Origin of the sequence: Streptomyces sp. Ag109_O5-1, from assembly GCF_003814875.1 — a bacterium.
GTDB classification, from domain to species: domain Bacteria; phylum Actinomycetota; class Actinomycetes; order Streptomycetales; family Streptomycetaceae; genus Streptomyces; species Streptomyces sasae.
Genome location: NZ_RKQF01000001.1, coordinates 2,738,345 through 2,795,301 on the forward strand (window position 1 = coordinate 2,738,345; position 56,957 = coordinate 2,795,301).

Annotated in this window: 51 protein-coding genes (2 of these 51 running past the window's edge); 27 read left to right on the forward strand and 24 right to left on the reverse strand. The window is 70.6% G+C overall.

Annotated elements, in window-relative coordinates; genetic code table 11:
* On the reverse strand, positions 1-31 hold the 5' end (the start) of the coding sequence (locus EDD90_RS12245) for a LamG-like jellyroll fold domain-containing protein (protein ID WP_123973037.1). The gene continues 8,231 nt to the left of window position 1, outside the view; 31 of the gene's 8,262 nt are visible here — the first part of the coding sequence; it begins with the start codon at positions 29-31; its stop codon lies beyond the left edge, outside the window.
* 217 nt (positions 32-248) lie between these two features.
* On the opposite strand from EDD90_RS12245, the gene EDD90_RS12250 reads away from it, so the two are divergent.
* Positions 249-1,568, forward strand: coding sequence for an acyltransferase (locus EDD90_RS12250; protein WP_123973038.1), 1,320 nt, complete (start codon positions 249-251; stop codon positions 1,566-1,568).
* Between the two features lie 210 nt (positions 1,569-1,778).
* On the forward strand, positions 1,779-2,750 hold the full coding sequence (locus tag EDD90_RS12255) for an ADP-ribosylglycohydrolase family protein (protein WP_123981184.1): 972 nt from the start codon (positions 1,779-1,781) through the stop codon (positions 2,748-2,750).
* Between the two features lie 17 nt (positions 2,751-2,767).
* Here EDD90_RS12255 and EDD90_RS12260 read toward each other — a convergent pair whose 3' ends face one another.
* Positions 2,768-3,148: a helix-turn-helix transcriptional regulator gene (locus EDD90_RS12260; RefSeq protein ID WP_398924387.1), complete on the reverse strand. Its 381-nt coding sequence runs from the start codon at positions 3,146-3,148 to the stop codon at positions 2,768-2,770.
* A gap of 56 nt (positions 3,149-3,204) precedes the next feature.
* Here EDD90_RS12260 and EDD90_RS12265 point away from each other — a divergent pair, with 56 nt between their 5' ends.
* Entirely contained in the window at positions 3,205-4,182 is a 978-nt protein-coding gene (locus tag EDD90_RS12265; protein ID WP_123973039.1) for a zinc-binding dehydrogenase, read from the forward strand.
* Between the two features lie 224 nt (positions 4,183-4,406).
* Here the strand turns inward: EDD90_RS12265 and maeA are convergent, their stop codons facing one another.
* Positions 4,407-5,609 carry an oxaloacetate-decarboxylating malate dehydrogenase gene (gene maeA / locus EDD90_RS12270; protein WP_123973040.1) on the reverse strand — a complete coding sequence of 401 codons (1,203 nt, stop codon included), beginning with the start codon at positions 5,607-5,609 and terminating at the stop codon, positions 4,407-4,409.
* A gap of 317 nt (positions 5,610-5,926) precedes the next feature.
* On the reverse strand, positions 5,927-6,511 hold the full coding sequence (locus tag EDD90_RS12275) for a TetR/AcrR family transcriptional regulator (protein WP_260327826.1): 585 nt from the start codon (positions 6,509-6,511) through the stop codon (positions 5,927-5,929).
* Between the two features lie 161 nt (positions 6,512-6,672).
* Here EDD90_RS12275 and EDD90_RS12280 point away from each other — a divergent pair, with 161 nt between their 5' ends.
* Positions 6,673-7,632, forward strand: a complete 960-nt coding sequence (locus tag EDD90_RS12280) for an SDR family NAD(P)-dependent oxidoreductase (protein ID WP_185149054.1) — start codon at positions 6,673-6,675, stop codon at positions 7,630-7,632.
* A 226-nt stretch (positions 7,633-7,858) separates the two neighbouring features.
* On the opposite strand, the gene EDD90_RS12290 is transcribed toward EDD90_RS12280, so the two are convergent.
* Positions 7,859-8,869 carry a LacI family DNA-binding transcriptional regulator gene (locus tag EDD90_RS12290; RefSeq protein ID WP_311737207.1) on the reverse strand — a complete coding sequence of 337 codons (1,011 nt, stop codon included), beginning with the start codon at positions 8,867-8,869 and terminating at the stop codon, positions 7,859-7,861.
* A 201-nt stretch (positions 8,870-9,070) separates the two neighbouring features.
* Here EDD90_RS12290 and EDD90_RS12295 point away from each other — a divergent pair, with 201 nt between their 5' ends.
* The 3 genes from EDD90_RS12295 (at position 9,071) to EDD90_RS12305 (ending at position 11,969) form a co-directional block, all read left to right on the forward strand.
* On the forward strand, positions 9,071-9,865 hold the full coding sequence (locus tag EDD90_RS12295; RefSeq protein ID WP_123973041.1) for an ATP-binding cassette domain-containing protein: 795 nt from the start codon (positions 9,071-9,073) through the stop codon (positions 9,863-9,865).
* The gene (locus tag EDD90_RS12300) at positions 9,862-10,896 is read left to right on the forward strand and encodes an ABC transporter permease (protein ID WP_123973042.1); all 1,035 of its coding nucleotides are present in this window, start codon (positions 9,862-9,864) and stop codon (positions 10,894-10,896) included. The genes EDD90_RS12295 and EDD90_RS12300 overlap by 4 nt, the downstream gene beginning before the upstream one ends.
* Before the next feature lie 71 nt (positions 10,897-10,967).
* On the forward strand, positions 10,968-11,969 hold the full coding sequence (locus EDD90_RS12305) for an ABC transporter substrate-binding protein (protein ID WP_123973043.1): 1,002 nt from the start codon (positions 10,968-10,970) through the stop codon (positions 11,967-11,969).
* A gap of 82 nt (positions 11,970-12,051) precedes the next feature.
* Here the strand turns inward: EDD90_RS12305 and EDD90_RS12310 are convergent, their stop codons facing one another.
* The 5 genes from EDD90_RS12310 to EDD90_RS12330 form a co-directional block, all read right to left on the reverse strand.
* Entirely contained in the window at positions 12,052-13,557 is a 1,506-nt protein-coding gene (locus tag EDD90_RS12310; RefSeq protein ID WP_123973044.1) for a cellulose-binding domain-containing protein, read from the reverse strand.
* Positions 13,558-13,863: 306 nt separating this feature from the next.
* Complete coding sequence (locus tag EDD90_RS12315; RefSeq protein ID WP_123973045.1) at positions 13,864-15,207, reverse strand: radical SAM protein; 1,344 nt, start codon at positions 15,205-15,207, stop codon at positions 13,864-13,866.
* A 58-nt stretch (positions 15,208-15,265) separates the two neighbouring features.
* Complete coding sequence (locus tag EDD90_RS12320) at positions 15,266-15,940, reverse strand: pyridoxamine 5'-phosphate oxidase family protein (RefSeq protein ID WP_123973046.1); 675 nt, start codon at positions 15,938-15,940, stop codon at positions 15,266-15,268.
* 100 nt (positions 15,941-16,040) lie between these two features.
* Entirely contained in the window at positions 16,041-17,105 is a 1,065-nt protein-coding gene (locus EDD90_RS12325) for a LacI family DNA-binding transcriptional regulator (RefSeq protein ID WP_185149597.1), read from the reverse strand.
* A gap of 52 nt (positions 17,106-17,157) precedes the next feature.
* On the reverse strand, positions 17,158-18,165 hold the full coding sequence (locus EDD90_RS12330) for a hydroxyacid dehydrogenase (RefSeq protein ID WP_123973048.1): 1,008 nt from the start codon (positions 18,163-18,165) through the stop codon (positions 17,158-17,160).
* Positions 18,166-18,316: 151 nt separating this feature from the next.
* Between EDD90_RS12330 and EDD90_RS12335 the strand changes: the two genes are divergently transcribed.
* The 5 genes from EDD90_RS12335 to EDD90_RS12355 all read left to right on the forward strand — a co-directional run bounded on the left by EDD90_RS12335 (position 18,317) and on the right by EDD90_RS12355 (position 23,707).
* Positions 18,317-19,570, forward strand: coding sequence for an FAD-binding protein (locus EDD90_RS12335; RefSeq protein ID WP_123973049.1), 1,254 nt, complete (start codon positions 18,317-18,319; stop codon positions 19,568-19,570).
* A 93-nt stretch (positions 19,571-19,663) separates the two neighbouring features.
* The gene (locus EDD90_RS12340) at positions 19,664-20,899 is read left to right on the forward strand and encodes an ROK family transcriptional regulator (protein ID WP_123973050.1); all 1,236 of its coding nucleotides are present in this window, start codon (positions 19,664-19,666) and stop codon (positions 20,897-20,899) included.
* Between the two features lie 182 nt (positions 20,900-21,081).
* Positions 21,082-22,095, forward strand: a complete 1,014-nt coding sequence (locus EDD90_RS12345; protein ID WP_123973051.1) for an ATP-binding cassette domain-containing protein — start codon at positions 21,082-21,084, stop codon at positions 22,093-22,095.
* A 2-nt stretch (positions 22,096-22,097) separates the two neighbouring features.
* Positions 22,098-22,901 (forward strand): ABC-2 family transporter protein, encoded by an 804-nt coding sequence (locus EDD90_RS12350; protein WP_123973052.1) that lies wholly within the window; start codon positions 22,098-22,100, stop codon positions 22,899-22,901.
* 5 nt (positions 22,902-22,906) lie between these two features.
* On the forward strand, positions 22,907-23,707 hold the full coding sequence (locus EDD90_RS12355; protein ID WP_123973053.1) for an ABC transporter permease: 801 nt from the start codon (positions 22,907-22,909) through the stop codon (positions 23,705-23,707).
* A gap of 13 nt (positions 23,708-23,720) precedes the next feature.
* On the opposite strand, the gene EDD90_RS12360 is transcribed toward EDD90_RS12355, so the two are convergent.
* On the reverse strand, positions 23,721-24,980 hold the full coding sequence (locus EDD90_RS12360) for an MFS transporter (RefSeq protein ID WP_260327828.1): 1,260 nt from the start codon (positions 24,978-24,980) through the stop codon (positions 23,721-23,723).
* Positions 24,981-25,168: 188 nt separating this feature from the next.
* Between EDD90_RS12360 and EDD90_RS12365 the strand changes: the two genes are divergently transcribed.
* Genes EDD90_RS12365 through EDD90_RS12375 form a run of 3 tightly spaced genes read left to right on the forward strand, consistent with a single transcriptional unit; the run spans position 25,169 to position 27,870 of the window.
* Complete coding sequence (locus EDD90_RS12365) at positions 25,169-25,759, forward strand: TetR/AcrR family transcriptional regulator (protein WP_123973055.1); 591 nt, start codon at positions 25,169-25,171, stop codon at positions 25,757-25,759.
* On the forward strand, positions 25,752-26,432 hold the full coding sequence (locus EDD90_RS12370) for an alpha/beta fold hydrolase (RefSeq protein WP_123973056.1): 681 nt from the start codon (positions 25,752-25,754) through the stop codon (positions 26,430-26,432). Before EDD90_RS12365 ends, EDD90_RS12370 begins: the two co-directional genes overlap by 8 nt.
* Before the next feature lie 52 nt (positions 26,433-26,484).
* A complete protein-coding gene (locus EDD90_RS12375) occupies positions 26,485-27,870 on the forward strand; it encodes a hypothetical protein (RefSeq protein WP_123973057.1) in 1,386 nt (461 codons plus the stop codon).
* Positions 27,871-28,018: 148 nt separating this feature from the next.
* Here EDD90_RS12375 and EDD90_RS12380 read toward each other — a convergent pair whose 3' ends face one another.
* A complete protein-coding gene (locus EDD90_RS12380; RefSeq protein WP_123973058.1) occupies positions 28,019-29,716 on the reverse strand; it encodes a DUF2264 domain-containing protein in 1,698 nt (565 codons plus the stop codon).
* 75 nt (positions 29,717-29,791) lie between these two features.
* Positions 29,792-30,859, reverse strand: a complete 1,068-nt coding sequence (locus tag EDD90_RS12385) for a rhamnogalacturonan acetylesterase (protein ID WP_123973059.1) — start codon at positions 30,857-30,859, stop codon at positions 29,792-29,794.
* A 199-nt stretch (positions 30,860-31,058) separates the two neighbouring features.
* Between EDD90_RS12385 and EDD90_RS12390 the strand changes: the two genes are divergently transcribed.
* Both EDD90_RS12390 and EDD90_RS12395 read left to right on the forward strand, forming a co-directional pair.
* Positions 31,059-32,738, forward strand: a complete 1,680-nt coding sequence (locus EDD90_RS12390; RefSeq protein WP_123973060.1) for a rhamnogalacturonan lyase B N-terminal domain-containing protein — start codon at positions 31,059-31,061, stop codon at positions 32,736-32,738.
* A gap of 40 nt (positions 32,739-32,778) precedes the next feature.
* On the forward strand, positions 32,779-33,852 hold the full coding sequence (locus tag EDD90_RS12395) for a pectinesterase family protein (RefSeq protein WP_123973061.1): 1,074 nt from the start codon (positions 32,779-32,781) through the stop codon (positions 33,850-33,852).
* A 7-nt stretch (positions 33,853-33,859) separates the two neighbouring features.
* Here the strand turns inward: EDD90_RS12395 and EDD90_RS12400 are convergent, their stop codons facing one another.
* Positions 33,860-35,269, reverse strand: a complete 1,410-nt coding sequence (locus tag EDD90_RS12400; protein WP_123973062.1) for an RICIN domain-containing protein — start codon at positions 35,267-35,269, stop codon at positions 33,860-33,862.
* Positions 35,270-35,439: 170 nt separating this feature from the next.
* Between EDD90_RS12400 and EDD90_RS12405 the strand changes: the two genes are divergently transcribed.
* On the forward strand, positions 35,440-35,649 hold the full coding sequence (locus EDD90_RS12405) for a putative quinol monooxygenase (protein WP_123973063.1): 210 nt from the start codon (positions 35,440-35,442) through the stop codon (positions 35,647-35,649).
* A 22-nt stretch (positions 35,650-35,671) separates the two neighbouring features.
* Here the strand turns inward: EDD90_RS12405 and EDD90_RS12410 are convergent, their stop codons facing one another.
* Positions 35,672-36,133 (reverse strand): nuclear transport factor 2 family protein, encoded by a 462-nt coding sequence (locus tag EDD90_RS12410; RefSeq protein WP_123973064.1) that lies wholly within the window; start codon positions 36,131-36,133, stop codon positions 35,672-35,674.
* Between the two features lie 114 nt (positions 36,134-36,247).
* On the opposite strand from EDD90_RS12410, the gene EDD90_RS12415 reads away from it, so the two are divergent.
* The gene (locus EDD90_RS12415; protein ID WP_123973065.1) at positions 36,248-36,859 is read left to right on the forward strand and encodes a TetR/AcrR family transcriptional regulator; all 612 of its coding nucleotides are present in this window, start codon (positions 36,248-36,250) and stop codon (positions 36,857-36,859) included.
* 218 nt (positions 36,860-37,077) lie between these two features.
* On the opposite strand, the gene EDD90_RS12420 is transcribed toward EDD90_RS12415, so the two are convergent.
* Positions 37,078-38,445 (reverse strand): amino acid permease, encoded by a 1,368-nt coding sequence (locus EDD90_RS12420; RefSeq protein WP_123973066.1) that lies wholly within the window; start codon positions 38,443-38,445, stop codon positions 37,078-37,080.
* Positions 38,446-38,610: 165 nt separating this feature from the next.
* Between EDD90_RS12420 and mmuM the strand changes: the two genes are divergently transcribed.
* Complete coding sequence (gene mmuM / locus EDD90_RS12425) at positions 38,611-39,528, forward strand: homocysteine S-methyltransferase (RefSeq protein WP_123973067.1); 918 nt, start codon at positions 38,611-38,613, stop codon at positions 39,526-39,528.
* Positions 39,529-39,681: 153 nt separating this feature from the next.
* Positions 39,682-40,740: a LacI family DNA-binding transcriptional regulator gene (locus EDD90_RS12430; protein WP_123973068.1), complete on the forward strand. Its 1,059-nt coding sequence runs from the start codon at positions 39,682-39,684 to the stop codon at positions 40,738-40,740.
* On the opposite strand, the gene EDD90_RS12435 is transcribed toward EDD90_RS12430, so the two are convergent.
* From EDD90_RS12435 to EDD90_RS12450, 4 genes are all read right to left on the reverse strand, one after another.
* Positions 40,714-42,270 (reverse strand): carboxylesterase/lipase family protein, encoded by a 1,557-nt coding sequence (locus EDD90_RS12435; protein WP_185149056.1) that lies wholly within the window; start codon positions 42,268-42,270, stop codon positions 40,714-40,716. The genes EDD90_RS12430 and EDD90_RS12435 overlap by 27 nt on opposite strands.
* A 119-nt stretch (positions 42,271-42,389) precedes the next feature.
* Positions 42,390-43,628 (reverse strand): alginate lyase family protein, encoded by a 1,239-nt coding sequence (locus EDD90_RS12440; protein ID WP_123973069.1) that lies wholly within the window; start codon positions 43,626-43,628, stop codon positions 42,390-42,392.
* Positions 43,629-43,657: 29 nt separating this feature from the next.
* Entirely contained in the window at positions 43,658-46,780 is a 3,123-nt protein-coding gene (locus tag EDD90_RS12445) for an alginate lyase family protein (protein WP_123973070.1), read from the reverse strand.
* Positions 46,777-48,303, reverse strand: a complete 1,527-nt coding sequence (locus tag EDD90_RS12450; RefSeq protein ID WP_123973071.1) for a glycosyl hydrolase family 28 protein — start codon at positions 48,301-48,303, stop codon at positions 46,777-46,779. The genes EDD90_RS12445 and EDD90_RS12450 overlap by 4 nt, the downstream gene beginning before the upstream one ends.
* A gap of 421 nt (positions 48,304-48,724) precedes the next feature.
* On the opposite strand from EDD90_RS12450, the gene EDD90_RS12455 reads away from it, so the two are divergent.
* Genes EDD90_RS12455 through EDD90_RS12470 form a run of 4 tightly spaced genes read left to right on the forward strand, consistent with a single transcriptional unit; the run spans position 48,725 to position 53,447 of the window.
* Positions 48,725-50,053, forward strand: a complete 1,329-nt coding sequence (locus EDD90_RS12455) for an ABC transporter substrate-binding protein (protein WP_123973072.1) — start codon at positions 48,725-48,727, stop codon at positions 50,051-50,053.
* 9 nt (positions 50,054-50,062) lie between these two features.
* A complete protein-coding gene (locus EDD90_RS12460) occupies positions 50,063-50,947 on the forward strand; it encodes a carbohydrate ABC transporter permease (RefSeq protein WP_123973073.1) in 885 nt (294 codons plus the stop codon).
* Positions 50,947-51,852, forward strand: coding sequence for a carbohydrate ABC transporter permease (locus EDD90_RS12465; RefSeq protein WP_123973074.1), 906 nt, complete (start codon positions 50,947-50,949; stop codon positions 51,850-51,852). The genes EDD90_RS12460 and EDD90_RS12465 overlap by 1 nt, the downstream gene beginning before the upstream one ends.
* Complete coding sequence (locus tag EDD90_RS12470; protein ID WP_123973075.1) at positions 51,849-53,447, forward strand: family 43 glycosylhydrolase; 1,599 nt, start codon at positions 51,849-51,851, stop codon at positions 53,445-53,447. The genes EDD90_RS12465 and EDD90_RS12470 overlap by 4 nt, the downstream gene beginning before the upstream one ends.
* Here the strand turns inward: EDD90_RS12470 and EDD90_RS12475 are convergent, their stop codons facing one another.
* Both EDD90_RS12475 and EDD90_RS56340 read right to left on the reverse strand, forming a co-directional pair.
* Positions 53,448-54,752: an IS256 family transposase gene (locus EDD90_RS12475; RefSeq protein WP_260327723.1), complete on the reverse strand. Its 1,305-nt coding sequence runs from the start codon at positions 54,750-54,752 to the stop codon at positions 53,448-53,450.
* 43 nt (positions 54,753-54,795) lie between these two features.
* Complete coding sequence (locus EDD90_RS56340; RefSeq protein ID WP_123973076.1) at positions 54,796-55,029, reverse strand: hypothetical protein; 234 nt, start codon at positions 55,027-55,029, stop codon at positions 54,796-54,798.
* 130 nt (positions 55,030-55,159) lie between these two features.
* Here EDD90_RS56340 and EDD90_RS12485 point away from each other — a divergent pair, with 130 nt between their 5' ends.
* Entirely contained in the window at positions 55,160-56,224 is a 1,065-nt protein-coding gene (locus tag EDD90_RS12485) for a LacI family DNA-binding transcriptional regulator (RefSeq protein WP_123973077.1), read from the forward strand.
* Between the two features lie 30 nt (positions 56,225-56,254).
* Positions 56,255-56,458: a hypothetical protein gene (locus tag EDD90_RS12490; RefSeq protein WP_123973078.1), complete on the forward strand. Its 204-nt coding sequence runs from the start codon at positions 56,255-56,257 to the stop codon at positions 56,456-56,458.
* Positions 56,459-56,535: 77 nt separating this feature from the next.
* On the opposite strand, the gene EDD90_RS12495 is transcribed toward EDD90_RS12490, so the two are convergent.
* Together EDD90_RS12495 and EDD90_RS12500 are read right to left on the reverse strand one after the other, a co-directional pair.
* Positions 56,536-56,781, reverse strand: coding sequence for a hypothetical protein (locus tag EDD90_RS12495; protein WP_185149057.1), 246 nt, complete (start codon positions 56,779-56,781; stop codon positions 56,536-56,538).
* On the reverse strand, positions 56,778-56,957 hold the final stretch of the coding sequence (locus EDD90_RS12500; protein WP_123973079.1) for an oxaloacetate decarboxylase. 693 nt of this gene lie beyond the right edge of the window; 180 of the gene's 873 nt are visible here — the last part of the coding sequence; its start codon lies beyond the right edge, outside the window — the gene reads right to left on this strand; its stop codon occupies positions 56,778-56,780. Before EDD90_RS12500 ends, EDD90_RS12495 begins: the two co-directional genes overlap by 4 nt.

Consider the following 56,957-nt stretch of genomic DNA (forward strand, 5'->3'; position numbering starts at 1 on the left):
CGACCAGCGGACCGGCCTGGCCCAGGGTCACGTTGCTGTACGTCGCCGCGCTGAGGAGCTCATCGCCCTACTTGCAGCCGCATTCGTCCGATTCACTACCCTACGTGCCTCAATCACGACATTTGCTCCCGCCGAAGGCGATCCGAAGCGCTCGGCATTGCTGCGGGCGGTGTCGTACCGGGCACGGAATGATTGCGGCATGGGCGTCCCGGCACGACGGCGCCGGAGCTGCGGCAGCATGACGGTCCATGAGCAGAGACCGCTATGTCGACTTCCTGCGCGCGTGGGCGATCGTGCTGGTGGTCCTCGGCCACTGGCTGATCACGGCCCTGGTCCGGGAGCCCGGTGGGCAGATCACCGCCCCGGAGTTGCTGGCGGTCGTTCCCTGGACCCAGTGGCTGACCCTCGCGTTCCAGATCATGCCGCTGTTCTTCCTGGCCGGCGGCCATGCCGCGGGCGGTTCCTGGTCGCGGGCCCGGGCGGCCGGGGGTAAGGCCGCCGGGTGGCTGGGCCGACGGGCGCTGCGGCTGCTCCTTCCGGTGGGCGCCTACAGCGGTCTGGTGCTGCTCGCCGTCGGTGTCTGTTCGGCGGCCGGCGTGGATGCGGACACGCTCGCACTGGTGGGCTGGGCGATGGCGATGCAGTTCTGGTTCCTTCCGGTGTATCTGCTGCTCAGCGCCCTGACACCACTGCTGTATGCGGCGCACCGGCGCTGGGGGCTCCTCGTCCCGTCGGCGGCTGGGGCGGTCGCCCTGGCGGTCGACGTGCTCGTGGTGACGGCGCACGTGCCGTATGCCGGGCTGCTCAACTACGTACTCGTGTGGGGTGTCGCCTATCAGCTGGGATTCTGCTGGCGGGACGGGCTGCTGACCGGGCGTCGGCTCGTGCCGTTCGCGATGGCGGCGGGCGGCGGGGTGGCCTTTGCCGCGCTCGTGGCCCTCGGGCCGTTCCCGGTCAGCCTGATCCTGGTGACGGGGCAGACCACGAGCAACACCAATCCGCCGTCGGCTGCGATGCTGGCGTGGGTGGTGGCCCAGGTCGGGCTGTGTCTCCTCGCCGCGCCGCCGGTACGACGGCTGCTGGACCGCGAGCCGGTGTGGCGCGTGGTTCGCCCCGTGGGCGCGGCCAGCATGACGCTGTATCTGTGGCACATGCTGCCGGTGCTGGCCGTCGCCGCCGCGTTCTACCTGACCGGTCTCGCGCCCGAGCCGGGTCTCGGGTCCGCCGCGTGGTGGGGGCTGCGCGTGCCGTGGCTGCTGATCCTCGGCGTCGTCCTGGCCGGCGTCGTGTCCGCGCTCGGGCCGCTGGAGCGCGGCCTGGTCGTGCTGCACGAACGGACCAGTCCGGACGCCGGCCTGCGCCGGGCCTGGCCGCTGTGGCTCGGCCTGGCCATGAGCGTCGCCGCTCTGGCCCGCTTGGCCGTGCAGGGCTTCGCGCCCGACGGCCGGTTCCCCGTACTGCCGGCCGTGGGCCTGGCGTCGGGCACGGCGTTGGTGATGCTCACCCGGTGGACGGCGGCACCCCGGCTCGACCGGCCCTCGGGGGCTCGGGCTCCGGGCCGCGTGTGAAAGCGGCAACCGGGGCGAACCTCACGACCGCCTGCCCGTCGGGTTGATCGCGGATCGGCGGTGTCATCCGCGTGCCACCGCAGTCACCTCCGTAGGACGAGACGTGTTCGCCGCCGATGAATCGGAGAGCCGGAGAGCCGGAGACGGATTGCGGCTGCGCGAACGCCGGCACGGCGCGAATAGCCTGCGCAGATGAAGCAGATGAAGCGGATGGAGCGGATTCAGCGGGTCGCCGGCGCAGTGGTCGGCTCAGCGGTGGGTGACGCCCTGGGCGCACCCTTCGAGTTCGGCCCGCCGGGAGCGTTCTCCGCCCGGTTCCCCGAGCCCGGTGCCGGTGACGAGATGAGCGGAGGCGGCGGCTGGGACCCGGGCGAGGCCACCGACGACACGCAGATGGCCGTCCTGGTCGCCGAGTCCCTGCTGGAGCGGGGCGGACTGGATCTGCCGGACATCTTCGCCCGCTTCCAGCGGTGGGCGGCGGCGGACCCGAAGGACATCGGCCTGCAGACCGAGGACGTCCTGACCAACGGCATGCCCTGGGACCTCGCCGCCGCGATCCACTTCCAGGTCAACCGGCGAGCCGCCGGAAACGGCTCCTTGATGCGGGCATCGACCTCCGCGGTCCACTTCGCTCGCACCGGCCGGGAAGCCACCATGGACGCGGCCCGTCGCATCGCCGCCCTCACCCACGGCGACCGCGCGGCCTGGGAAGGCACCGCGATCTTCCACGAACTCGTCCGCGTCACACTGGAGGACACCGACCCCCTCGCCGTGCTCCCGGACGTCCTGGGTCTTGTCCATCCCGACCACCGCGGGCGCTACGCCACGGTCCTGGCGCCCGGCTGGCACCCCGATCAGGCGACCGAGTTCAACGGTGCCGTCTGGCCCTGCCTGGGCTCTGCCGTCTGGGCCCTGCGCACCACCAGCGGCTTCGAGGAGGCGATACGCGCGGCGATCGACCTCGGCGGTGACACGGACACCGTCGCCGCGGTGACCGGCGGCCTCGCGGGGGCGTACTACGGGCTCGATGCGATTCCCGCCCGCTGGACCCGGCCGCTCCATGTCCCCCTCCCGGGATTCGGCGGACGGGTGCTGCACGTGGCGGACCTGCTCCGCCTCGCGCACCGCCTCGGAGCGGGGCCGGCCGTCGTACCGTCAAGTCCGTGCGCCGGTACGCCCTGACCAGCAGCCGTCCGCTGTCACTCGGTGTCGTCGGTGCGGAGGGTCAGGTCGAGAAGGCCGGGGAAGCGGGCGTCGAACTCCTCCCTGCGCAGCCGGTTGAGCCGTTTCGGGCCCTGGTCGCGCTGTTCGACCAGGCCGGCGTCGCGCAGGACCGAGAAGTGGTGGCTCTTCGCGGCCCGGCCGACCGGTACGTCGAAGTTGCTGCAGCTGAGCGCCCAGTCGGGATGGCCGGCCAGGTCGCGGACCAGCTGGATGCGCACGGGATCCGCGAGCGCGGACAGGGCGGTGAGAAGCGGGACGTCGTCGGGGTGGGTATGCACGGGTGCCGGACGGTGACTTGTGCCTTCGGTCCGGTCCGCCATTTCGGTGTCCTCCTCCGCCCAGTGTTCGATGGCCATCGTACAGTGCTAGTGTTCGCTTCCGGTCGAACACTCACGGAAGGGTGGTTCTGCGTATGCGTGCGGTCGAGTTCCATGAGTACGGCGGTCCCGAGGTGCTGCGCGTCGTGCGGACCGCGACACCCGAGCCGGGCCCTGGTCAGGTGACCGTCGAGGCCGTCTGGGCGGGGGTGAACTTCGCGGACGTGAAGGCGCGCGCCGAGGGGTACCGGGTGGCGTCGCTGCCCTACCGTCCGGGTCTGGAGGTCTCCGGGCGCATCCGGGCGGTCGGGGAGGGCGTCGCGGGTCTGCGGGCGGGGCAGGAGGTCATCGCACTCGTCGACGGCGGCGGCTACGCCGAGGTCGTGCTCGCGGAGGCCGCGAGGGTCTCCCCGTTGCCCGAGGGGCTGGACCTGCGGACCGCGGCCGCGCTGCCGACGGTGCTGCCGACCGCGCACGCACTGGTCCACGAGGTGGGGCGGCTGCGGGCCGGGGAGAGCGTGCTGGTGCACGGCGCGGCGGGAGGCATCGGCACGGCGGTCGGCCAACTGGCCCGGGCAGCGGGCGCCGGCGCGGTGTACGGGGTGGCCTCCAGCGACGCCAAGGCCGACTACGCGCTCAAGCACGGCTACGACGAGGTGTTCCGGCCCGGCGCCTTCGAGACGGACGTCCGCCGGGCGACCAGCGGCAGCGGCGTCGACCTGGTCCTGGACCCGGTGGGCGGCGACACGCTGCGCCGCGGTCTGGAGGCGCTGGCCGTCTTCGGGCGCCTGGTCTCCTTCGGCAACGCCGGGGGCGCCGCGCCCTGGCGGGCCGGACAGGACGAGCTGTACGCGCAGGGCCGCTCCGTCGCGGGCTTCTCCGTGCTCGGCCTCGCCCAGTCCGCCCCCGAAGCCCTGCGTGCGCTCGCCGAACGCGCCCTGCGCACCGTCCGCGACGGAGTGGTCATCCTTCCCGTCACCGCCGAGTTCTCCCTGTCGGAGGCGGCCGACGCACACCGGCTCATCGGCGGACGCACGTCCACGGGCAAGCTGCTGCTGCGCATCACCGACTGACCGCCGAGCAGGCCTCGTGCGGGGTGGCCGGTGCGAGGGCCGCGTCGAGCAGATCCCGCCAGCTCACGGCAGCAGGGGCAAGGCGTTCGTCCGCCGCCAGGCGCGGCGGCCGAGGATCCTCCCCGGCCCGCGCCGGCAGGCGAAGGGCGGCCGGGACATCGTCGACGGCCCCGTACGCGTGCTCAGTACGCGACCTGCCGGAGATCCGCAACAGATTTCGTAGCCTATGTCCGGCCGACCATGGCGGCGGGATCGACGATGCGGTCGAAGTCCTCGGCGCTGATGCAGCCGGAGGCCATCGCGGCCACGCGCAGGGTGGTGTCCTCGTCGTCGGCCTTGTGGGCGATCACGGAGGCCTTGTCGTAGCCGATCACGGGCGAGAGGGCGGTGACCAGCATGAGGGACCGGTCGACGTAGGCGTCGATCTGGTCCTGGTTGAGTTCGGTGCCTCCGATGCAGCACTCGCGCATCTTGGTGCAGGCGTCGGCGAGGATGGTCACCGCGTGCAGGAAGTTGCCCACCCCGGCGGTCCCGGCGGTCCCGGCGCCGAAGACGAGCAGCTTCTGGTCCCGCATCCGTACGCCACTGACCTTGACGGCGGACAGGGCGGCGGCCAGCGTGATGGCTCCGGTGCCCTGCATGTCGTCGTTGAAGATCCGGTAGCGGCCGCCGTACTGCTCCAGGATCCGCCGTGCGTTGCTGGGGCCGAAGTCCTCGAAGTGCAACAGTGCGTCGGGGAACGTGGACGATGCCGTCTCCAGGTACTTCTCGATGAACGCGTCGTATTCGGCGCCGCGGACGCGCGGGTGCCGGTTGCCCAGATACAGCGGGTCCTGCAGCAGCGAGGTGCGGTCGGTGCCCGCGTCCAGCGACACGGCGACGACGCGGCGCGGGTCGATACCGGCGGCCGCCGTGTACACCGCGAGCTTCCCGACCGAGATCTGGATCCCTCCCACGCCCCAGTCGCCGATCCCCAGGATCTCCTCCGCGTCACTGCACACGATCAAGTCGACGTCCTCGGGACCGAGTTGCAGCGTCGCGAAGGCCTTCTCCATGTCGTCGGGCCGGTCGACGGACAGGAAGAGGCCTCGTGGGCGCCGGTATTCGTGGGAGTACTTCTCGATCGCCTCGCCCACCGTGGGGTCGTACACGATCGGCAACAGCTCGGCGAGGACCTTGAAGTACAGGGTTTCGTTGCGATCGTGGAGCTGTTCCAGATACACGTTCTTGGCCAGATCGCTGTCCTGAACCCGCAGCTGCTGGTAGGCGCGCTGTGCCTGCCGGTCGAGCGTGAGCACTCCCGAGGGGAGCCGCCCGGTGAGGCCGAGCGCTTCCCTTTCCTCGGGCGTGAAGGCCACGCCACGATTGCGCAGCGGATCGACGAGGACGCCCGGCGTCGCCGGGGTCTGCTCGTGGCCCTCGGTCATGGGAGTCTCCCTGTGTGCGCATGCCGAGGCGGTTCTGACCGGGGGGGCGAAGGGGAGCCGGCCGGAATCAGCGGAGGTCCGAGTGGCTCCGACGCCCGGCAGAATACGGAGGTCCGAGGCCGGCGTCCCCGCTGCGGACGGCGCCGACACCTGCACCGCCCGGCAGGCCCACCACGCACATCGCGGTAGGCGCCTCGGCGGTGCCACGGTCTGAGTCCAGGCTAACGACCGGCTGACACGCTGCGCGACGCGCCCGGACCCGCTCGCCCGCCGCGCGGCACCCGTCCCGTCGCACGACCAACGGGACGCCGGGCGGGTCAGTTCGTCACGATGCCGTGCAGGAGCAGGTCGATGAGCCTGCCGGCCAGGTCGCGTTGCCCCTCGCTGCCGGCCATGAGGCTGATCCCGCCGAGGGCCATCAGTACGTCCCGGGCATCGACACCCGGTCGCGCCTCGGACTCGGCCTGTGCGGCGGCTAGCAGGTGGGCGATGGCGTCGGCGAGCAGCGCCCGGGTCTGCAGCCGCTCGCTCTCGTCGGTCAGCACCACGGCCAGCGCATCGGCCATGCCCTGCTTGGCGGCCATGAAGTCGATGAAACGCTCCATCCAGGACCGCAGCGCGTCCACCGGTGGCTGCGTGGCAGTGAGGTGCGGTGCCACCTCGCACAGGCGCTGCACCTCCTGCCGATAGACCGCCTCGATGAGCAGTTCCTTGGACGGGAACCGGCGGTAGAGCGTGCCGACTCCGACGCCGGCCACACGGGCGATGTCCTTCACCGAAGCACCGGCCCCCTCACGTGCGAAGGCGGCCGCCGCCACCTCCAGCAGCCGGTCCTCATTGCGCTGCGCGTCCGCACGCAGCGGCCTGCGCGGCCGCACCGCGTCCCCCTCGTGGCCAGTCACTCTCGACTCCCTTCCTGCCGCACTTGCAACCGGAACCAGTTCCGCTTAGCCTCGAAGACGAACCGGAACCAGTTCCGGATATGAGCGTACGACGGCCCGTGCCCCTATGCCACCGGCCGTCCACTCAGACGCGCCATTCCCCCCTCTTGCTGGAGATTCCCATGACCGACAACCTCGTCACGACCCCGTTCGGCGCGCAGACGACCGCCGCGGAGACACTGGCCGGCATCGACCTGAGCGGCCGGCGCGCCGTCGTCACCGGAGGCGCCTCCGGCATCGGACGGGAGACCGCGCGGGTCCTCTCCGCCGCCGGCGCCGAGGTGGTCGTCGGGGTACGCAACCTGGCCGCAGGAGTGCAGGTCGCCGAGGAGATCACCCCGTCGGGCGGCCCCGGAACGGTGCGCGCCGCGAGGCTCGACCTCGCCGACCAGACCTCCGTACGCGCCTTCCTGGAAGCATGGCAGGGACCGCTGCACATCCTGGTCCTCAACGCCGGCGTGATGGCTTCGCCGCTGGAGCGGACGAAGGAGGGCTGGGAGATGCAGTTCGCCACCAACCACCTCGGTCACTTCGCCCTGGCCGCCGGTCTGCACAGCGCCCTGGCGGCCGCCCACGGCGCACGCGTGGTCACCGTCAGCTCGGTCGGCCACGTCAACGGCGACGTGTTCTTCGACGACATCAACTTCGAGCAGCGCCCCTACGACCCCTGGGCGGCCTACAGCCAGTCCAAGACCGCCAATGTCCTGTTCGCGGTCGAGGCGGGCCGCCGCTGGGCTCCCGACTCGATCGCCGTCAACGCCCTGAACCCTGGCCGCATCACCAGCACCCGGCTCGGCCGCCACATCGGGGACATCTCCAACAGCCCGTCCTCGTTCGACGCCACCAGCACCGATGTGTCCTGGAAGAACATCGAGCAGGGTGCGGCAACCTCGGTACTGCTCGCCGCCTCCCCGCTGGTCGAAGGTGTGACCGGCCGCTACTTCGAGGACTGCAACGAGGCCGGCCCGCACCGGCCCGGTGTGCGCCGGGGAGTGGCCGCCCACGCCGTGGACCCGAGGAACGCGGCCCGCCTGTGGCAGATCTCCCTCGACATGGTCGCAACCGCCGCCACGACGGTCTGACGACCACGTCATCGGCCATCTCCGCGATACCGCCGCGTGACCGTTCGCGCCCGGAGCGACCGTTTGCCGCGCGGCGCCAGCAGCGGCATCGGCGCGGCCCGCCCTGAGCCTGGCCGCGGAGGGTGCCGTCGTCTCGCTCGTTGCCCGACGCCGAGACCGGCTCGAAGGGCCGGCCGAGAAGATCCACGCAGAGGGCGGGAAGGCGCGCCACCCGTCGGCCCGCTCGCTACGCGGCGAACGGCCCGGGTATCTCCCCCGACCCCCGCTGGATCAGCCGGGTCGGCATGACCACCGTGCGCGGTGGTGAGACGTCGCCGTGGATCCGGGCGAAGAGGAGGTGGGCCGCGCTGGTCGCGAGGGCCACCGGGTCCTGGGCGATCACCGTGACCGGCGGAGTCAGCCGGGCGGCGAGCGCGAAGTCGTCGAAGGCGATGAACGCCAGGTCGGCGGGGAGGACGGTGAGGGCGCCGAAGGCGAGGAGTTCGTTGCCGGCCAGGAGGGCCGTCGGCGGGTCGGGAAGGGCCAGGAGGGCGGTGACGGCCGTGGCCGCCTCCGCGCCCGACCGTATGCCGTCCCTGACCAATGCCGGGTCGGGCGCGATCCCCGCCGACTCCAGCGCTGCCAGATAGCCGCGCCGGCGTTCGCCGAACGTCCAGATCTCCGGCGTGTCGCCGATGTACCCGATGCGGCGGTGACCGTGCGCCACCAGGCGGCCGACGGCCTCCCGCACCGCGCCGAAGTTGTCGACCACCACGGCGTCCACGTCCAGGCCGGGTGCCGCCCGGTCCACGCAGACGATCTTCGTGCCCTGTGCCTGGGCGGGGCGCAGGAAGCGGTGGCTGCCCGCGGCCGGGGTGAGGATCAGACCGTCGACCCGGCGGGCGGTGAACGCGGCGATCACCTCGCGCGCCCGGCGCGGGTCGGCCCGGCTGGAGCCGATGAGCATGACGCTGCCGCGCTGCCGGGCGACGTCCTCGGCGGCGGAGGCCACGGCCGCCATGAAGGGGTCGGCGACGTCGTCGACCAACAGCCCTATGGTCTGGCTGAGTTGGTCCGTACGGCGCAACTGGCGTGCCACATCGTCGCGTTGGTAGCCGAGTTTGCGGACCGCGGCCTCCACGCGTGCGGCGGTCCTCGGGGCGACGGCCGAATCGCCGTTGACAACCCGGGACACCGTCATCGCGCTGACGCCCGCTTCCGCGGCAACGTCCTTCATGGTCGGCCGGGTCGCTGTCACGCCACGTCCTCCACCTGCGTCACGTTTGAGCGTCGACTCGTTAACGTTACCAACTCGGCGGCATATCAACGCCCGTGCAAACAACGGGAGATGGGGACGGATCCGGGAGTGCCGACCGCCGTCTGCAGCACCCTTGACACCCCGCTGTGAGCGCCCCAAGAATCAGCCAAGCTGTTAACGATACCAACCAGAAGGCACAACATGGCCTCTGCAAGGGAACCACTGCTCACGGCACATGGAGTGGTCAAACGTTTCGGCCACGTCCAGGCGCTCTCGGGCGCCGATTTCACGGCATACCCCGGCGAGGTCGTCGCCCTCATCGGCGACAACGGCGCCGGCAAGTCCACTCTGGTGAACGTCCTGTCGGGCGTGCTCTCCCCCGACGCCGGTGAAGTCCGCCTGGACGGCGAGCCGGTGCGGTTCTCCGGGCCGATGGACGCACAACGGCACGGCGTGGAGACCGTGTACCAGGATCTGTCGCTCGCACCCGATCTCGACGCGGCGGCCAATCTCTATCTCGGCCGGGAGATCCTGCGCGGCGGGCTGCTCGGGCGCATCGGCGTCCTGGACCGGCCCGCGATGCGCCGGGAGGCGGTCAGGGCCTTCGCTGAACTCGGCGTGGAGCTCAAGGATGTGACGGCCGCTGTGACAACGTTGTCGGGTGGGCAGCGGCAGTCCGTCGCGGTGGCGCGTGCGGTCGCCTTCGCCCACAAGGTCATCTTCATGGACGAGCCGACCGCCGCCCTGGGGGTCGTCCAGCGCGCCCGCGTGCTGGAGACCGTCCGCAGGGTCGCCGACCGGGGCATCTGTGTCGTGCTGATCAGTCACAACATGCCCGAGGTGCTGTCGGTCGCGGACCGGGTGGAGGTGCTGCGGCTGGGCCGGCGGGTCGCGTCGTACACCGCCGCGGACACCACGATCGAGGAACTCGTCGGGGCGATGACCGGCTCGCTGGACGGGCCGAACGGGGGCAAGGAAGCGGAGGACGGACGATGACGGCCGAGAGCGAGAAGGCCCCCGCGGCCGTCGACAGCCGTGCCGGCGTGCCGGACTGGCTCCGGCGTGCGGCAACCCTCAACGAACTGTGGACCTTTGTGATCCTCCTGGCGCTGGTGGTGTTCTTCACCATCGCCGCGCCGGGCAAGTTCTTCACCACCTACGACATCACCCAGATCGCCGTGAACGCGGCCATCTACCTGGTCCTCGGCGTCGGCATGACGTTCGTGATCATCACGGCGGGCATCGATCTGTCGATCGGGTCGGTGCTGGTGCTGGCCGCGGTGGCGGCGGGTGAGTACAACATCCATCACGGCGGGCCGGCTTCGGGCTGGGGCACGGTCGCGTTCTCGGCCGTCATCGCGCTGGCCGTGGGCACGGCGTGGGGCGCGTTGCAGGGCGTGGTGGTGGCGACCGGCAAGGTGCCGCCGCTGATCGTGACGCTGGGCGGGCTCGGCGCGGCGCTGGGGATCGCCGAACTCGCCACCGGCGGCCAGGACCCGGCCGGTGCGGCCTCCACCCATCTGCAGAACAGCCTGGGCTTCGGCAAGGTGCTCGGCATTCCCTGGATGGTGATCCTGGCGGCCGTGGTCACGGCGATCTTCGGCGCGGTGCTGGGCAGTACCCGGTTCGGCGAGCACACTCTCGCCATCGGGTCGAACCCGACTGCCGTACGGCGGGCGGGTATTCCGGTGGGCCGCCAGCTGGTGAAGGTGTACGGCCTGATGGGGCTGCTGGCCGGGCTGGGCGCGGTGATGTGGCTGGCGTCCTACGGCACCACGTCGATCGCCGGGCACTCCACCGACAACCTCAAGGTGATCACCGCGGTGGTCCTGGGCGGGACCAGCCTGTTCGGCGGGCGGGGTTCGGTGCTGGGCACGGTGATCGGCGTGTTCATCCCGGCGGTGCTGACCACCGGGCTGATCGTGATCGGCGTCCAGCAGTACTGGCAGGACGTGGCGGTGGGCGTGGTGCTCGTCGTGGCCGTCTACATCGACCAGATGCGCAGGAAGACCCGGGAACGCGCATGACGGGCCCGCGGACGACGGATTCGTGCATGACTACTCGATCGCGCAGGACGCAGGACAAGGAGAACTCTGTGATGGGGAGCATTCGCAGCAGGCGCGGGTTGCTGGTCGCGGTGGGCACCATTCTGGCCCTGGGCGCGGCCTCGGCATGCAGCTCGTCCAACGACAGTGGCAGTTCGGGGAGTTCGGGCGGTGCCAAGGGCAAGAAGGTTCGGCTGATCACGGGTGTGAAGAGCGACCCGTTCTACATCACCATGACCTGTGCCGCCCAGCAGGAGGCCAAGGCCAAGGGCATGGACTTCACGGCGGACGGTTCCGCGCAGTGGGACGTGTCGGTGCAGCGCCCGCTGCTCGACTCGGTGGCGGCGGCCCGCCCGGACGGGCTGCTGATCTCGCCGGTCGACACCAGCGCGCTGACGCCGTCGCTCAAGCAGATCCAGTCGTCGGGCACCAAAGTGGCGCTGGTGGACACCACGGTGACCGACACGTCGATCGGCATCACCCGGATCTCGTCGGACAACGAGAAGGGCGGCCGGGTCGCCGCCGACGCGCTGGCCAAGCTGATGAACGAGAAGGGCTCGGTCATCGTCATCAGCGTCAAGCCCGGCGTGTCGACGACCGACGCGCGGATCAAGGGCTTCACGGAGGAGATGGGCAAGTACCCGGACATCAAGGTGCTGCCGACGCTCTACGACAACGACCTGCCGGCCACCGCCGCCTCCCAGATCCAGTCGACGCTCGCCGCCCACCCGGACCTGGGAGGGGTGTTCGCGGGCAACACCAACACCGGTACGGGTATCGCCACCGGGCTGAAGCAGGCAGGCAAGCAGGGTGCGGTGAAGGTGGCCGCGTTCGACGCCGAGCCCGACGAGGTCGCCGCGCTGAAGGCGAACACCCTCCAGGTGCTGGTCGCCCAGGACCCGGCGGCGATCGGCCGGCAGGCGGTGGACCAGCTCGCGAACGCCTTCGAGGGCAAGTCGGTCGGCAAGAGCATCGGCACCGACATGGTGGCGATCACGAAGGACAACATGGGCGACCCGTCGGTCAGCAAGTACTTCTACAAGTCGCAGTGCTGACGCTCCGACCCAGCTGACGGGCAGTCAACGGCCGGGTGGACCCGCCTCTTGGGTCCCCCCGGCCGCCGGTCGTGCGGGCGGCTCAGCTCAGCGAGCAGGAGTCGCCGTTCAGCGTGAAGCCGTACGGCGAGGAGTTGCTGCCGCTCCAGGTGCCGAGGAACCCGAAGGACAGCGTGCCGTTCGCGGCGACCGACTGGTTGTAGGAGGCGGCGTCCGCGGTGACCTGGGCGCCGTTCTGGCTGACGCTGGCGTCCCACATCTGGGTGACCTTCTGGCCGTCCCGGAAGGACCACTGGACCCGCCAGCCGGCCAGCGCCCGGGGGGTGGTGACGGTGACGGTCGCCTGGAAGCCGTCCTTCCACTGGTTGACCAGGTCGTAGGAGACCTTGCAGGTGGCCGCCGCGCTCGGGCTCGGGCTCGGGTCGGCGGAGTTGCCGGTCTTGTGGCTGGTGCTCGCCGTCGGCGTGGAGGTGCCCTGGGGCTCCGGGTCGGGGTTGTTGTCGCCCGGCTTGCCCGCGCTCGCCGAGGTGGACGGGGCGGCGGAGGCCGTGTGGGCGGTGGGGGTCGGATCGGCGGACGGGATGGCGGCGGTGGGGTCGGCGACCGGCTGACGGTCGTCGTGGGAGGCGGCGGCCGTGTCGTCGCCGGAGCCACCGCCCATCGGCATCATCGACACGCCGAGCGCCACCAGGGAGATCAGCACCGCCGCGCCGAGCAGGCCGTGCCGCAGCACCTTGCTCCGGCCGCTGCCCTCCTTGGGGTCGCCGCCGTCGCTGTCGGCGACGCCCGGCCGGGCCCCGAGCCGGACCTCGGCCGCGCGGCGGCGGCGCTCCAGGTAGGCGAGGCCGCCCCAGCCGATGACCCCGCCGGCGAGCGCCGCGGGCAGTCCGCCGCCGTGCAGCCGCAGACAGGCGGCGGCCTCGGCGCACTGCACACAGGTGGCAAGGTGCCGGGAGAGGTCGTCGGGCGTGTCGGCGGCCGAGGACCGGGTGACCGCGTCGAGGAGCCGGGCGTAGCTGCGGCACTCGGCGTCCATCGGCGTGTCGAGGTGGGCGCGGTGGCAGCGGTCCCGGAAGAGCGCGCGCACCTGTTCCAGCTCCTGGGCGGCGACGACCGGGTCGAGGCCGAGCCGGCGCGCCACGGAGGACAGGGGCAGCGCCTCCACCTCGGCCAGCCACAGCAGTTCGGCGTCCGCCTCCTGCATGTCCCGCAGGCCGCGCAGCGCGACGGGCCGCTGCAACGGCAGCCCCGTATAACGCGTGGCCTTCTCGGAGTTGAGCCACAGCCGGAGGTCCGGGTCGAGTTTGTGCCCGAGTCCCGAGGTCTCCCAGCCGGCGGCCGTGTTGCGGACCGCGGTGAGCAGCAGCGGGATCATCGGCAGCCGGGCGGCGCGCCGTCCGGTGCCGCGCCCGGGAGTGAAGTCCGTGTCGCGGGCCTCGCGCATACCCAGCGCGAAAGCATCGGTGGCCAGTTGATTGGCCGTCAGAGAGCCGGACGTGCACAGGTCGGCGTAGGAGAGCACCGCGTCCCAGCATTCGGAGAACAGCGCTGCCTCGGCGGCGTCCTGAGGGGTCGGCAGGTCGGTCATGGTCTCCTGCATCCAAAGCGAGGTCAACTCACCATATTGGCCATGGAGTTGGGGGGAACCTCGCGGCAGGACCGCAGCTTTTCACGTCTCCTGCACAACTGACAAGCGGCATATTCAAAACCGGATACCGGTGGTCGTGCCACGGGTTCGCCCCGTCACCTTTACCACCGGTCCCCGGTGTCACGTCAACCACTGTGCTCAGCACCGTGCCCGGTGCCGCGACCCACAACTCCGGCCTCTTGTACGGACCGCGACCACCATTCGACTCACCGTTCCCGTGAGTCTCCTCCACCTCTCCGGTTCGGATCAGGCCCCCGCCGACTCCGCGACCGACTCGTCGGCCGTCTCCCGCGCCGGAAGGCTGTCCATGAAGGAGCTCACGGAGAATACGGCACGGCCGGGTCCGGGCGGGCCGTAGCCGGGGGGCGAGGAGAGACCGAAGTCCTCCATCGTCTGACGATAGGCCTGGAGCAGCCGGATGTGGTACTCCAGCGGGGCGCCCTGCGGGTTGGCCTTGCCGAGCGGGGTGGTCGGCTCGGGGCACCAGGTGGTGAACCGGGGCGTGATCCCGTGCGACATGAAGAAGCGCAGGCCCTCGGTGGTGGAGGCGATCGCCTCGTCGACGGTCTTGAACCCGAAGGGCTCGGCCATCTCCACACCGGCCACGAAGTTGGGGATCACATTGCGCGCGCCGAAGATCTCGGCCGAGTCCAGGATCCGCTTGTGCCACTCGTCCCGGCCGACGTACCGCTCCTTGCCCGGGCAGTACATCTTGAACAGGTACTCGTCCCACACCTCGTAGTTGGGGTGGTAGATCTGCACGCCGTAGTCCTTGAAGCGCTGCACGTCGTCACGCGGCAGCGCCTGGGCGACGACCTTGCCGATCCAGCGGCCCGGGAACCGCTCCTCGATGGCCTTGGCGTAGCGCCCGTAGAAGTCGGCCTCGTCCCGCCCGCCGACGGTCTTGGTGATCGCGCCGCCGGTCAGCGTGTAGGCGGTGGACGCCTTCGCGGTGTCGTAGCGGTCGATGATCTCCAGCGCCTCCAGGACCTCCTCCACGTCCTTGACGCCGGTGTACGGCCGTCCGGCCGCCTTGTGCTGGCGCCAGTTGTGGTTGATGTCGCAGTACTGGCACTCCTCCTTGGCGCCGAAGTACTGGCAGACCCGGAAGACGGTGAGGTAGATCAGGTAGCCCCACTGGATGGTCGGGGCGACCTCCATCACGGACTTCCCGTTGGAGAGCTTGTGCCGGTAGTACTCCGGCATCGGAGGCACCCCGACGTCGGCGATCCGCTTCCCGTCGAGATAGAGGCCGAGCATGCCCTCCTCGTCCGCGGCCACCCGGTACGGCGAGGTGGGGTTCACCCGCACCGACACCACGGTCCGGCGCAGGTCGTACGGCCCGCCGGTGAGGATGATCTCCTCCGGGGGCCGGCGCAGCGCGGCCTCGCCCAGTTCGGGCAGGGTGCCGTGGTCGAAGGAGAAGATGAAGTACGACTTCGGCTTGACCTCGCCGCTCTCGTTGTCGCTCAGCGCGGACGGGTCGAAGGCCACACCGCCCCGGAGCAGGTCCTCCTTGAAGACGGCTTCCCTCGGTACATGCGGGAACCTCTCCATCAGATCCTCGACCAGCGCGGTACGGCTGCCCATCCCGTGTCTCCTCCCGGCTCAGGCGTTCGACTCCTCACGGTATGCCCCCGCTCGTTGGTCAGCCGTGCCGGGTCCCCTCTCGGCGCGCGATGTGTCCCGGTACGGCCGTGTCCGGGGGCAGTACGGGATCCGTCACCGGGGTACCCCAGACCGAGGTCAGGGGCAGCACCCCCGCCCAGAGCCCGAGCTCGGCGTCCGGTCCGTCGCCGTCCTCCGGTGCGCCGGTACGGATCTTGACGGAGGCCTCCGCCAGGGAGAGGGCGAGCAGCGTGGTGGCCGCCAGCTCCTTGCGGTTCGGCCGGCGGGCGTACGACCACTGGCCCGGCGCCGAGTGTTCGGTGAGCAGCCGCAGGCCCGCCAGCTTCTCCTCCGGGTCGGTCACCTTGCGGGCCGTGCCGTGGATCATCGCGCTGCGGTAGTTGACGCCGTGCTCGAAGACGGACCGGGCCAGCACCAGACCGTCCACATGGGTGACGGTGACGCACACCGGGGTGCCGCCCGCGAGGCTGCGGCTGGCGACCGAGCCGTGCAGGTACAGGTGCCGCTCGTCCCGCCCGTACACCGTCGGCACGACCAGCGGCCGCCCCTCGACCACCACCCCCAGATGACAGACGAACCCGGCGTCCAGAATCGCCTCCAGATCGGCCCGGTCGAGGCTGCCCTGCTCGCGCAGCCGGCGGTGCCGGGTGAGGTCGGTGCTGGGGAGGAGCGGAGGCAGCGAGTCGGTGGCCATACCGGCACGCTACCGATACCGCAGCGCAATGACCACCATGTTGCCGATCACGGCAATATCCACCCACAGGACAACGAAATCCGCAGCCCACTGCCGCCCCTCAACTGCTCCCGGCGCGTCGGGTCGACTCCCGCAGCACCACATGCGTCCCCAGCACCAGATGCTGGCCGTCCGGCAGCTCGTCGCGGTGCAGGGCGAGGCGGACGGCCGCGCGCCCCAGTTCCTCCTGGGGCACATGGACCGTGGTGAGCGTCGGGTAGACGTCCCGGGCGACCGGGATGTCGTCGTACCCGGCCACCGCGATGTCCTCCGGTATACGGCGGCCGGACTCCCGTACCGCCTGGATCACACCCGAGGCGATCATGTCGGTGGCCGCGAAGATCGCCGTGAACTCCTTCCCGGAGGCGAGGAGTTCACGGGTCGCCTGGTAGCCGTACGAGCGGGAGAAGACGCCGTCGACGATCAGGTCCGGGTCCGGCGCGAGGCCGAGCAGTTCATGGGCGCGGGTGAAGCCGGCGATGCGCTGGGCGCTGGTGGACAGCCCCGGGACGCGGCCGAGGTAGGCGATGCGCCGGTGGCCGCCGGAGAGGAGGTGGCCGGTGAGGGCGAAGGCGCCGCCCTCGTTGTCGTAGTCGACGACGGTGGCCGGGACGCCCGGGCCGAGCGGCGGCCTGCCCACCAGCACCAGCCGGGAACCGGCCCGGTCCAGGGCGTGCGCGAAGTGGGTCATCCGGTCGTGGTAGGCCTTGTCCTCAAGGGCGCCGCCCACCACGATCACCGCGTCGGCCCGCTGCTCCCGCATGGTCTCGACGACGGCGAGGATGCGCCTCGGGTCGCCGTGCGTGGTGCAGAGCATGCAGAGCCGGCCCTCCGCCGAGGCCTGCTCCTCGACCCCGCGGGCGATGTGCGCGTAGAAGGGGCCGGTGACGTCGTCGACGACGAAGGCGACCGTCTTGTTGGTGGCGCCACCGAGCGCGCGGGCGTGCGCGTTGACCACGTAGTCCAGCTCGCGCATCGCCTTCATGACCTTGGCGCGGGTCGCGGTGGCCACCGGATAGGTGCCCCCCAGGACCCGGGAGACGGTCGACGCGGACACCCCGGCCCGGGCGGCCACGTCCCGCACCGTCGAGGCGTCCCCGTTCGGCGCCGGCTGCGTTCTCTTCACCACCGCTCGGCTCCCCTTCCTCGCGTGTTCAGGTCACCCTACGAGACGGCCGTCACGCGGCCCGCTCCAGGACCGAGTGGTCGATGGCGTACAGCAGACCGTCGCCGGCCAGCAGGCGCTCGGCCTCCTCCACGACGGTGAGGCCGAGCCTCGCCACCTCGTTGCCCTGCGAGCCAGCGAGGTGCGGGGTGACGAAGGCGTTGGGAAGGTCGAAGAGGGGGGAGTCGGCGGGCAGCGGCTCGGGGTCGGTCACGTCCAGGATCGCGGTGAGGCGGCCGGTGCGCAGTTCCGCGATCAGGGCCTCGTGGTCGAGGAGCGAACCCCGCGCGGTGTTGATCAGCACGGATCCGTCCGGCATCAGGGCGAGTTCGCGGGCGCCGAGGAGATGCCTGGTCTCGGGGGTCTGCGGGGCGTGCACGGTGACGATGTGCGAGGTGCGCAGGAGTTCGTCCAGCGGCAGCAGGGGTACGCCCAGGCGCGCCGCCTCCACCTCGTCGACATAGGGGTCGGCGAGGCTGACCACCAGGTCGTACGGGCGCAGGAGTTCGATCAGTCGACGGCCGATGCGAGAGGCGCCGACGATGCCGACGCGGCGGTGGAAGTTGCCGATGCCGGGGACGATGTCGCCGTACGGGAAGGTGCGGCGGGTGCGCAGCAGGTCACGGAAGGCGAAGACGTCCTTCCCGGCGAGCAGGATCATCGCGAGGGTGTACTCCGCGACCGGCAGCGCGTTGGCGGCGGCGGCCGAGGAGACGACGATGCCGCGCCGCCAGACCTCGGGTGTGGTGAACCCCTTCACCGAGCCGGCCGCGTGCAGCACCGCGCGCAGCTTGGGCGCCGCGTCCAGGGCCGCCACGTCGAGGACCGGGCAGCCCCAGCCGGTGACGAGGACCTCGGTGCGGGCGAGCGTCTCCCGTACCCGGGGATCGGTGAGGTCGTGCGCCACCAGAGTGGGATCGATTTCTACACACTCGCGCAGACGCGCGAGCACCTCCGGCGGAAAGATGTGCGGCATGTTCTCGGCTGTCATGGCGAACAGTGCCTGGGGACGCTCGGGCAAGGAAGTGACCTTCCGGCTCGGTGACGCGCGGATAGCAACCGGTCTCTACCGTAGGTCTCGGCGAATGAGAGGGTCAATGGACACGCACTCCCCGGAGGACGACGGAGTGTGATGCAGGACGACGGAGGACGACACGGATGGGACGACAGAGATGACGGATCCGGTGCAGACGGTCACCAACTGGGCGCGCAACATCACCTACACGGCGAAGGAGTTCCACCGCCCGCACTCGCTCGACGCGCTCCGGGCCCTGGTGGCCGGCAGTGCGCGGGTACGGGTGCTGGGCAGCGGGCACTCCTTCAACCGCATCGCCGATCCGGGCCCGGCGGGTGTGCTGGTCTCGATCGCCGAACTGCCTTCCGCGATCGAGGTGGACACGGCGGCCCGTACGGTCCGGGTCGCGGGCGGGGTCCGCTATGCCGAACTGGCCCGCGCCGTCCACGCGCACGGCCTGGCGCTGCCCAACATGGCCTCGCTGCCGCACATCTCGGTGGCCGGTTCCGTAGCCACCGGCACCCACGGCTCCGGCGTGGCCAACGGGTCGCTCGCGGCGCCGGTACGGGAGGTGGAGCTGGTCCTCGCCGACGGCTCGACGCGGACCCTGGCCCGCGGGGACGCCGGCTTCGAAGGCGCCGTGACCTCGCTGGGTGCGCTCGGTGTCGTCACCGCGCTCACCCTGGAGCTGGAGCCGGCGTACCGGGTCGAGCAGACGGTGTACGTCGAACTGCCCCTGGAGGGGCTGGACTTCACCGCCGTGTCCGGGGCCGCGTACAGCGTGAGCCTGTTCACCGACTGGCGGGAACCGGGCTTCAGGCAGGTGTGGGTGAAGCGGCGCACCGACCGGCCCGCCGTGGACTTCCACTGGGCCGCGCCCGCGACGGAGGCGATGCACCCGGTGCCGGGCATGCCGGGCCGCAACTGCACCGAGCAGTTCGGGGTGCCGGGGCCCTGGCACGAGCGACTCCCGCACTTCCGGGCGGAGTTCACACCGAGCAGCGGGGACGAGCTCCAGTCGGAGTACCTGCTGCCGCGGTCGACGGCGCTCGACGCGCTGCATGCCGTCGACGGCATCCGGCGGACGGTCGCCCCCGTGCTGCAGACCTGCGAGGTGCGGACGATCGCCGCCGATCCGCAGTGGCTCAGCCCCGCCCACGGCCGGGACTCGGTCGCCCTGCACTTCACCTGGACCGACGACACGGCGGCCGTACTGCCGGTGGTGCGTGAACTGGAGGCGGCACTGGAGCCGTTCGACCCGCGGCCGCACTGGGGCAAGGTGTACACCGCCCCCGCCGAACTGCTCCGCGGCCGTTATCCGCGGCTCGACGACTTCCGGTCCCTGGTCCGGACCCTGGACCCCGGTGGGAAGTTCGCGAACCCCTTCGTACAGGATGTACTGGGCGTGTGAGGGACCGGATGCCCCCGAACGGGCGGGCGACTTAATAAAACCCTTTTCCTAATATCTTGTCGAAAGTCCTCGCAGCCCATAGCGTTGCGCCGCGTGAAGCACACATCACGGGACATCCGCACCGCGAACCGCTACGAGGTGCTGCGCCACATCATCGCCGAGTCGCCCACCTCCCGGCAGGAGCTGGCGGCCGTCACCGGGCTGAGCCTGGCCACGGTCGCCACCCTCGTCGGCGAGCTGCTCGAACTGCGGATGATCACCGAGGTCGGCTTCGAGGACTCGGCGGGCGGCCGCCCCCGGGGGCTGGTGGCGGTCAACGCGTCGGGAGGCGCGCTGATCGGTGTCGACATCGCGGAGACCTACGTCCATGTCGAGCTGTTCGACCTCGCGTTGAACGTGCTGGCCCGCGCCGAGGAGAACATCCGCCCCGGCGAGAACCGGCCCGAGCAGGTGGTGGGCCATGCCGCCGCGGCGGTCGGCTCGGTGGTGGCGCAGGCCGGTGTCGAAGGGGCGCGGGTCCTCGGTGTCGGGGTGAGCGTGCCCGGCCAGGTCGACCGGGACACCGGGATCGCCGAGTACGCGCCCAACTGGGACTGGCACGACGTGCCGTTGCTGGCCCTGCTGTCCGAACACATCGCCTACCCCCTCCATCTGGACAATCCGCTGCGGGCCTGCGCGGTGGCAGAGCAGTGGTTCGGGGCGGCGCGGGGGCGCGGGGACACCGTGGTGGTGAACCTGGGCACGGGTGTCGGCGCCGGGCTCGCGCTCGGCGGCGGCCTGCACCGGGGCGTCAGCAACAGCGCGGGCGAGTGGGGGCATACGACGCTCGTGCTGGACGGGCGGCTGTGCCACTGCGGGAACCACGGCTGTGTGGAGACGTACGTCGGCGCGCCCGGGATCATGCTGAACCTGCGGGAGTCGAGCCCGCAGAGCCCGCTGCTGCACCCCGAGGACCAGACGGCGACCATCGACGCGCTGGCCCGGGGTCTGGCGGACGGCGACCCGGTCGCCCTCCAGGTGGTCCGGGACACGGCCCGTTACATCGGCGCCGGTATCGCCAACCTGGTCAACCTGCTCAATCCCGAACTGGTCGTGCTCAGCAGCTGGGTGGCCCGCAGGCTCGGCGAGCCGCTCCTCGACGAGGTGCGCGAGGCCGTACGGCGGCACGCGCTGGGGCGGCCGTTCGCCGCCATGGAGATCGTCCTCTCCCCCATCCCCACCGACCCGGTGTGCCTGGGCGCGGCCACGTTCGCGCTGGAGGGCGCCCTGCGGTCGGTGGGGCTGCGGAACGGGGGACGGACGGGCCGTACCGCGCCGTCTTCGCGCTGACCAGCGCCCGCCCTCCCGGGTCCGAGAGCGCCCTCCCGGTGATCGAATAAGTCCAAATCGCGGGTCGATTAATCCATTGCCGGGCTCTTCGGCGCTCTGCGACCGTCGAGACGTATCCACGGCCGGTCGGCCTCCCAAACCGGCCGGCCGTACGTCGTGCACGGAACGAGGGAGGCCCCGGCGTGGCCGGAAGCATCGAGGTCCGCGGTCTGTCCCGCACCTTCCACACCACCGTCCGGCGCCCGGGCTTCACCGGCGCTCTGCGGTCCCTGGTCAACCCCGAGCGGGTCGAGAAACACGCGGTCTCCGACATCACCTTCGACGTCTCCCCGGGCGAACTCCTCGCCCTGCTCGGCCCGAACGGCGCCGGCAAGTCGACCACCATCAAGATCCTCACCGGGATCCTCACCCCGACGTCCGGCCAGGCCCGGGTCGCGGGCGTGGTGCCGTACCGGGAGCGGGAGCGCAACGCCCGTAACATCGGGGCGGTGTTCGGGCAGCGGACCCAGCTGTGGTGGGACCTGCCGGTACGGGAGTCGTTCGCGATCCTGCGGGACATCTACGAGGTACCGAAGGCCGAACACGCCGCCCGGCTGCGGGAGTTCGATGACCTGCTGGAGCTGTCCGCGTTCTGGGACACCCGGGTGCGGCACCTCTCCCTCGGCCAGCGGGTGCGCTGCGACCTCGCGGCCGCGCTGCTGCACGATCCGCCGGTGGTCTTCCTGGACGAGCCGACCATCGGCATGGACGTGGTGGTGAAGGAGCAGGTCCGCGAGTTCCTGCGGTACCAGGTGGCCGAGCGCGGCCGTACCGTGCTGCTGACCACCCATGACATGACCGAGGTCGAGCGGCTCGCCGAGCGGGTGGTGCTGGTCAACCACGGGCGGCTGGTGCTCGACGGCACCCTGGACGAGATCCGCCGCGACTTCGGCTCGACCTGGCAGGTGCGGGCCACCCTTGCGGACCCGCACACCCCGGTCGGGCCGCTGCCGGGCATCACGCTGGTGCGCCGGGACGGGCCGCAGGTGGTGTTCGGCCCGGACGGCCCGGCCGCGCCCACCGTCCACCAGGCGCTGAAGCTGGTCATCGAGCGGTACGAGGTGACCGGCGTGGCGGTGGACGAGGCGGACCTGGAGGACGTGATGCGGGCGGCCTACGCCGAGGCCAGGTCGGCGGCCAAGGCCGAGGCGGTGTGACGATGGCACTGACGTACGCCTGGCGCGCCGCCCGGGTCACCCCGCTCGGCGAGCTGTACACCCCGCCCCGCATCACCGCCGCGCTGCTGCGGCTGACCGTACAGGTGGTGCTGGTCGCGTCCCTGTGGCACGGCCTGTACGCCCAGACCGGTACGACGGCCGGACTCTCCCGGGACCAGGCGGTCACCTTCGCCGTGCTGGCCGTACTGGCCTCCCGGCTGCGGGAGCTGGACCAGTACGCTGCGCGGGACACGGTCGTCCAGCACATGTACTACGGCACGATCGTCTACTGGTACCTGCGCCCGCTCTCCCCGCAGCGCTACTACGCACTGCGCGCCCTGGGCGAGCAACTGTACGGCTTCGTCTGGGCATTCACGGGATATGTGATCTGCCTGGCGGCCGGGGTCGTACAGCCCCCCGAATCGGCGGCCGTGGCGGGTGTGTTCGCCCTCAGCCTGCTCCTCGGCCAGTGGGTCCTGCACTACGTCATGCTGCTCATCGACCAGTTGTGCTTCTGGACGCTGCGCAACACGGCGGCCCTGCTGATCCTGATCTTCGCGCAGAACCTGATGTCCGGGGTGTACGCGCCGCTCTGGTTCTTCCCGCAGTGGTTCCTGACGCTCAGCTCCGTCCTGCCCTTCCAGGCCACGCTCAACGTGCCGTTGTCCCTGTACGTGGGCCGTATTCCACTGTCCGAGGCGGGCTTCCAGCTCGGCGTCCAGGCGGCCTGGGTGGTCGGACTGCGCTTCCTCACCCGGTTCCTGTGGCGGCGCGCCGCCCGTCGAGTCATCGCCCAGGGAGGCTGACGTCCATGAACTCCGTACGGATCATGTGGCGGATCACCCAGCTCAACTTCCGTGCCCAGCTGGAGTACCGCACCGAGTTCCTGATGATGATCGCGATCGGGGCGGTCTGGCAGGTGTCGGTGATCGTGTTCGCGACCGTGCTGCTGACCCGGTTCGCCGGGATGGGCGGCTGGGACAGCTCGGACGTCCTGCTCATCCCGGCGACCCGCATGCTGGCCCACGGTCTGTTCGTCCTGTTCCTGGGCCGGATACACGGTCTGGGACGGCACATCCAGGAAGGCAAGATCGACGCGTATCTCCTCCGCCCGCTCCCGGTCTACCGCCAGGTCCAGCTGGAGTTCTTCCCGACCAACGCGATCGGCGACCTGACGGTGGCGGTCGGCCTGATGGCGGGCGCGCTGAGCCGCAGCCACCTGGACTGGACGCCGGGGAGGATCTCGTATCTGATCGCCGCGGTCCTCGGCGGCATGCTCCTGGAGGCGGCCCTGTTCACGGTGGTGGCCTCGGCGTCCCTGCGCTTCCCGGCCGCCGACTACTGGGGCCGCTGGCTGGAGGAACTCCTCGGCACCTTCGGCAGCTACCCGCTCAACGTCCTCCCGAGGGCGGTCGGCGGCTTCCTCACCTACGGCCTCCCGCTCGCCTTCGTCGCCTACTTCCCGGCGGCGGTCCTCACCGGCCACGGCCACAGCACCGGCGCCCCGTACTGGCTGGCGGCGAGCTCACCGCTGCTGGGCCTGCTCGCGTACCTGGCCGCGAGGCTGCTGTGGCGGTGGGCGCTGGACCACTACACCGGGGTGAACGGCTGATCTTCCCGCGCTGTCAGGTGCGGCCCGCGCCGCGGATCGGGGTGCACAGGCCGGCGAGGGCGACGAGGGCGCAGCAGGCCCCGGCCAGGGCGGCCACATGGGCGGTGCCGTACCGCTCGGCCGCCCAGGTGAGGGCGGCCGCACCGACCGGGGCCACCGAGTACTGGAGCGTCCAGTGCGCGGAGGTGACACGGCCCAGCAGCGGCTCGGGGGTGATCTCCTGGCGCAGGGACATGGAGCAGGTGCCCGCCACGCCCACACAGGCCAGGTAGGCCGCGCTCAGGGCGGCCACGGCGGGGACCGTGCGCGCCCAGCCGAGCCCGGCGAAGGCCAGCCCGCACACCGCGGTCGCGCCGATCCAGGTCGGCCCGAACCCCAGCCGGCGGACGAGCCGGGCGACCAGCAGCGCCCCGGTGATCGTGCCGACGGCGCCGACCGCCAGCACCGTGCCCACCGTGCCGTCGTCGTGGCCGAGGTCGTGCTTGAGGTGGTAGATGAGCAGGTCGTTGATGCCGAGGCTGAGGAAGCTGAAGACGGCGAGAAGGCCGGTGAGCGAGCGCAGGACGGGGTGGCGGACGAGGTACGAGATCCCGGTGCGCAGGTCGCGCCACACGCTCGTGTCCTTGGGTGCCCGGTCGTCCCCGGCACGCTCCCGGAGCCGTACGAGAAGCAGGCAGGCGGCCGAGACGGCGTAGCTGGCCGCGTCCACGGCCACCGCGTTCGCCGGTCCGGCCCAGGCGGCCACCAGGCCCGCGCCGAGCGGTCCCAGGACACCGGCCACGGCGGCCGTGGCGTTCAGTCTGCCGTTCGCCTCGGTGATCCGGCCGGTGCCGACGAGTCCGCGGACGACGGTGACGTACCCGACGGCGAAGAGCATGCCGACGGCCTCGCACAAGGGCAGGACGACATAGAGGAGCCAGAGCCGCGGTCCGGCGAGCCAGACCAGCGGGACCAGTCCGTACAGGACCATGCGGACCAGGTCGCAGGCGATGAGGAGCTTCCGGCGGTCGACACGGTCCACGACCACACCGGCGAAGACCGCCGCCAGCACCATCGCGGCACCGCCGACGCCGGTGAGCAGTCCCATCCGGGCCACCGAGCCGGTCGCCTGCAGAACCAGCAGGGGCAGCGCGATCAGACTGAAGGAGTCCCCGAGGACGGACAGCGTCTGGGCGAGCCAGAAGAAACCGAAGTCCCGCTGTCTCCAGAGCGGTCGGCCGTCGGCCGTACGCTCGGGCGCCGCCGGCACCACGCGCCGCGCCCGGTTCGTCACGGCACCCCCTTCCGTCCCGGCAACCCTATGCTCCGCGCGATGACGACCGGTACGGGACGAACCCCCGCAAGGAGAAGCCGTGTCGACGGTCGCGGGCATCCCTCGCCCTGGCGGGCAGCGAACAATCGCCTGGCCATCCAAACCTAGGGACTCTAGGATTCAACCTAGGAATCCAAGGGAGGTGTCATATGGCCCGTGCCGGAATCACCGCCGACCGGCTGGTCGCTGCGGCGGCCGAGATGGCCGACGAGGTCGGCTTCGAGCAGGTCTCGCTGTCCGCGCTGGCCCGCCGGTTCGGGGTGAAGGACGCGAGTCTCTACTCGCACGTCCGCAGCCTCCAGGACCTGCGTCACCGGCTCGCGCTGCTCGCCGGCGGCGAGCTGATCGACGGCATCGCGACGGCGGTGGCCGGGCTCTCCGGGAAGGACGCGCTGGCCGCCTACGCCGGCGCGTACCGCGCGTACGCCCTCGCCCACCCGGGTCGTTACGCGGCCACCCAGATCCGGATCGACCCGACGCTCGTCGACCCCGACGCCCCCGAAATGCGCCGCACGGTGGAGATCACCTACGGCATGCTGCGCGGCTACGGCCTGGCCGAGCCCGATCTCACCGACGCCGTACGCCTGTTGCGCGCCGCCTTCCACGGCTACTGCGCCCTGGAGGCCGGCGGCGGCTTCAACGCACCGCGGGACGTCCGCGCCTCCTGGGACCGGGCGATCGACGCCCTGCACATCGCACTCGAACACTGGCCCCGAGAGGAGCACGACCACCGTGTCTGACCTGTACTACGACGTCACCGGCAGCGGCCCCGTCCTGTTGACCATCCCGGGCGGCGCCGGCCACCCCATGGGCCTGGGGCCGCTCACGGAGCACCTCGCACCGCACTTCACTGTCGTGACCTACGACCCCCTCGGCCTCGCCCACGGCAGGCTGGGCGACACGTTCGCCGACCAGCGCGTCGCGGACTGGAGCGGGGGCGCGCACCAGGTGCTGGAGGAGGTACTGGCGGAGGGCGACTCGGCGTACGTCTTCGGCACCAGCGCCGGCGGTATCGCCGCCCTCGACCTGCTGGCCCGCAGTCCCGGCCGACTGCGGCACGTCATCGCCCATGAGCCGCCGTGCGTCACCCTGCTGCCGGACGGCGACCGTCTGCGGGCCGAACTGATCGGGCAACTCGACGGCGGACGGCCGGACTCCGGGGCGGTGACGCCGTTCTCCGTCTTCCTCGCCCATGTCCTCCGCCCGTTCACCACCTACCGGCCGCAGGACGGCCTGCCCCGCCTCACCGTGGCCGCGGGCACCGACTCCCGCGGTCAACTCCTGCACAGGACAGCGGAGTCCGTCGCCCAGCACACCGGCGGCACCTTCACCGAGTTCCCGGGCGGCCACCTGGGCACCCTCGAACACCCCGGCTCGTTCGCGGAGCGGATCGCGCAGATCTTCGCGGAGTGAGAACCCGGGTCCGGCAGGGCAACCTTCCGGACGCCGGCGGCAACCACAGGGCATGACAACCGCGCGACGCACCACACGTCACCGCCGGGCCCACGCCTTCCGCAAGCCGGCGATCGGCGCCCTCGCGGCCGGCGGACTGCTGGCCGGCGCCTGGTACGCCGGCACCTCCGGCGCGGCCACGACCCCGAATCTCAAGGTCACGTCCACAGCGGTGGCCCTCAGCGCCAAGTACCCCTATCTCTCTGCCGGTTACAACAACACCCGGGAGTGGAACCGCACCGCCACCGCGGTCGCCCCCAACGGCACCATCCGGGTCGCCTGGCCCGCCGCCGACGGCATCCATGTCACCCTGCTCACGACGGCCGGCAAGCGGTCCGGAGCCGACACGGTCGTCAAGGGCGCCAAGGAGGTCGGCGGACTCGTCGCCCACAGCGACGGCTTCGCCCTCCTCACCCGGGTCGCCGACACCAACAAGTGGAAGGACACGGCCGCCGCCATCGTCCGCTACACGGGCGGGAAGAAGACCTGGTCCACCAAGCTCACCGGTACCGCCTCCCACGACACCTCCCCGACCCTCGACGGGCAGCTCACCTGGAACGGCAGCAAGTACGGCGCCTACTTCGTGGTGCACGGCGCGGGCGGCTTCGCCGACGGGCACTACGGCGACAAGCTGTCGTACGTCAGCGCCAAGGGCACGAAGCTGAGCGGCGGCTGGAGCTGGGGCTGCAGCCACAACGAGGGCATAGCCCTGCACGCCGAGACCTCCGGCGCCTTCACGTCCCTCTGCTTCGACGACTGGCGCTCGGGCCTGTTCGTCTCCACCGGCATCGGCGCCCCGGACGTGGCCCCGGTCGTCCAGCGGGAGCAGTGCTGGGCAGGGTACTGCGGTGGTACCTTCCCCAGCCGCACCGGCGACCTGGTGAAGTCGTCCACCGGCAGGTACGCGACCGCGTTCGCCTCCCGGGGCGCCGCCTCTGCCAAGAAGAACTCCGCCGACAGCAGCGGCCGCGGCTGGTCGGTCACCCCGAAGACCGCCACCCACCAGGTCGCGATCGCCTTCCTGAAGAACCGCAACTCCGGCCCCGGCAAGGCGATCTACCTGACCAGCGCCAGGACGGTCGAGAACGTCAACGTGCACGTCGCGCCGTACGGCAAGGACAAGCTCCTGGTCTCCTGGGAGTCGTTGAAGAACGCCAAGTGCTCGGCGGGCACCTGCACGGGCACCTTCACGGGAACGCATCTGCGACTCGTCGACTGGACCGGCAAGTTCGTGGGCGCGGACAACGTGGTGAGCGCGCGGATCACCGGCGACATCGCGGTCCTCAAGGACGGCTCCCTCACCTGGGCCTATGCGCCCGTCACCCCGGCCTACGGCACCCCGCTCACCGGATCGTCACCGACCACGACGACCCTGCGGATCGCCCGCCTCACGCCGTGACGTGAGCCGCCGTCCCGAGTGCCTCCGCCGTCCGGCGCATGACCTTCACGGGCTGCGCCGGATCGGCGGCCGGCCACTCGACGGTCCCAAGGCGCCGCGACCTAGCTGTTCCACCAGGCCGGAGGTCGACCTCGGGGCCCGAGGCGGCTCAGTCCCGCGCGATGTCCTCCACATCCACCCCGGACCCCTGCCACCGCACCCGCAGGCCGGGACCCTCGCTCCACAGCACCGTCAACTCCCGCTCTCCGTCAACACGTACAGCCACCAGCTCCCCCAACGGCTCGACATCCGCCGCCCCGGTGAGCCGGCTCAGCGCGACGAACAGGGTGTCGCCCTCCCCCGTGACCCCGGTCAGCCCGTCGTCGAGGCCCACGGCGGGCAGCAGTTCGGCCCGGAGGCCCTCACCTGCCGCCCACCCGGTCACCCGCACCGACGTCCCGGGTTCCGCCCCCGACACGAGGAAGGCACGCACCTCCACGGCCCCGCGCACCAGCACGGCACTCGTCACCCGGGCTCCCGAAGCGGCCGAGTGCCGCGAGGCCGCCCAGCCCTCCCCGACGCCCAGCGGCTCGATCTCCGTCCGGCTCGGATCGCCGCCGAGGATCACACTGTTGTCGTACGACGCCGAGGGCTCCGTCACGGTCGAGTAGCCGAGCCGGGTGTAGTACGGGTCGTAGCGGACGTCCTCGCTGCCGTGGTTGTGGAGGCGGACCACACCGTCCGAACGCGTGGACTGGAGCAGCCAGTTGGCGGGGGTGATGGGCGTGACCGCGTCCGTGCGTTCCGCGGGCCCCGGCTCCTCCGTCGCCGTCCACACCTCGTGCTCCGGCGGCAGCAGCAGGCCGAGGAAGCCCTTGCTCGCCCAGTAGGGGGAGGCGGGGCCCGAATAGCCCTGCAGGACGGCCGCGTCGGGGCCGTGCCAGCCGAGGGTCAGCAGACCCCGTCCGTCGACCGCGCCCCGGTCCAGGAAGTACTTCAGAGCGCCGGAGGCCAGTCGCCGGGTCTCCCCGGGGGCGAGGGGCGTACGGCCGGTGAGCGCGCCCAGCCACAGCGGGGCCGTGGTCGCGAAGCGGTAGGTCAGGGAGCGGCCCTGGTGCATGGGGGCGCCGTCGCCGCCGAACAGGCGGGCGTAGTCGGCGAGATGGCGTTCCAGGCGGCCGCCGTACAGGTCGAGCAGGTCCGTGTCGTCGGCGAGCCAGGCGTGCAGCACGGGGTAGAGGTGCATCGCCCAGCCGTTGTAGTAGTCGAACTTGCGGCCGTCGCCGTCGGTGTACCAGCCGTCGCCGACGTACCACTCTTCGATGCGGGCCAGGCCGTGGTCGACCGCCTTGCGCGCGGCCTCCGGCTCGTGGCCGATCCCGGCCAGGAAGCCGCCGACCATCACCGGGAACAACTCCCAGTTGCAGGGCCAGGGTTCGGCGGTGAGTGCGTCGGCGAGCCAGGCCGCCGCACGCTGTCGTACGGCGTCGTCCAGCCGGTCCCAGAGCAGCGGGCGGGTCAGCCGGAGGGCGAGGGCGATCGAGGCGGCCTCGACCAGCGGCTGGCTGCGGTCCTCGATGCGCGGCCAGACTCCCGACACGCCGGCCGCGAGACCGTCCGCGTACCGCTGCAGGGCGGTCTCGTCGCGGCGGAAGGCGGCGAGGAGCAGGGTGCGGGCGTAGCCCTCCAGGCCGTCGGAGAGGCGGCCGGACCAACTGCCGTGGTCGCCGGGGAAGTGGTAGAGGGCGCGGTCCGCGGTGGCGTACGGCTCCACGGCGGCCAGCAGCGCGTCGGCCGCCGCCTCCCAGTGGGCGCGGGTGTAGCCGGTGCGCGGGCTGGGACCGCGGTCCTCGGGAGGCAGCTGCATCGGGGCTCTTTCCGCTCGTGCCGTTCGACGTTCGAACCTGGGGCGCCCCGGTTCCGGTCGGGGCGCCCCAGGGGCTCATCCCACCCGCACGGTGCCCCGGGGCACCAGGTGCTGGGCGAGAAGCGCGTCACGCACCAGGCCCGCGTAGACGGTGGCACCGTATGCGGAGGTGTGCGTGTTGTCCTTCTTCTCGTTGTACAGGTACAGCGCCTTGGAGCCCTCCACGCCGAGGGACTCCACCAGCGCCTTGGTCTTCGCCGTCAGGTCGATCAGCGGAACGTCCTCGGCGGCGGCGACCGAGCGGATCACCTCAGGATGGTTGACGCCGAGCCCGTTGACCAGAAGCGCGATGTCATTGTTCAGTGTGCCGTCGGCGTTGAACCAGCGGCGCACGATCGGCGTGACGAGAACCGGCCGCCCGCCCTTCTCCCGTACGCCCGCGACGAGGGTCTCCAGATTCGTCCGGTACGTGACCTCGTCCGTGGTCTTGTCGTTGTGCGCCAGCTGGATCAGGACCAGGTCACCCGGGCGGATCAACGGCTGGACGGTACTCCAGAGTTGGGGCTTCTGGAGGTAGGTCACCGTGCTTTCGCCCGAGGCGGCGTAGTTGGCGACGGCGACGCCCTTGCGGAGGAACTGCGGGAGTTGCTGCCCCCAGCCGGTGTAGGGGGCGGCGGGCTGGTCGCAGACGGTGGAGTCGCCGACGAGGAAGAGCTGCCGGGTGTGCCGCGCGGCCGGGGTGACCCGGATGTCGGCGAGTGCGGGTGCGGAGCCGCCGATCGCCAGGTCGAGGCCGGGAGTTCCGTCCGGTCCGGTCGGCTCGCCCTCGGGCGTGCGGACATTGACGGTGAAGGCGCGGGTGACGCGCTGCCCGGCGTCGGCGGCCGTCTCCGGCAGCAGCGAGCGACGGGTCTCGCCGCTGATGCTCGTGCTGGACGGGGCGTCGCCGCCGAGCCGGACCGTCACGTCGTAGTTCCCTGCCGGGACGTCGAAGTGGCAGGCGGTCGCGCTGCAGTTCTCGATGCCGAGCATGCTGGGCGGCGGCTTCCGGTCGTGGGCCTGGGCGGCGGGAGCGGTCGTCAGGCAGGCGCCGAGGACGACCGCCGCAAGGGCGGCGACACGAACACCGTTGAAACGTCTCACTCGGGACTCCTCCGTCACGGGACAGTCACACCGACAGGGCCTGGCGGGGACCGTACCGCCACTCACAAGCGCTTTCTAGACCTTGGACCGTTTTCACAAGATTGCCAACCCCATGAAGGCGAAAGCCCTTTCGCGAAATCGATTCAACTGTCACTCTCACAGACACCCGCACCCCCGCCCCACCGAAGGAGGCACCCCCATGTCCGGATCCAACGGGAGATCGCTCGGACGCCGTACCTTCGTCCTCGGCAGCGCGGCCGCCGCCGGTACCGCGGCCCTGGCCGGACCGCTGGCGACGAGCGCCTCGGCCGCGAGCTTCGGCTGGTCGGACGACGGCTCCAACTACGTCGTCGACACCGGAGCCAGCCTCGTCTTCAAGGTCAGCAAGACCAACGGCGACCTGACCTCGCTGGCCTACAAAGGCACCGAGTACCAGGGCTACGGCGGCAAGAACTCGCATGTGGAGTCGGGCCTCGGCACCTCCACCGTGACCATCGCCCAGTCCGGCTCCACGATCCTGATCTCGGTGACGTACGGCACGCTGAAGCACTACTACGCGGCCCGCAGCGGCGAGAACAACGTGTACCTGTGGACCAACAAGGCCGACGACTCGGTCACCGCGACCCGCTACATCGTGCGCGTCAAGGCCGGCCTGTTCCTCAACGACGAGCCGGACTCCTACACCTACGCGCCCACCGTCATCGAGTCCGCGGACATCTTCGAGAAGTCGGACGGCCAGACCCGCGCCAAGCACTACTCGAAGCTGCGGGTGATGGACTACAACTACATCGGCTGGACGACCGGCAGCGTCGGCCTGTGGATCGTGCGCAGCAACCACGAGAAGGCGTCCGGCGGCCCGTTCTACCGTTCGCTGCTGCGCCACCAGAGCGCCGACGGCGGCGGGCTGTACGAGATCCTGTACTACGGCGAGAACCAGACCGAGCCGGAGCGCTTCGGCCTCCAGGGCCCGTATGTCATCGCGCTCACGGACGGCGGCGCGCCCTCCTCCTCGCTGTACGCGGGCACCCTCACCACCTCTTGGGCGGACTCGCTCGGCATCTCCGGGTACGTCTCCGCGAGTGGCCGCGGCCGGGTCGCGGGCGTCGGCATCTCGGGGCGGGACACGGCCTACGCGTACACGGTGGGGCTCGCCAACTCGGTCGCGCAGTACTGGGGTTCGGCACGCTCGTCGGACGGCTACTTCTCGATCGCGGGGGTGCTGCCGGGGACGTACACCCTCACCGTCTTCAAGGGCGAACTGGCCGTCTACACCGGCTCGGTGACCGTGACTGCGGGTGCCACGACCACCCTCAACACGATCGCGATCGCGTCCTCCAACGATCCCAGCAACGCCTCCGCGATCTGGCGGATCAACAACTGGGACGGCACGCCCAGCGGGTTCAAGAACGCCGACCTGATGACGTACGCGCATCCGTCGGACGTCCGGGCCGCGTCCTGGACCGGGAACGTGGTCATCGGCAGCGGTACCGAGACCTCGTCCTTCCCCTGCTACCTGTGGAAGGACGTCAACAGCGGGATCATCGTCTACTTCAAGCTGACCGCCGCCCAGGCCGCCGCCGCGCACACCCTCAGGATCGGTGTGACGACGGCCTACGCGAACGGCCGGCCGCAGGTCGTCGTCAACGACACCTGGACCTCCGCCGTCCCCGCCGCGCCCACCCAGCCGAGCACCCGCTCGCTGACCGTGGGCTCCTACCGGGGCAACAACAACACGTTCACCTACAGCGTCCCGGCGTCCGCCTGGCTGACGGACACCAGCTCCTACAACACGCTGAAGATCTCCGTGGCCAGCGGCTCCGGTACGACGTCCTTCCTCAGCGCCGGCACCTCGATCGACGCGATCGACCTGCTCGCCTGAACCACGGCAACCCTCCGGGGCCTGGCGGCGACTTGAGGGCATGACCGCTTCCAACGACCAACCCCCCGCCCACGCCAGGCGTCGCCCCGTGGCGCTCGTCACCGGCACCGCGGCGGCCCTCGGGCTCGCCGCGGTGTCCCTGGCCGGACCGGCCCGGGCCGCGTCGACCCTCACCGTCGCCAAGGACGGCTCCGGGATGTACACCACCGTCCAGGCGGCGGTGAACGCGGCCTCCGCCGGTGACACGATCTCCATCGCCAAGGGCACGTACCAGGAGATCGTCAACGTCCCGACGACCAAGACCGGGCTGACCCTCAAGGGGGCCACCGGCAACTCCGAGGACGTCGTCAGCACCTATGACCGCGCGGCCGGTTACACCGACTCCAGCGGCAACAAGTACGGCACGCTGGGCAGTTCGGTGGCGACCTTCTCCGCGAACAACCTGACCGTCACCGGCCTGACGGTCCAGAACACCTTCAACAAGGACGCCCACCCGGACTTCACCGACACCCAGGCCGTCGCCGTGACCGCGCAGGGCGACCGGCAGACCTTCCGCAACGACCGGTTCATCAGCCGCCAGGACACCGTGCTGAACTGGGCGCCGTCCGCCACCGGCCAGTACCGCCAGTACTTCTCCTCGTCCTTCGTCACCGGGGACGTGGACTTCATCTTCGGGAACGCGACGGCCGTCTACGACCGGGTGAACATCCAGCTGCGCGACTCGGGCGCCGCGGCGGGCGGCCTCAACGGCTTCCTCGCCGCACCCGACACCAGCTCCGCGAAGACGTACGGCATCCTGGTCACCGGCAGCAGCATCACGAGTTCCGCGGCGGCCAACACCTACTACCTGGGCCGCCCCTGGCATCCGACGTCGGACGCCGTCGGGCAACTGGTGATCCGCCAGACCTCCCTGCCGGCGGCCGTGAAGACCGCCGGACCATGGACCGACATGAGCGGCTACTCCTGGAAGAACGCCCGTTTCTTCGAGTACAAGAACACCGGGGCGGGGGCCGGCGTGAACTCCAACCGCCCGCAGCTCACCAACTCGCAGGCCGCGAGCTACACGGCCCAGAAGTACCTGGCGGGTACGGACGGCTGGAGTCCCGTCGGCTGATTCGGCCTCAGCTACCGCGCGTCCACTGCTGGTTCGTGCCGCTGTTGCACGTGTACGTGATGATGGCGGCCGAGTTGGCCGTGGACGCACCACTCACGTCCAGGCATTCACCTGTCGTCCGGGCCTTGATGTTGACGTAGGAGCCGGAGGGCACCACCGACCACTGCTGGGTGGTGGCGCCGGTGCAGTCCTCCTGGGTGACGTCGGTGGAGTTCTCCGCGAGGCAGAGCGAGCTGCCCCGGCCCATCAGCTCGTAGTAGCCGGTGCCGAGGTCCTTGAACCACCACTTCTGGTTGGTGCCGCTGTTGCAGGTGTACTGGCTGATCGCGATGCCTTCCCAGAGCGACTGGTTAGGGACGTCGGCGCACTTGCTGCTGTGCCGGGCGATCAGGGTGTTGTACGTGGCGCTGGTGCCGCTGATCGTGCCGGCGGCGGTGTCGATGGAGACCTCCGGGTACCAGGACATCGACATCGAGGTGTCGGTCGGGAAGGTCAACGGCTGCCAGACGTAACGGGAGTCGTTGACCGTGCCGCCGAAGGAGTTGCCCCAGCGGTCGCCCATGTAGAGGTACGAGGTGCCCGAAGTGCCGCTCACCGGGAGGACGTAGGCGGTCTGGGAGTTGTACGCAGTGGAGTCGCCGACGGTCGACCAGGACGTCCAGGGGCCCGAGAGGGAGGTCGCGGTGGCGTACTCCTGCTGGTTGGCACTCCAGCCGGTCGCGCCCGAGGTCAGCATGAAGTAGACACCGTTGCGCTTGAAGAGCGCCGGGGCCTCGCGGTGGCCGCCCGCCCACGGGTTGGCGACCAGGCTGTCGATGGCGGTGTAGTCGGAGGTGAGCTTGTAGATGTGCAGGTCGTAGTTCTCGTTGGCCGCCGAGACCATGTAGGCGGTGCCGTCCGTGTCGACGAAGGTCGTGATGTCCCGGGACATGTACTGGCCGAGCGGCTGGAAGCTGCCCTGGTAGGTGTAGTTCCCGTCGACGGTGTCGGAGACGGCGACGGCGGCCTTGGCCTCGCTGTAGTCGACGCCGTTCTCCTTGTGCATCCACATCACGAACTTGCCGGTGGAGGCGTTGTAGATGACCTTCGGGCGCTCGATGTAGGCGGTACCGAGCTCGGAGGCGGAGGACTGGGTGAGGACGTGGTTGCGGAACTCCCAGGTCTTCAGGTCGGTGGAGCGGTAGGCGTCCACGTACTTGAAGGTGTTGTCGGAGTTGCGGTCCTCGCCGAACCAGTAGTAGTAGCTGCCGACCTTGATGACCCCGCCGCCGTGGGCGTGCACGATGTCGCCCGCATTGTCGGTGAACTGGGTGCCGTTGGTGACGGTCTGGGAGGCGGCCGCGGCCGGTCCCGCGGTGGCCAGGGCGCCGATCACCGCCATACAGAGGGACAGCAGGATCGCGTACGCACGTCTCATCTCACACACGCTCCTTGGGGGGAAGGCATGCGGTTCGGGATTCCGAACGGCATGTGGTATGGCGAACGTTGTGATCGCCGAAAAGGTAAGGGTGTGTTACGCGCGGGTCAACGGGTCTGACGTGACAAGGGGGAAAGCGATTTCCAGCCGATCACGGACGGGCCGGATTTGTGTTATCGAGGCCTGTCCGCCGCCGGGTGGGTCTGGCCGCCGACGACCCGGACACGATCGTGGTCACCGAGGTCTGGGAGTCGAAGGAACACCACGACGCGTCCCTGCGGTCACCCGGGGCCAAGGAGGCGATCGCGGCCGCCATGCCGATGCTCACCGGCGAGTTCACCAGTCGCGAGACGACCGTCGTGGGCGGTCTGGGCGTCTGAACGGTCCGCGTCGGCACGCTCCTCAGTCCGCGGTGGCGTCGGCGCTGTTCGCCTGCACGGCGGCGACGAGTGTGTCCAGTTGCCCCCGGACCCGGGCGGCGGTGACATGGTCGAAATAGTCACGGGAGCTGACGATCAGGCCGTCGCGCACCCGCAGCACGAAGATGCCGGGCAGCGCGAAGGGTTCCCCGGTCCCCTCGACCGTTCCCTGGTACTCGAACTCGGCGACGATGACCTCGGGGTCGGTCGTCTCGTGGATCGCGATGTTGGCCGCCCGGCGGTTGAGCAGGGGGCCGACGCCGGTCGGCCTGAAGTGTTCGCGCAGTTCGTCGCGGGTACGGAGGGCGGCAGCACGAAGTGGATCGAACGGGTGTACGACATGCGTCCGCTCCGCGTACAGATCGGGCAGTTCGCTCCACCGGCCCTCCGCGACACCGTTCACCAGCGCGAGGAAGACCTCCCGCGGACCGGGGACCTGAGGCATGACACCCTCCCGTCGTCGGCAGCGACACGTGCCGGCAGCGAATTACCATCCGAAGTGCGGACTCCGATTATACGGAGTCGCGACTTCGGATAGTGGGATACGAGTGAAAGCACGATGAGCACCCCAGGCAACCGAGAGACGAGCGGCGGACGGCCGCTGCGCGCTGACGCGCGCACCAACCGCGAGCGGATCCTGAACGTCGCCGAGGAGGTCTTCGGCAAGGGCGGCCGGTCGGCGTCCACCGAGGAGGTGGCCCGCCTGGCCGGCGTCGGCGTCGCCACGGTCTTCCGTCACTTCCCCACCAAGGCGGCGCTGCTGGAGGCCGTTCTCGTGCAGCGGTTCGACCGCCTGCGCGAGCAGGCCGAGGCGCTCTCTCGCGCCCCGGACCCGGGCGCGGCGTTCTTCGGTTTCTTCAGCCATCTCGTCGCCGACGCGGCAGGCAAGATCGCCATATCCGAGGCACTGCTCGATGCCGGCAGCGCGGACGGCGGCGCTGCCGTACAGGCGTCGGACGCACTGCGTGGGGCCGTCGGCGCCCTGCTCCGCAATGCCCAACGCGCCGGCGCGGTCCGGGACGACGTCGAACTCCCCGAGGTGTACGCCTTGCTCGTCGCCACCTCACGCGCCCGCCCGGAGAAGGAGGTACGGGACCGGATGCTGGCCATCGTCTTCGACGGCCTCACTGCAGGTGCCGGTGCGGGAACCTTCGGAACAGCCGGGCGGTGACCCGCGCTCCCTCCCGGCGACGCCCAGGGCGGGGAGGACGTTCTCGTGTTCGCCCGCCACGGGTGCGCGCAGGTCGACCGGCCCCGCCGCGAACCAGCCCTCCAGTCCGCCGTTCTCGTGGCGGATCGCCCAGCCCTGCAGCGCGCCTGCCCGCGTCCGCAGCGTGACGTTCACGGCGGTGAACACAGCGGGCGGTGGCGGGGCCGTGCGTGCCGCCGTTACGCGGTCGCTTCCTCCGGCTGCCTGCCTCGCAGCCACACGTACACCGGGATCCCCGCGAACAGGAACAGCACGCCTTGGTAGACGGCCGCGTAGCCGGCGCCCGCGATCAGCCAGAAGGAGAAGGCGAAGGAGAGGGCGGCCACGATCAGGTCGCGGACCAGGCCGGCCGGGCGGACCCGGTCCCGGGTGCCCTGGGCGAGCCAGTAGAGCTGGGCGGCGGCCGAGAGCAGGTACGGGACGCAGCCGGTGAAGGTGGTGATGAGGACCAGGACACGGAACGTGGTGTCCGGGCCCGCCGTGTAGTTGAGGCCGATGAGGAGGGTGCCGAGGACGGCGACCGCCCAGACGCCGAAGCCGGGCACCCCGCCCTTGCCGACCTTCGCGAACGGCTTCGGGAAGAGGCCGTCGCGGGCGGCGGCGTACGGCATCTGCGCGGCCATCAGGATCCAGCCGTTGAGGCAGCCGACGATCGAGGCGACGGCGACCAGCGCGATCGCCGTGCCGCCCCAGCCGCCGCCGGTGATCGCGTTCACCGCGTCGGCGAAGGGCGCGCCGGACTTCACCAGCTTGTCGTGCGGGACCAGGCCGAAGACGGCGACCGTGCCCAGGAGGTAGACCAGGGCGGAGGCCAGCGTGCCGAGGACGCTCGCGCGGCCGACGGTGCGCTCCGGGTTCTCGACCTCGCCCGCGCTGACCGCGGCCGACTCGACACCGAGGAAGCTGTACAGGAGCAGGGCCGCGGCGGCGGCCAGGGCGCCGGGGGCGCTGTCGCCGGACGCGTTGAACGGGCCGAAGTTGTCGGTGTTCACGAAGAACAGGCCGACCGTGGCGACCAGGAGCAGCGGGACGAACTTCAGGACGGTCGAGACGATCTGGACCGCGCCCACCCAGCGGGTGCCGGCGAAGTTCGCGACGGCCGGCAGCCAGAGCGCGGCGAGGGCGACGACGCCTTCGAGGGCGTGGTTGCCGTGCAGGGGGACCAGGACGTCGACGTAGCCGACGACCGCGACCGCCAGTGCCGCGATGCTGACCCAGCACATCGTCCAGTACGACCATGCGGAGAGGAATCCGGCGAAGGGGCCGAAGGCGTCGCGCGGGTAGACGTACAGACCGCCGGTGACCGGGCTGCGCCGGGCCAGCTTGCCGAAGAGCAGGGCGAGCAGGACGGCGGCGACGGACAGGACACCGAAGGCGAGCAGGCTGACCGTGCCGTACGGGGCCACGGCGGCGGGCAGCGCGAAGATGCCGCCGCCGATGATGTTGCCCATGACCAGGGCGGTCGCGGTGGCCAGGCCGAAGGTGCGGCGGGGAGCGGACGGGGCCTGGGTGGGTTCCTCGGCCTCGATGGGACTGGGGGCTGTCATGGCGGTTCCGGTTCCGGGGACGTGCGTATGTGCGGGCGGGTGGGCTGCTGCGTGTGTGCGGGCGGGGAGTCGGGTGATCGTATACCGGGTGTCCATATGTTGGTCGATCTGTTCATACGGTGGACACACTCGGTCGTTCGGGTCCGGGTCGACTAGCGTCGGGGCATGACCAGCGACAACTCCCCCAGCCTCGCCGACGCCCTCGCCGCCGGGACGGTCGTGCTCGACGGCGGCATGTCCAACCAGCTGGCGTCCGCCGGACACGACCTGAGCGACGAACTGTGGTCGGCGCGGCTGCTGGCAGACCGGCCCGACGCGGTCAGCGACGCGCACCTCGCGTACTTCAGGGCGGGCGCGGACGTCGCGATCACCGCGAGCTACCAGGCCACGTTCGAGGGCTTCGCCAAGCGCGGGATCGCTGCGGCCGAGGCCGCGCGGTTGCTCGCGCTCAGCGTCGAGCTGGGGCGGGACGCGGTGCGGCGGGCGCGGGAGGAGGGGATCGTACGGCCGTTGTGGGTGGCCGCGTCGGTCGGGCCGTACGGGGCGATGCTCGCGGACGGCTCCGAGTACCGGGGGCGGTACGGGCTGAGCGTCGACGAGTTGGAGCGGTTCCATCGGCCGCGCCTTGAGGTGCTGGCCGGGGCCGGACCTGACGTGCTGGCGATGGAGACCGTGCCGGACGCGGACGAGGCGGCGGCGCTGCTGCGGGCGGTGCGGGGGCTGGGCGTGCCGGCCTGGCTGTCGTACAGCGTGGCGGAGGGGCGGACCCGGGCCGGGCAGCCCCTGGAGGAGGCGTTCGCCCTGGCCGCCGACGTGGACGAGGTCGTCGCCGTGGGCGTGAACTGCTGTGCGCCGGAGGATGTGGACCATGCGGTGGAGGTCGCGGCGAGGGTGACCGGGAAGCCGGTGGTGGTCTATCCCAACAGCGGGGAGGTGTGGGACGCGGCGGCCCGGGCGTGGACGGGGCGGTCGACGTTCGGCGCGGAGCAGGTCGCGGGATGGCGGGATGCGGGGGCGCGGTTGATCGGGGGGTGCTGCCGGGTGGGGCCGGAGGCTGTCGCCGGGATTGCTCAGGTGGTTTGAGGGGCGCCTCGTCGCCGTAGGTGGTTCTCAGCACGGCGGCTGCCGGTCGCCTCGGGCTGGTCGCGCCCACGCGGCGGAGCCGCACATCAGCACTGTCCCGCGCCCCTTTCGGGGCGCTAAGGTCCCGCTGGGAACCGGTTGCCGGGGGTGGGGTTGACCAGAAAAAACGGGGAAGCCGGGCGGAGCACCATTCGTGATGTCGCCGCCCGGGCCGGGGTGTCCGCGTCCACTGTTTCCCGGGTGCTCGCCGGGGACTACCCCGTCAGTGCCGCCACCCGCACTCGGGTCCTGCGTGCCGTCCGCGAGATGGACTACGTCGCCGACGCGCACGCGAAGGCGGTCGCCGGGGTCGGTACGCCCACCCTCGCCTTCGTGCTGGAGGACATCACCGGGCCCTCCTTCGCGCACATGGCACACGGCGTGGAGCGGGAGGCGGCGCGGCTCGGGCATCTGAGTCTCGTCTGCAGCACCGACGGCGATGTGCGGCGCGAGCTGGAGTTCATCGAGATGATGCGCGCCCAGCGGGCCGCCGCCGTGATTCTCGTCGGCGGGGCGGCGGACACGCCCGAGTACCGGGAACGGACCCGCCGCATCGCCGACTCGCTCGCCTCCGCCGGGTCCCGGCTGGTGCTGTGCGGGCGGCCGCCGCTCGGACCCGGCGCGCCGGTCACGGTCATCGAGTACGACAACGAGGGCGGCGCACACGCCCTGGCCGCCCACGTGCTCGCGCAGGGGCATCGGCGGGTGCTGTTCCTCGGCGGGAAGCCGGACCACACGACGGCGATGGGCCGGGAGCGCGGCTATCTGGCAGCCCATCGCGCCCGGGGCCTCGAACCCGACCCCGCGCTGCTCCTGCACGGCGACTTCACCCGTGACTCCGGGCACCGTCTGATGCGCGAGGCCCTCGCCCGGAAGCTGGAGTTCACGGCGATCGTCGCCGCCACCGACATGGTCGCGGCCGGCGCACTCACCGCCCTGCACGAGGCGGGACTCGACGTGCCCGGCGAGGTGTCCCTCGCCGGGTACGACGACATACCGTTCGCCCGTGATCTGCACCCGGCCCTGACCACCGTGCACGTGCCCTACGAGGAGCTCGGACGGCTCGCCGTCCGCACCGCCCTCGGGCACGGCGCGGAGTCGGCCGACGAGCATCTGCTGCTCGGCACGCATGTGGTCGTACGGGACTCAGTGGCGGCGCACAGCGGCCATTGAGCGCCGCAACCGGCGTACGGCCAGGGCCAGTTCGGCCGGGCGGTCGGGCTGCGGCGGCACCTCGGGTGTCCAGAGCGCGAACTCCTCGTCCCGCGGGCCGGACACCGTGCGGGGCTCGCCGTCGCCGAAGACGCGGACCGGGTGGGTGTCGTCCCAGGACTGCCAGCCGGGGTCGCCGGTCGTGGCGAAGCGGACCCATGCGCCGTGCATCTCGTCGCCCAGCTTCTGCGGGGCGCCCGCACCGGCGAGCCGGGCCGAGTCGGGGACGGTCCCGGTGTCGAAGACGAAGCCCAGCTCCAGGGCGTGGCAGGCGCCGAGGCCGGGGCGGTTGGAGGGCCAGGCGAACTCGTAGAGGTACGACGAGTCGGGGCGGGCCTTCGCCAGCCGGTACAGGGGCAGGCGGAGCAGGTGGTCGGTGACCATCTGGCCGACGATCTCGGCGGGCCCGGCCTCGGGGTGCAGGGCGCGGTAGCCGCGCGGCACCTCGTGGCCGGCACGGCAGCGGGCCATGGCGCCGGCGAAGGCGACCGGGCCGAGCCGGTCGACGTGGTCGACGAGACCGCCGGGGACCAGCCAGAGCCGGTACTCGTCGCGGGTCCAGCCCATCAGCAGGTCGACGCCGCGGGCCGCCTCGCCGTCCAGGAGGGCCTGCAGCGGGTCGCGCGGGACGAGGTCGCCGTCGACGACGATCCCGAAGGCCGGGCCGCCGAGGACGGGGCTGCTCAGCCGGCTCACCTCGGCCTGGGTGCGCAGCAGCAGTTCGCGGTCGACCTCGGCGAAGGCCTGGGCGGTGGCGGGGATCCTCAGCCGGTTGGCCATCCGGCGGACCATGCGCCGTACCTTGTCCCGTTCCGAGGCCTCGGGCGGGCCGCTCTGCAGCACGGCCCGGCGGATCAGGCCCTGGGCCCGGGGTGCGGCGAGCAGGGCGCCGGCGCTGATGGCGCCGGCGGACTGGCCGCAGAGGGTGATGCGGTCCGGGTCGCCGCCGAACGCGGTGACGGTCTCGTGGACCCAGCGCAGGGCGGCCAGCTGGTCGTGCAGGCCGGGGTTGGGCGGGGTGTCCGGGAACAGCCCGTAGCCCTCCACGCCCAGCCGGTAGTTGACCGAGACGAGGACGACACCGTCACGGGCGAACGCATGACCGTCGTACACGGGTACGGCCGAGGATCCTCTGGTCAGGGCGCCGCCGTGCAGCCAGAGCAGCACCGGGAGCCGGGCGCCGGGGCCGGGCTCCGGGGTCCAGACGTTGAGGTTGAGGCAGTCGTCACCCGGGATCACCGGGTCGGACAGATACTGCGCGAACGCCTGCGAGTACGGCGGTTTCGGCGCCGTCGGCCCGAAGGCGCCGGCGTCCCGGACGCCGTCCCAGGGCTCGGGCGGCACGGGCGGACGGAACCGGTGCCGCCCGAAGGGCGGGGCGGCGTACGGAATGCCGCGGAAGACCGCGACCCCGCGCTCCCACCTGCCCCGCACCGCCCCGTACGGGGTGTCGGCCACCGGGTTCTTCGCATCCGTCCCGTCTGCCGTCATCCGCCACCAGCTCCTCCCGCCGCGTGTGCCAGAACGCCGGTAGGACAAGAGCACCACATCCGCTCCCGGAATTCCGGCACACACGGCGTTCGGACGGACAGACGGGCGGCTGCGCCCGGCTACTTGGCGTACATCAGGGTGCCGAAGCCGAGCTGGTCGTACCCGCCGCTGTCGGAGCCGTAGTCACCTCCTCCGCCTTCGGGGGCGACCAGGTTGTAGTACATGGCGGAGATGTACTTGTCGTCGAGGCTGATGCGCCGGTTGTAGTGGAAGTGGAGCATCGCCCACACGGGGCGGATCTGGCCGCGGGAGGAGGCGGAGATCACCGTCTGGGAGGACTGGGCGCAGCTCTGCCCGGTGCCCCAGGTGTAGGTGGTGTACGGCACGTCCTGGCCGAGGTTGTACTTGGCGACGTACTGGGCGGCCTTCATGAACCGCCGGTCGTCGTACGAGTAGAGGTCGTCGCCCTGGTTCCAGGCCATCTCGCAGATCGCGCCCATCTGGCCCATGCCCATGACGGTGTGGCCCTGGTCGCGGCCGGACTCCTGCCACTGGCCCAGCGCGTAGCCGTCGGAGTCCGTGTACAGGTACGGCACCGCGTGCGCGATGGATCCGTTGCCCGCACCCGACTTGAAGTAGGTGACCGCCTGGTCGTACTTGGCCTTGTCCTCGTTGAGGATCCCGATGGCCAGGACGGAGGCCATGTTGCACAGGTCCCAGTTGGCCCAGTAATTGGTGATGCAGGCGTCGTTGTGGTTGGTCAGGAAGCTGTTGTTGAGCGGGTAGAAGACGTCAGCCAGCATCGACTGGGCGGCGGCGAGGTCGAAGCCGCTGTAGTCGCGCATCAGCTCGCACGCGTTGGCGAACTGCCAGCCGTAGAGGCCGGCGGCGAGGAACCGGTCGGCGTTCCCGGTGACCGACGTCAGCGTCTTCGACCAGGCGTTGAGGATGTCGGCGGCGCACACGGCGTTCGCCTCGGTGCCGCCGACCTTCCAGCGCAGGGCGTTCTGGTAGGCGGCGGCGATGTCGCTGTAGAGCAGGCTGTAGTTCTGCCCGTCGCCGCCACGGATGATCGTGGCCGTCGCCCGGTTGGTCCAGGTCGACTGGGAGTGGGAGTTGGCGGTCAGCTTGTTCCAGCCGGACAGCCAGGGGTCGGTGCCGGCGGCGACCCGCACCTTGGCGCGGTTGATGTCACCGGCGTTGTGCAGCATGCCGGGGTGGGTGAAGGTCGTCGGTGCCGCGTCGGCCACCCTGGGGGCGGTGACCGAGGCGGCGACGGCGAGCGCAGCAGCGGACTTCAGGACACCGCGGCGGCTCAATCCGCTGGTGCCTGACTGGGGTGGTACGCGGCGGCTCATCGCGTATTTGCTCCTTCGGTGGGGGGAGTTCAGGTGAGTCGGACGCTCACCTCTTCGAATTGCGCGGTACCGAGGGCCAGTGGTGTGCGGGAGCACACCACCAGGCCCACGTGGTAGGGGGCGTCACCGAAGGCGGGGATCGTGCCCGTGGCGAGCGGGCTCCAGGTGACGCCGTCATCGGCGGAGAAGGCGGCGGCGAAGGCGGTCCCGGTGCGCTTCAGCCGCAGCAGCAGGGGCAGTCGGACGGTGGCGGTACCGGTGAAGGCGGAGGCGCCGGCGACGGTCGGGCGCAGCATGAGCTGGGCGGTGGTACCTGCGGTGACGATGACCCCGGCCGCCTGGTCGAAGGGGGAAAGGGACTTGGTCATGAGCAGTCCGACCCGGTCGGCGGTGGCGCCGGAGCGGGAGACCAGCCGGGCGGTCAGCTCGCAGTCGCCGGCGACCGGCTGTCGTACGAACTGGCCGGACATTCCCTGTGAGTTGACGTTGAGGTCGACTCCGGCGCCGCGCACGGTGAAGGTGCCGTCGGCGTGGGCCGCGTCGCCCGGGGTGAGGACGGCGACGACTCCGAGGGTGCCGTAGGCGCTCCGGTCGAGGATCACGTCGCCGAGGTCACCGCTGGTCCAGGGGTCGGGCAGGGGCGGGGCGGCGACCGCGGCCGGCTCCGTGGTCCCGGCCGCGACGGCGGGCATGACCGCACTCACTGAAGTCGAACGCGGGCCCCGGCCCCCGCAGTTGGTCTTGGTGACGGTGTAGTGGTACGTCGTCCCGGACGCACCGCTCCCGTCGGTGTACCGCACCCGGGTGCCGAAGCCGACCGCGCCGACGTCCCGGGCGAGGGTCCGGTACGGCCCGTGGGCGTCGGTGGCGCGCAGCACGGTGTAGCGGGCGGACGGGTCAGGGTCGGTCCAGGTCAGCTCGATCCCTTCGGAGGCGGAGGAGGCGGAGGAGGCGGAGGCCAGCAGATCGGTGGGCCTGCGGACCGGGCGGGGTACCCGCCATACCGTGCCTGCCGCCGATTCCACGCTGACGTTGTCGAAGGCGCCGGTGCCGGTTTCGGCGTAGTCCTCGTCGACGCCCAGGGAGGAGGTGAGGACGAGTCCCGCATATGTGGTGTGTGGCATGTCGCAGACAGTCGACCCCACCTCGGTCCATCGCACACCGTCCTCCGAGATCGCCCCGGCGAACCGCTCCCCTTCCCGGGTCACCCGCACCCAGTAGGGCGCCCGCAGCCGATAGCCGTCTCCGGCCCCCTCGACATACGGGGCGGTCAGCGGGGTCGCCGACGTGGGCAGCGCGCCCAGGTCGGAGATCGGGAAGCCGGCGCCGGTGGTGATCGTCTGCTGCTGGCTCGGCGGCACCGGGGTGCTCCCGGTCGCGGAGATCCCGGCACCGGCCGTCGGGCGTACGCTCCACACCCCGCTCCAGGTGTGCAGCGGCAGCCCCTGGATCAGCATCGAGGCATGCGCGGCGGACGGGTCGAGCGAGGCTCCGACCGTGACGCCGATCTTGGAGTACTGCGAGCTGAGCGGCCAGACGATCCGGGCGGTGACACTGCCGTCGCCGTGCAGCGGCAGGTGCACGAGACGGCAGGTGTCGGCGGTCCCGCTCGCCTCCAGCACGAACCGCTCGCCGTCGAACCGCGCCGAACCGGGGGTGTGCACGTCGCCCAGGTCCTGGGTCCGCCAGGGGCCCGGAAGCCCCGCGGTCGCCGAGGCGACGGCCGAAGCGCCGCTCTCCCCCAGGGCGCCCGCGGCGACGACCGAGTAGTAGTACGTCCGTCCCGGGTGTACCCGCCCGTCGGTGTACGACGCCGACGGGGCTTCGGCCAGCGGCTCATAGGGACCTTGGGGGCGGTCGGCGCGCCGTACCGCGTACCGTGTCGCCCCCACCGAGGGCAGCCAGGACACCGTCACGGCACGCGCGTCGCCGTCGGCGGTGACGCCCGCCGGAGGGGTCGGCGCGCACGGCGCGGGGGCTGTGGCGCCCGCGTAGGCGAAGGTGCCCCAGCTCGGCAGGTCGTCGTTGCTGCCCTCGACGGCGCGGGTGCCACCGGCGCCCCGGAATACGGCGGCCTGCGTGTAGGGCGTGTCGAGGCCGCGCACGCCCGCGTAGTGGGCGTAGTACATCTCGTAGATCGGGGGCAGGGTGCCCCGGGAGGTCGCCGACACGGTCTTCTTGAGGTACTTGCCGGTGCGGTCCAGGTCCGGGGTGAAGGGGACGTCGCCGCCGAGGTTGTAGCGGGCGGCGTACTCGGCGTTGGCGAGGATGCGGTCGCCGTCGTAGCCCCACAGGTCGACGCCCTGGTTCCAGGCGACCTGGGCCGCGTCGCCCATGAGGCCCACAGCGAGCTGTTCGTGGCCCTGGTCGCGGCCGGACTCCTGGCCCTGGCCGGCATCGGTGACGACGCGGTGGCGGACGCTGCCGTTGCCCGCGCCGGCGGCGGCGAACCGGAGGGCGTCCTCGAAGAGGGTGCGTTCCTCGCAGAACACACCGATGGCGAGGACGGTCTGAAGGGCCGTCAGGTCCCAGTTGCCGTTGGCGTAGAGCATGTAGCCGGAGACGGCCGGATACCAGACGTCGAGGAAGGACGCCTCGCAGCGCGCGATGTCGGCGTCGGTCCAGCCGTCGTAGCCGGTGTGGCGCAGGAGTTCGGCGGCGTTGGCGAACTTGAAGCCCTGCAGGCCGGCGCCGAGCGGTCCGTCGGCGCCGGTGACGATGGTGAGCGAGGCCGACCAGACGTTGAGGATGTCGCGGGCCTTGTCGGCGTGGGCGCGGTCGCCGGTGACGGCCCAGAGGAGGGCGTTCTGGTAGGCGGCGGCCGAGTCGGCGACGGCCTGGTTCTGGAAGTTGGCGGGGCCCCGGCCCCAGGAGGTGATCTGGCCGGTGTTCTGCACGGTGTACGACGCCTGGGAGCGGGCGTGGGCGGCCAGGGCGAGGTAGCCGTCGTGGACGGGCGACTGTCTGCTGTCGACGGCGGACCGCATCCGGGCCAGATCGGCGGACGTATGCAGGATGCCGGGGTGGGTGAAGGTGAAGTCCCGAAGGTGACTGTCCGCCCGGGCCGCGGGCACGAACAGGGTGTTCGTGCCCGCGGCGAGCAGCAGCGCGCCGGAGGACTTCAGCAGGCCGCGGCGGCTGAGCGGGCTCACTGGGCGGCCGCCTCCGCCTCTGCGGTGGTGAGGAACTTCAGGTTCGTCACGTGCTCGTTGTAGAACCACTGGATGGCGTCGGTGGTGTAGTACCAGCTCGGCTTCTTCATCGAGTCGGCGATGACGACACCGTTGATGACGAGGTTCTCGAAGGTGACGTTCTTGATGGCGTGGTCGGCGTCGTAGCCGAGGAAGAGCGACGGGTTGGCGTGGGTGCCCGTGTAGGTGAGGTTCTTGACGTAGACGTTCTCGATGCCGCGGCCGACCGAGGTGTTGTACTTGGTGTTGTACATGACCTTCATGTAGATGACCTGGCCCCAGCGGAAGTCCTCGATCCGTACGTCCTCGATGCGGACGTTGCTGATGAGGTTGGAGTCGCCGGGGTTGAGAGCGATGCAGCCCTGGTAGTTCATCTGGGGTTCGCGGTGGTCGAGGATGTCCATGTTGCGGATGACCAGGTTCTCGATGGTCTCCGGGGCGTCGGTGTTGCCGTGCGTGCCGATGTTGACCGGGTGGGCGACGTCGGCCCACAGGGAGCAGTTCTGCACGGTGATGTTGCGGGTGTCGCCGTAGTAGTCCCAGCGGTGGGCGTAGATGGCGATGCAGTCGTCGGAGTTGCGCAGGAAGCAGCCGTCGATGAGGACGTCGCTGGAGGAGAAGACGTCGATACCGTCGCCGTTGCCGCGCGAGCTGAAGCCGCGGACCTTCCTGATATGGACGTTCTGGGCCTCGCCGAGGGTGGTGATGTAGCCGCCCGGGTTCATGATGATGACGTCCTCGACCCGGATGTTCCTGCTGCCCTCGCAGAGCACGCCCCCGCCCGGACCGGCCCAGATCATTCCGTGTCCCCTGAGGGAGGCCTTCTCGACGTCCTTGAAGTAGACCGTGGCCTTGAGGACGGCACCGCCGGCGAGGTAGACGGTCTTGCCGCTGGGGACGGTGAGGACTCCGCCGGTGACGGTCTGCACGCCGGGGCCGAAGTAGATGACGTCCGGGTTGTCGGCGGCCGGCGCGTGGTGCTCGACGTGGTTGGTGATGATGTGCAGGCAGTCGAAGAGCTCGTCGTTGATCTGGACGACCAGGTCCTTCGGTTCGTCGAGGGTGAACCGCAGGGTGTCTCCGAGGAGTTCGGGCTTGATGCCGTACGAGTCCGGTCTCACCCGGGCCTTGCTGGTGCCGCCCTTGAGGTAGGTCACCTCGACTTCGACGGAGCACTGGAAGTCGAAGTACACCAGGGAGGAGTTGTAGACCTTGCCGCCGCCGGTGTTGGCGTTGATCTCCTCGAACTGCGGCCGGTAGATGTCCAGGGTCTGCCAGTCGCCGTCGGGGGCGGTGCGCACCCGCACCTGGAAGCTGGTGTTGGTCGGTACGGCGGAGGGGCGGGGGTAGGTGACCAGCTTCGGGCGGGACCCGGTGTCGTCCGCGTGGGCGGCGGTGGTGGTCAGTCCGCCGGAGAGCCCGGCGGCGAGTGCGGTGGCGCCGGCGGCCTGCAGGGCGGCACGGCGCGAGAGGGGCGCGTTCATGTCTTGCTCCTTGCGGTGAACAGGTCGGCAGGAAGGGCTACTTGAGGCCGGACGTGGACATACCGGCGACGAAGCCGCGCTGGGCGACGAGGGACTTCCCACTCTCTTCGCGGAGGTGACAGGACGTCGGCTCGTTGGCAACCGGTTGCTATGGGCGGTGAGGGGAGCTTCAACCCGTACAAGAGCCTCGTCAAGGGGAGCGACGAACTTTCGAAAACCGTTCGGCGGCAACCGGTTGTCCTTGCGTACCGGTTGCTGTTCATGGACCGTTCGACCGACCGTACATCGAAAGATTCCGACTCATACCCCTTGCTGGAAGCGGCCAGGCCGTCCTACTGTCCCGTGGAAACCGGTTTCTAAGGCACTGTCGAGCCGCCGCCCTCCTCCCCGAGAGCGCCAACCTCCGAAGGAACACGGTCAGATGAACTCCACCAGGCTGGCCCGCGCCGCGATCGCGGGCCTCGCGCTGACAGGTCTGCTCTCCGCCTGCGGCGGATCGGGCTCCGGCTCCGGCGGTTCCGACTCGGCCTCCGGACCGGTCACCCTGCCCTTCTGGGGCTGGGCGAACGGCCAGGACGCCGTCGTGAAGGCGTTCAACGCCTCGCACAAGGACGTCCAGCTGAAGTACACGAAGGTCACCGACCAGCTGACCATGCAGAAGCAGCTCACCAACGCCGTGAAGGCGGGCAACGCGCCCTGCCTGGTGCAGAACACCGCCGAGTACGTGACGAGCTGGGTCGCCCAGGGCGCCCTCGCCGACATCACGAAGTACGTCGGTTCGGCCAAGGACAAGTTCAACTCCGGCTCCTGGTCGGCCGCACAGGTGCAGGGCAAGCTCTACGGCGTCCCCACCAGCTCCTCGCCGAACTTCACGATCTACCGCACCGACGTCTTCCAGAAGTACGGCCTCAAGGCCCCCACCACCTGGGACGAGTTCATCGCGGCGGGCAAGACGCTGAAGAAACACGGCGTCAAGATCACCAACTACGCCGGTGAGGACCCCAGCACACTGGAAGTGCTCTCCATGCAGGCCGGGGCCCACTGGTACGCCATCGACGGCGACTCCTGGAAGGTGGACTTCCAGGACCCGGGCACTCTCAAGGCCGCCCAGGTCATTCAGCAGATCATCGACAACGACCTCGACTCGAAGCTGTCGTTCGCCGACTACGCGGCCGTCCAGCGCAACTACGACAACGGCGGCACCGCCACCCGGCAGATCTCCACCTGGCAGATGGCCGGCATGGTGCAGAACTTCACCAAGTCCTTCGGCAAGTGGGCCCTCGCCCCCTGGCCGACCTTCACCGGCGAGGCCGCCAAGACCCCGGCCGGCACCAACCTCACCGGCAGCGTCACCCTGGTCACCAAGGAGTGCGCCCACCAACAGCAGGCCGCCGAGGCCGCGTTGTGGATGTCTACGAATCCGGGCGCGGTGAAGACGATGGCGAGCCCGACCACCGGCAACGGCGTGATGCCCGCGCTGGCCGACAGCAACGCCTACGTCGACGAGGCGATCTCCCAGAAGCTGCTCGGCTCGAACTACGACCCGGCGAAAAAGGTCGTCACCGACAGCCTGAACACGGTCACCACCGACTGGACGTTCGGCCCCGACTGGACGGCCATGTTCACGGAGCTGCAGAACGGCTGGGCCAAGGTGGTCAGCAAGCAGCAGAAGGTCACCGACCTCCTCGCCCACATGCAGCAGTGGACGGTCGACGACCTGAAGTCCCGCGGCATCAGCGTCGAGGGCTGAGGCTCACGGATGGTCCGCTCCCAGCGCTGGAAGGGCGCCGCCTTCACGGTGCCCTTCCAGCTCGGCTTCGTCTTCCTCTACCTGATCCCGATCGGGTACGCGGTCTACCAGTCGCTGTACCGTTCGCACTCCTTTGGGCTGGGCCTCGGCGGCAGCACGGACGAGTTCTCGGGACTGGCCAACTACCGGCAGGGCCTTACGGATTGGGCGTTCCTCGACTCGGTCCTCCGGGTGCTGGTGTTCGCCTGCGTACAGATCCCCGTGATGCTCCTGATCAGTCTTCTCCTGGCGCTCTCCCTGGACGCGCTGACGTCCCGGGTGGCGGGCCGCTTCCGGGTCCTGCTCCTCGTGCCCTACATGATCCCGGGTGTGGTGGCGGCGATCGTCTGGATCAACCTCTACAGCCCGGACGTCGGCCCGCTCACCCCGCTGGGCAAGGCGTTCGGACTGACCTGGAACTTCTTCGCGCCGTCGATGGTGTGGCCGTCCATCGGCAATCTGCTGACCTGGCACGGCATCGGCTACAACATGGTGATCATCTACTCGGCGCTGCAGGGCGTCCCGCGTGAACTCTTCGAGGCGGCACGGCTGGACGGCGCATCCGAGCGCCGAATCGCGCTGAGTATCAAAGTCCCGTTCGTCCGGGGCGCGTTGGTCCTCACCGGCATGCTGTCGATCATCCAGATGCTCCAGATCTTCAACGAGCCGGCCCTGTTCCGGAACGTCACACCGCAGACGGTCAGCGACAGCTTCACCCCGATCATGGTGATCTACAACCAGGCCTTCAACGCGGGCAACTACCACTACGCGGCGGCCCTTTCGGTGCTGCTGGCCCTGGTCCTCGGCGTCGCCAGCTTCCTCTTCTACCGGCTGACCTCCAAGGAGGCCGACTGATGACACTTACCGCGGAACGGTCGAGGACGAACCCCGTGCGACGCATCGGCAAGCCGGACCCGGCGGCCCGCTCACGAGGCGGCCAGCGGTTCCTTCTCGTCGGACTGGTCCTGGCGAGCGCGTACAGCCTCTTCCCGGTCTGGTGGCTGCTCGTCGCCGCGACCAAGGACCGTACCGCCCTCTACCAGAGCAACGGCCTCTGGTTCTCGGGCTGGCACTTCTGGAGCAATCTGCACCAGCTGTTCACCTACGAGGACGGCATCTTCCTGCGCTGGACGGCCAACTCCTTCCTCTACGCGGGAGTCGGCTCGCTCGGCGGCACGCTCATCGCGCTCGCCACGGGCTACGGCCTGGCCCGCTTCCAGTTCCCCGGCCGCAGCCTCGTCTTCGCCTGCGTGGTCGGCTCCTTCCTGGTCCCGATCGCCCTGCTCACCCTCCCGCTGTATCTGCTGTTCTCGAAGATCGGCCTGGTGGACACCCCTTGGGCGATGCTGATCCCCTGTCTGGTCAACCCGTTCAGCGTCTACCTGGCGAAGGTGTACACCGAGGCCACGGTCCCGTACGAACTCCTCGAAGCGGCCCGCATAGACGGCGCGGGCGAACTGCGCATCTTCTTCTCGATCGTGCTGCGCATGATGACGACGGGCGGCGCGACGGTCTTCCTGCTGGCCTTCGTCAACACCTGGAACGCGTTCTTCCTCCCCCTCACGGTCCTGCGCGGCGAGGAGAACTGGACCCTGAACCTGGGCCTGTACAACTGGTCCGGCAAACGCCTCGAATCCGGGGTGGACCTGACCGGTCTGGTCCTGACCGGCGCCCTGCTCTCCATCGTCCCGATGGCCGTCATGATGATCGCGATGCGCCGCTACTGGCGCACGGGCGTCACGCTGGGAGCCCTCAAGTGACCGTGCTGCACAACCCGGTGATCCGCGGCTTCGCCCCCGACCCGTCACTGGTCCGGGCCGGCGACTGGTACTACCTGGCGACCAGTTCCTTCGAGTGGTTCCCGACGATCCCGATCCACCGCTCCCGCGACCTGGCCCACTGGGAGTACGCGGGCCATGTCGAGGGCGCGGCCCCCGGCGACTCCCTGGCCGGTGTCCCCGACTCGGGCGGCATCTGGGCCCCGTCGCTGAGCTGGGACGGGGTGCGCTTCTGGGTGACGTACTCGATCGTCCGCTCGGTCGGCACCCGGTACTTCGACCTGGACACATACGTCAGTACGGCCATGGACGTGCCGGGCCCGTGGACTCCCCCGCGCCGGGTCCCGAGCCACGGCTTCGACCCCGCCCTCTTCCACGACAACGGCCGTATCTGGCTCCTCAACATCCAGAACGACCACCGCCCGGGCGGCCGGCGCTTCGCGGGAATCGTCGCCACGGAACTGGACCCGGAGACGCTCACCACCGTCGGTACGACCCGACTCCTGCTCCAGCACGACGGGTTGATCGAGGGCCCGAAGCTGCTGAAACGGGACGGCTGGTACGTCCTGGTCCTGGCGGAGGGCGGGACGGGTTTCGAGCACGGGGTGCGGGTGGCCCGCAGCAGGAACCTCACGGGCCCGTACGACCTCGACGAACGTCCGCTGCTGACGACACGGGACGACCCTGACTGGCCGTTGCAGAAGGCTGGACATGCGGAGTTGGTCCAGACCCCGGAGGGCGCCTGGTTCCTGAGCCACTTGACGGCACGCCCGCTGCAGACACCGCAAGGACCGAGATGCCCCCTCGGCCGGGAGACGGCGATCCAGGCGGTGACCTGGGACGCGGAGGGCTGGCCGAGACTCCGCCACGGAGACACCCGCCCGGCGCTCACGGTCGAGACGCCTCAACAGGAACGCCCCTTGAGGGGCTCGGGGCTGCACACGATATGCGGCTACTGCCGCGTGGGCGCGACCAGCCCCCACCGGCCCGCAGCCAACAGCACAAACCCCTACTTCACCCTCCGCTCCCCCGCAGACCCCTCCTGGATAGACCCCACCACCCGCCCCGGCTGGCTACGCCTCCGCGGCCACCACGGCCCCGACTCCCTCTGGTCCCACAACCTCCTCGCCCGCCGCATCACCGAACACCGCACACAGGCCCAAGTCACCCTCCAGGCAAGCCCGTCCACCTTCACCCAGGCCGCCGGCCTGCTCCTCTGGTACAACACCTCGGCCTACTACGCCCTCGACCTCACCTGGTCGGAACCGGAAGGCGAAGCGCAACACGGCCAGCAATGGCAGCACAAGGGCCGAACCGTACTCACCCTGACCGCACGCGACGAAGGCGAAACCCGCAGACCGGCCGTCGTGGAAGTCGACGCGACCGCCCCGCTCACCCTCGGCGTCACGGTCGACGGCGCCGACGCCCGCTTCTGGTACGAAACCGACCGCACCCGCCACCCCCTCGGCCCGCCCCTCGACTTCACCCGCCACCCCCTCGGCCCGCCCCTCGACTTCACCCGCCTCTCCGAGGGAGTGTCTGATCGTTTGTGGGTGGCCTGGTGTGGTTGTTCGTGATTAGCGGTCGGTGACGCGGTCGCCGTAGTAGCTGGCGAGGCTGTTGATGGCCTGTTTCCAGGCGGGTGTCCGTCCGGTGACGTTGGGGCGGTTCTTGATCGGGTTGCGGATGACCAGGTAGAGCACCTTCAAGGCCGCGTCGTCGTCGGGGAAGTGCCCGCGTCGTCGGGTGGCCTGGCGGAAGCGGGAGTTGAGGGATTCGATCATGTTCGTGGTGTAGACGACACGTCGGATCGGGGCCGGGAAGCGCATGAACACGATCACGTGCTCCCAGCTGCGGCGCCATGTATCGACCACGGCCGGGTAGCGCTGGCCCCACTCCTCCTCGAAGCGGGCGAACCGCTGCTCGGCCTCATCTGCGGTTTTGGCGGTGTAGACCTCGCGCAGTTGCTTCGCGATGGCGCCCCAGTGCTGCTTGGCTGCGTAGCGCAGGCTCGTGCGGACGAGGTGGACCACGCAGAGCTGGACATCGGCCTGGGGCCAGACATCGTTGACCGACTCCGGCAGGCCTTTCAGCCCGTCGCAGCAGGCGATCAGGACGTCCTGGACGCCGCGGTTGCGTAGTTCGGTCAGCCAGGTCATCCACTGCTTGGCGCCCTCACCGCCCGTGCCGACCCACATCCCGAGCACGTCGCGGTCGCCGTCGAGGTTGATGCCGACGGCGATGTAGACGGGCTTGTTCGCGACGGCGCCGTCGCGAATCTTGATGTAGATGCAGTCGATCAGCAGGACCGCGTAGATGCGGTCGAGCGGGCGGGTGCGCCAGACGGCGAGGTCGGCTGCGACCTGGGCGGTGGCACGGGAGACCAGGTCGCGGGAGACCTCCACGTCGTAGATCTCCGCGAGGTGGGCCTGGATCTCCCCGGTCGTGAGCCCCTTGGCGTAGAGGGAGACGATGGTCTCCGAGAAGCCGTCGACGCGCCGGGCGTGCTTGGGCACGATCTGCGGGGTGAAACTGCCAGTCCGGTCGCGGGGGATGTCAATGGTCACCGGTCCGACCTGCGAGAGCACGGTCTTGCGGCTGGTGCCGTTGCGGTGGTTGCCCGAGCCCGCGCCGGCCGCATCGCCCTTCTCGTAGCCCAGGTGCTCGGCCATCTCGGCCTCCAGCGCACCCTCCAGGACCAGTTTCACCAGCCCCGTCAGCAGCCCGTTCTCGCCGACCAGTTGCAGCCCGTCCCGGCGGGCCCGCTCGATCAGGCTCTCGGCCAGCCCCCGGTCCTGCTCAGTCGCTGCTTGCGCCAACTCCGCCCCCGTCCGCACCTGATGCTCGTTACCCTCGGGGCCACTCTCGTTCGTACTGCCCATCGTGATCCTTCCCGGCAGAGAACCCATCTCATGCCAACTCGGGTCACACCAGGCCAAACACAAACTTCAGGACAGTCCCCTCTCCGACGACCACGGCTCCCGGCTCCGGTTCACCGGAGCGCTCGTCGCAATCCATGCCGTAGACCTCGTAGACGCCTCTTTCACCGCGGATTTCACGGACTTCCACGTCATTTGCACACCGGACTGATCCGACCGCCATTGTTCGAAGTTTCGAAAGTCCCGCCACCAGTGATCCCGCGAATTCCCAGGTCTTCACGCCGTGTTGACGTGCACCTATCGTAGGAAGCGCTTACTGCACGGCTTGTACGCAGACCGCGGAAGCAGCGTTGGTCGCAACTTTCGTTACTTTCGTTGGCCCAAAGGCGGGCCGGAGAGGCGGGTTCCCCATGGTCCGTGCCGGGGGTACGAGCGTGGCGGCAGCCGGTCCGACACTGGCGGTGGTGGCCCGCGAGGCGGGCGTCTCCGTACCGACCGCGTCGAAGGTGGTCAACGGCCGTGACGACGTGGCCCCCGAGACCCGGCGCCGGGTCACCGAGGCCCTCGAACGGCTCGGCTATGTCCGCCGGCCCCGTTTCGACGCGGCGAAGGCCCCCGTCCTGATCGACCTGGTCGTGCACTCGCTGGACAGTTCGTGGTCGGGCGCGGTGCTGCACGGGGTGGAGGAGGCGGCGCACGAGGCGGGTCTGGAGGTCGTCGTGTCGGCGGGGCCGACCCGGACGCGGGCCGGCCGCCCGGAGCGCGGCTGGCTGGACAAGCTCACCGTGCGCGGCTCCTCGGGAGTGCTGTTCAACCTGGCCGAGCTGACCCAGGCCCAGTACGCCTGGCTGGACCACCACCGGATCCCGTACGTGCTGATCGACCCCGTCCACGAGCCCCCTGCGGGAGCCGTGTCGGTCGGGGCCGCGAACTGGCAGGGCGGGGTGACCGCGACCGAGCACCTGCTCGCGCTGGGGCATGAGCGGATCGCGGTGATCGCCGGCAGCCGGCGCAAGATGTGCAGCAGCGCCCGGGTGGCCGGCTACCGCTCGGCGCTCGCCTCGGCGGGTCTGCGTCATCGTGGCGAGTACGTCCGGCACGCGGGTTTCGACGAGGGCACGGCCCGGCATCGTATGCACGAACTGCTCGACCTGCCGGAGCCGCCGACCGCCGTGTTCGTCTGTTCGGACCGGATGGCGCTCGGGGCGTACACGGCGCTGGCCGAGCGCGGGCTGCGAGTGCCGGACGACATCAGCGTGGTCGGCTTCGACGATCTGCCGGAGGCGCGCTGGGGGTCCCCCGCGCTGACCACGGTCCGCCAGCCGCTGTCGGAGATGGCGGCCACGGCGCTGCGGCTGCTGGTGCGGCTGATGCACGGGGACCGCCCGGAGGGCACCCGGACGGAGCTGTCGACGCGGCTGGTGGAGCGGGCCAGCACGGCGGCGCCGGCGGCCCGTTCGGCCGTACGACGGTGACCGCGGCCTGTTCATGATCGTTTCCCGGGCATGAAACTCACCCCGCGTACCGCGGCGGCCTGCGCCCTGACCGCCGCCGCCCTGACCATGGCGTTGGGCACCGCCCACGCCACGACCCTGACCGTCGCCCCGGCCCGGCAGCATGCCACGGTGGCCGCCCCGGCCGACGAGCACGACCCGAAGGAGGACGTGGAACTGGACGAGAACGGCCGCCCGGACCTGGGCGAGGACTGAGCCGGAGCGCCCCGGCAGGGGCGGGGGAACTGCGCGACCCGTCACCACGGTCCCGCAGTTCCCCACTCGCCGGTCTCTCAGTCGTCGTCGGCCTGGCGCGGCTCGCCCATCAACGCCTGGATCGCGTCCACGGCGCTGCCGTCGTGGTCGCTGCCGGCGTCACCCCTCCCGGTCTGGAGGTTCGCCGTGCGGTCCACCTCCAGGATGGAGTCCGCGTGGGAGTTGTCCAGCACCGTGATCAGGCTCCCGCCCGCGTACGCGGGAGCCGCGGTCGCAGCGAGCAGCGCCGCGGCGACGGCAGCGGCCGCCCGCAACCGCGTCACACGCCCACGCCCTCGGACTCGGGCTCGTCGAGCCGCTCCCGGGCGATGTTGCGCTCCAGGAGGGTCGTGGACGCCTTGACGCCGACCCCGCTCGCCGCGTCCACCTGGGGCAGTCGGCCGTCCGCCGCCCTGAGGTCGCTGAGCGCGGAGTCCATCGCCTCATGCGCGGCGAACAG

Coding starts and splice junctions, on each gene's coding strand:
- EDD90_RS12250 (WP_123973038.1), top strand. CDS start 249: ATGAGCAGAGACCGCTATGTCGACTTCCTGCGCGCGTGGGCGATCGTG.
- EDD90_RS12255 (WP_123981184.1), top strand. CDS start 1,779: ATGGAGCGGATTCAGCGGGTCGCCGGCGCAGTGGTCGGCTCAGCGGTG.
- EDD90_RS12260 (WP_398924387.1), bottom strand. CDS start 3,148: ATGGCCATCGAACACTGGGCGGAGGAGGACACCGAAATGGCGGACCGG.
- EDD90_RS12265 (WP_123973039.1), top strand. CDS start 3,205: ATGCGTGCGGTCGAGTTCCATGAGTACGGCGGTCCCGAGGTGCTGCGC.
- maeA (WP_123973040.1), bottom strand. CDS start 5,609: ATGACCGAGGGCCACGAGCAGACCCCGGCGACGCCGGGCGTCCTCGTC.
- EDD90_RS12280 (WP_185149054.1), top strand. CDS start 6,673: ATGACCGACAACCTCGTCACGACCCCGTTCGGCGCGCAGACGACCGCC.
- EDD90_RS12295 (WP_123973041.1), top strand. CDS start 9,071: ATGGCCTCTGCAAGGGAACCACTGCTCACGGCACATGGAGTGGTCAAA.
- EDD90_RS12300 (WP_123973042.1), top strand. CDS start 9,862: ATGACGGCCGAGAGCGAGAAGGCCCCCGCGGCCGTCGACAGCCGTGCC.
- EDD90_RS12305 (WP_123973043.1), top strand. CDS start 10,968: ATGGGGAGCATTCGCAGCAGGCGCGGGTTGCTGGTCGCGGTGGGCACC.
- EDD90_RS12310 (WP_123973044.1), bottom strand. CDS start 13,557: ATGACCGACCTGCCGACCCCTCAGGACGCCGCCGAGGCAGCGCTGTTC.
- EDD90_RS12315 (WP_123973045.1), bottom strand. CDS start 15,207: ATGGGCAGCCGTACCGCGCTGGTCGAGGATCTGATGGAGAGGTTCCCG.
- EDD90_RS12320 (WP_123973046.1), bottom strand. CDS start 15,940: ATGGCCACCGACTCGCTGCCTCCGCTCCTCCCCAGCACCGACCTCACC.
- EDD90_RS12335 (WP_123973049.1), top strand. CDS start 18,317: ATGACGGATCCGGTGCAGACGGTCACCAACTGGGCGCGCAACATCACC.
- EDD90_RS12350 (WP_123973052.1), top strand. CDS start 22,098: ATGGCACTGACGTACGCCTGGCGCGCCGCCCGGGTCACCCCGCTCGGC.
- EDD90_RS12355 (WP_123973053.1), top strand. CDS start 22,907: ATGAACTCCGTACGGATCATGTGGCGGATCACCCAGCTCAACTTCCGT.
- EDD90_RS12365 (WP_123973055.1), top strand. CDS start 25,169: ATGGCCCGTGCCGGAATCACCGCCGACCGGCTGGTCGCTGCGGCGGCC.
- EDD90_RS12375 (WP_123973057.1), top strand. CDS start 26,485: ATGACAACCGCGCGACGCACCACACGTCACCGCCGGGCCCACGCCTTC.
- EDD90_RS12380 (WP_123973058.1), bottom strand. CDS start 29,716: ATGCAGCTGCCTCCCGAGGACCGCGGTCCCAGCCCGCGCACCGGCTAC.
- EDD90_RS12390 (WP_123973060.1), top strand. CDS start 31,059: ATGTCCGGATCCAACGGGAGATCGCTCGGACGCCGTACCTTCGTCCTC.
- EDD90_RS12395 (WP_123973061.1), top strand. CDS start 32,779: ATGACCGCTTCCAACGACCAACCCCCCGCCCACGCCAGGCGTCGCCCC.
- EDD90_RS12400 (WP_123973062.1), bottom strand. CDS start 35,269: ATGAGACGTGCGTACGCGATCCTGCTGTCCCTCTGTATGGCGGTGATC.
- EDD90_RS12410 (WP_123973064.1), bottom strand. CDS start 36,133: ATGCCTCAGGTCCCCGGTCCGCGGGAGGTCTTCCTCGCGCTGGTGAAC.
- EDD90_RS12415 (WP_123973065.1), top strand. CDS start 36,248: ATGAGCACCCCAGGCAACCGAGAGACGAGCGGCGGACGGCCGCTGCGC.
- EDD90_RS12420 (WP_123973066.1), bottom strand. CDS start 38,445: ATGACAGCCCCCAGTCCCATCGAGGCCGAGGAACCCACCCAGGCCCCG.
- mmuM (WP_123973067.1), top strand. CDS start 38,611: ATGACCAGCGACAACTCCCCCAGCCTCGCCGACGCCCTCGCCGCCGGG.
- EDD90_RS12435 (WP_185149056.1), bottom strand. CDS start 42,270: ATGACGGCAGACGGGACGGATGCGAAGAACCCGGTGGCCGACACCCCG.
- EDD90_RS12440 (WP_123973069.1), bottom strand. CDS start 43,628: ATGAGCCGCCGCGTACCACCCCAGTCAGGCACCAGCGGATTGAGCCGC.
- EDD90_RS12450 (WP_123973071.1), bottom strand. CDS start 48,303: ATGAACGCGCCCCTCTCGCGCCGTGCCGCCCTGCAGGCCGCCGGCGCC.
- EDD90_RS12455 (WP_123973072.1), top strand. CDS start 48,725: ATGAACTCCACCAGGCTGGCCCGCGCCGCGATCGCGGGCCTCGCGCTG.
- EDD90_RS12460 (WP_123973073.1), top strand. CDS start 50,063: ATGGTCCGCTCCCAGCGCTGGAAGGGCGCCGCCTTCACGGTGCCCTTC.
- EDD90_RS12465 (WP_123973074.1), top strand. CDS start 50,947: ATGACACTTACCGCGGAACGGTCGAGGACGAACCCCGTGCGACGCATC.
- EDD90_RS12475 (WP_260327723.1), bottom strand. CDS start 54,752: ATGGGCAGTACGAACGAGAGTGGCCCCGAGGGTAACGAGCATCAGGTG.
- EDD90_RS12485 (WP_123973077.1), top strand. CDS start 55,160: ATGGTCCGTGCCGGGGGTACGAGCGTGGCGGCAGCCGGTCCGACACTG.
- EDD90_RS12490 (WP_123973078.1), top strand. CDS start 56,255: ATGAAACTCACCCCGCGTACCGCGGCGGCCTGCGCCCTGACCGCCGCC.